This window comes from Bradyrhizobium sp. SZCCHNRI3043 (assembly GCF_032377735.1).
Taxonomy (GTDB): Bacteria; Pseudomonadota; Alphaproteobacteria; order Rhizobiales; family Xanthobacteraceae; genus Bradyrhizobium.
The window spans coordinates 635,390-692,348 of record NZ_JAUHID010000001.1 but is presented as its reverse complement, the minus strand read 5'-3'; the positions used below and the strand labels follow the sequence as shown (position 1 = coordinate 692,348).

Below are 56,959 nucleotides of genomic sequence, written 5' to 3'. Positions count from 1 at the left end.
CGAAGCGGATGCGGCCGCGATACATCGTGAACAGCCAGTTGAACATCTTCGCGCCCGTCGGGATCGAGATGATCATCGTGGTGATGCCGAAGAAGGAGTTCACGCTGGCGCCGGAGCCCATCGTGAAGAAATGGTGCAGCCAGACGAGGTACGACAGGATCGTGATCACGACCGTGGCGTAGACCATCGAGGTGTAGCCGAACAGGCGCTTGCCCGAGAAGGTCGAGGTCACCTCGGAGAAGATGCCGAAAGCCGGCAGGATGAGGATGTAGACCTCCGGATGGCCCCAGATCCAGATGAGGTTGACGTACATCATCGGGTCGCCGCCGAAATCATTGGTGAAGAAGTTGGTGCCGACGTAGCGGTCGAGCGACAGCAGCGCCAGCACCGCCGTCAGCACCGGGAAGGAGGCGACAATCAGCACGTTGGTGCACAGCGAGGTCCAGGTGAAGACTGGCATCTTCATCATGGTCATGCCGGGCGCACGCATCTTGACGATGGTGCAGATCAGGTTGACGCCGGACAGCAGCGTGCCGACGCCGGCGACCTGCAGGGCCCAGATGTAATAGTCGACGCCGACATCCGGACTGTAGGAGAGGTTCGACAGCGGCGGATAGGCCAGCCAGCCGGTGCGCGCGAACTCGCCCACGAACAGCGAGCACATCACCAGCACGGCGCCCGACGTGGTCATCCAGAAGCTGAAATTGTTGAGAAACGGGAACGACACGTCGCGGGCGCCGATCTGCAGCGGCACGACATAGTTCATCAGACCGGTGACCAGCGGCATCGCCACGAAGAAGATCATGATCACGCCGTGCGCCGTGAACACCTGATCATAATGGTGCGAGTTCAGGTAGCCCTCGGAGCCGTTGAACGCGATCGCCTGCTGCAGCCGCATCATCAGCGCGTCGGCGAAGCCGCGCAGCAGCATGACGATACCGAGCACCATGTACATGATGCCGATGCGCTTGTGGTCGACGGTGGTGAACCACTCCTTCCAGAGATAGCCCCACAGCCGGAAATAGGTGATAGCGCCGAAAAGCGCGATGCCGCCGAGCGCGACCATCGCGAAGGTGCCGACGATGATCGGCTCGTGCAGCGGCAGCGACTCCAGCGTGAGCCGGCCGAAGATCAATCGGGTGAGATCTGACGTGTCGAACATGATGTGACCCTCACGAATCCGACTTGGAGGCTGGCCCCGTGATGAAAGACGCCTTCGACGGCCGCAGCAGGCTGGGCCGTTCAAGGCCGCGGCCCTGCAGCGGCGTCCAATCGAGCGGCGCGAGAACGGTGGGCGACGATTCCGCTGCCATCCGCGTGACCTGATCGCCCGGCAGGCAGACGCCGCCGGCGACGAAGCTCGGCTCGGCGCCGAAGACGGCGCCACGCGCGGCGAACTTGTCGTAGGCGAGCGGCAGCGTGTTGCGGACGCCGGCCAGGCCCATGCCGCCTCTCGCGTCGATCGCCATCATCTCGCTCATGCACATCTTGCCCGATTCGACGCACATGTTGAGGATGGCGCGGAACAGGTCAGCATCGACCGAGGCGAAATGGCGGACCGGCTCGTCGGTGCTGGGACGCTCAAGCACGAGATAATCCGGCTTGCCGAGGTGATTGCCACTGGCCTTCGCCTTCTCGATCCAGCCGGAAAACTCCGCATCCGACAGACCATGAAAGGCAAAGCGCATGCTGGAAAAGCCGGCACCACTATAGTTGGCCGAGAAGCCGCGATAGACGCCGGGCTTGTTGATGACCGCGTGCAGCCGGCTCTGCATGCCCGGCATCGCATAGATCTGGCCGGCCAGAGCGGGGATGTAGAACGAGTTCATCACCGAGGACGAGGTGATCTTGAAATCGAGCGGCCGGTTGACCGGTGCGGCGAGCTCGTTGACGGTGGCGATGCCATATTCGGGATAGATGAAGAGCCACTTCCAATCGAGCGCGACCACGTTGACCTCGAGCGGCTTGTCCTGCGGCGTCACCGGACGATCGACCGCGATGCGCCCGAGCGTGCGGTAGGGATCGAGCAGATGCGTGCCCATCCATGTGACCGCGCCCAGGCAGATGATGATGAGCAGCGGCGCCGCCCAGATCAGAAGCTCGAGCTGGGTGGAGTGATCCCAATCCGGCGTATAGGTCGCCGCCTGGTTCGACTGGCGGTAGCGCCAGGCCACGATCGCCGTCGCCGCCATGACGGGCACCACGATCAAGAGCATCAGCACGGTCGCGATGATCACGAGATCGCGCTGTTGGGCGGCGACATCACCGGAGGGGGCGAGCACGACCAGATTGCAGCCGCCGAGCGCGAGCCCCAGCGGCAGCAGAGCCAAGGATTTCCAGTAACGCACGCTTAACCTCGTCGCACGGCGGATCTCTGAACGAGGCCTCACCTAGCGACCGGACGACACGGCCGACATTGGACAATTTGTCCAATACCGGAGCGGCGCCGAGGACGACAATTACGGGGCGCGAATAGAGTACGAGAGGACTGCAGGCAGCGCGATGACACAGGCAGCGGCGACCGCCGACGGCGAAACCCATCTCTCCCGCACGCATGAGGCGCATCCGGGCGAGATCGCGATCGGCGTGATCATCGGGCGGACGTCGGAGTTCTTCGACTTCTTCGTCTATGCCATCGCCTCGGTGATCGTGTTTCCGCGCTTGGTGTTTCCGTTTGCGGACGAGCTGACGCAGACCCTGTATTCGTTCGCGCTGTTCGCGCTCGCCTTCCTCGCGCGTCCGTTCGGCAGCGTGATCTTCATGGCGATCGACCGCCGCTACGGCAAGAGCGCCAAGCTGATCACCGCATTGTTCCTGCTCGGCACCTCGACCGTCGCGATCGCGTTCCTGCCGAGCTATCACACCGTCGGTGCCGCGGCGATCTGGCTGCTGGCGCTGGCGCGGATCGGCCAGGGTCTCGCCTGGGGCGGCGCCTGGGACGGGCTGGCGTCGCTGCTCGCGATGAATGCGCCGGAGCACCAGCGCGGCTGGTACGCGATGATTCCGCAGCTCGGCGCGCCGCTCGGGCTGATCGTCGCCAGCGTGCTGTTCGCGTTCTTCGTCGGTTATCTCTCCGCGGCCGACTTCTTCGACTGGGGCTGGCGGTACCCGTTCTTCGTGGCGTTTGCCATCAACGTCGTGGCGCTGTTCGCGCGGCTGCGCATGGTCGTGACGCCGGAGTATGATGAGCTGTTCCAGTCGCGCGAATTGCAGCCGGCACGCGTCATCACCACGATTCGGCACGAGGGCCGCAACATCGTGATCGGCGCCTTCGCGCCGCTGGCGAGCTTCGCGCTGTTCCACATGGTGACGGTGTTTCCGCTGTCCTGGGTGTTCCTGTTCACCAAGGAGACGCCGGCGCGCTTCCTGCTCATCGAGGCCGTCGGTGCGGTGTTCGGCGTCGTCGCCATTGTCGCGTCTGGCATGCTGGCCGACCGTATCGGTCGCAAGTCGCTCTTGATCGGCTCGGCGATCGCAATCGCGGTGTTCTCGGGCTTCGCGCCGCAACTGCTCGACGCCGGCCCGGTCGGCGAGACCATCTACATGGTGCTCGGCTTCATCCTGCTCGGCCTGTCGTTCGGCCAGTCCTCGGGCGCGATCGCCGCCAACTTCGCGCGCACCTATCGCTACACGGCCTCGGCCCTGACCGCCGACCTCGCTTGGCTGTTCGGCGCCGGCTTCGCGCCGCTCGCCGCCCTGCTGCTGGCCGCCTATCTCGGCCTGATTTCGGCCGGCGGTTATCTCTTGTCCGGCGCCGTCTGCACCCTGCTCGCGCTGTGGCTCAGCGCGCCGCGGCAGCTGCAGCAGGTGTGAGGCCTCACGAGCCGCGCCACTTCCGTTCCGCCTCGTCCCACGCCGCGAGCGGCTGCAGGTCCGGCACCCAGGCGAGGCCAGTCTTGGCGTCCGACGACACCGCTTCCGGCGTGACGACCATGTCGAGCAGCGCCGGGCGGTTGGCCAGCGCGCGCTGGATTGCGGGGCCGAGCTGCTCCTCGGTCTCGACGCGCTCGGCATGCATGCCGAAGGCGCGCGCCATGGCGGCGTGATCGGCGAATTGCAGCTTCGTGCCGACGACCTTGCCATGTGTCACGGCCTGGTCGTGCACCTCGATCTGCCAGGCGCCGTTGTTGGCGACGACGATCAGCACCGGAGCCTTGTGGCGCACCGCGGTGTCTACCTCGATCGCGTTGAAGCCGAAGGCGCCGTCGCCGGTCGCGACCACCACGGGCTTGTCGGGAAAAGCGAGGCTCGCGGCGATGCCATAGGGCACGCCGATGCCGATGCAGCCGAAGGGGCCGGGATCGAGCATCAAGGGCGCGCTCAGGCCAACGCGGGCAAAGGACAGGAAATCGCCGCCGTCAGCGATGACCACGGCGTCATTGCCGATCGCCTCCTGCAGCGCCGAGAGCACGCGATTCGGATGCAGCCGCCCGTCCGAGCCGGCCGGCGCCGTCGCCATGCTCTGCTTCAGCTTGGCCGCGCGCTCCTGATGCGCGGCCCGCAGTTTTGCGGCCCATTGCCGATCGATGGCCGATTCGCGGTTGCCCGCCAGCGCCACCATCGCGCGCAAGGTCCCCGCTGGTGTCGCCAGGATCTCGGCCCCACCGCGCCGATTGTCGCGCAGCTCGCTCGCGGTGTCGCTGATGCGGACGAACTTGGCGTCCTTGAACACGGCAGGCGAGCCGTAGGCGAGCTGGAAGTCGAGCCGGCGGCCGACCGTCAGCACCACGTCGGCATCACCCATCACGGCGCCGCGCATTGCACCGACGACCGAGGGATGATCGTCGGGCACGAGCCCCCTGCTTTCGCCGGTGTCGAGATAGACCGCGCCGAGCCGGTCGAGCAGCGCGATCAGCTCGGGCCCGGCGCCGCGCGCGCCGCGGCCGGAGATGACGAGCACACGGCGCGCCGACCACAACAGCTCGACCGCCTTCTCGACCTCGGCCGGATCAGGCCGTGTCGCCGCGCGCGGCTTCGGCGCGAGATGCTCCTCGAGTTGCAGCGCCTTCGGCACGACGCCGCGCAGCGTGTCGACGGGAAAATCGATGAAAACCGGGCCAGGCTCGCCGCCCTCGCCGAAGGCACGCGCGATCGCCTCGTCGAGCTCCTGCAGCACCAGCGACGGCTCGCGCACGGTGCGCGCATAGCGCGTGATCGAGCGCACGAGCTGGGTGTGATCCATGTCCTGCAGGCCACCGCGGTTCTCCTGCGGCCGCGGATTGCCGCCCGACATCACCAGCACCGGCGCGCGCGAGACGTGGGCATTGGCGATGCCGGTGATCGCGTTGGTCACGCCCGGCCCCGCGGTGACCAGCGCGACGCCGAGCTCGCCGGTGAGCTCGGCATGCGCCTGCGCCATGTGCACGGCGGCGCGCTCGTCGCGCACGTCGATGATGCGGATGCCTTCAGCATCGAGCCGCATCCAGATCGGCATAATGTGGCCGCCGCACAGCGCGAACACGCGGCTGACGCCGCGGCGCTTGAGCAGGCGGGCGATCAGATCGGCGGCACTGTCGGGAGAGATCTTCATCTGACGACTCCTGCGGATGGTGACGTGATCAGCCCGGCGCGAGCCAGGCCACGAGCAGCGAGACGGTGAGAACGGCTGACATGTGCGAGACGAGAATCGAGCCCGAGGTGACGCCGGCCTCCAGACCATAGAGCTTGGCGATCGTGAACGGCCCGGAGCCGATCGGCAGCGCGCTCAGGATCACGGCGGAATGCGACCACAGCGGCGGCATCGAGAACACGTGGAAGGCAAGCAGCGCGGTGACCGCCGGCTGCATCACGAGCTTCAGCGATACGAGAATGCCGATCGAAGCCGCATCGTGCGTCACCGCCCGTTCCTGCGCCAGGAACAGGCCGATGCACACGAGCGCCGCCGGCGATGCTGCTCCACCAAGCAAAGTCGTGAAGCTCAGGAACGGCGCTGGCAATGCAAAGCCGCTGAGGCCCACAGCGAGCCCGGCCACGGGCGCGATGAACAACGGGCTCGTCAGCAGCGAACGCGCGACCTTGACGACCGTCGCCCCGAGCGTGGCGCCCTTCTGAAGATCCATCTCGACGACCACGATCGCGAACAGGAACAGCACGCAGGCCGTGAACAAGGTAGCGATGATCGAGGCCGGCGCGCTGTCCGGACCGAACACCAAGAGGCACATCGGAATGCCCATGAAGCCGACATTGCTGTAGCCGGCGTCCAGTCCCTCGATGCTGGCGTTGGCAACGCGACGGCCGCGCAGACGGCTGATCACGAAACCGGTCGCGAACGTCGCGGCAATTCCGCCGCAGAAGGCGCCGATGAAGCCGAACTGGCTGACCTGCTCGACGCCGATCCTGGACATCGCCGTGAAGATCAGCGCCGGCAGCGCCAGATAGACCGCGAAGCGGTTGAGATTGTCGGTCGCGGTGCGGTCGAACACACCGAACCAGCCGCACAGGAATCCGGTCAGGATCAGCGCGAAGATCGGAAGAGCGGAATTGAGGACGGCCTGCATCGCAGCTACATATCAGACCGTACGGCATTGCCGCGGCTCACTGCGTAAATCTCTTCTTCAATTCGCGATGCAGGATCTTGCCTGTCGCGTTGCGCGGCATCTCGCTATCGGTGATGAAGGCGTAAGAGCGCGGCCGCTTGAAGCCGGCGAGCCGTTCTTTCGCCCATTCGGCCAGATCGCCCTCCTTCACCGCCATGCCGTCGCGCGGCACGATCACGGCATGGACGCGCTCGCCCCATTTGTCGTCGGGCAGGCCGATCACCGCGATGTCCTTGACACCAGGATGCGCGCCGACCATCGCCTCGACCTCGGAGGGATAGATGTTTTCGCCGCCTGAGATGATCAGGTTGCTCTTGCGGTCGGCGAGATGGATGTAGCCGTCGGCATCGCGACGGGCCATGTCGCCGACCGAGCAGTAGTCGCCGCGGAACGCCTCCTTGGTCTTCTCCGGCAGACGCCAATAGCAGTCGAAGGTGTGAGCGTTCGAGGAATAGAGCTCGCCTGCCTCGCCGTCTGGCACCTCATGTCCCGCATCATCCAAGATGCGGATGGGCGCGGCGCCGACGCATTCGCGCCCGACCGAGCCGAGCTTGGTGAACTGCTCATGCGGATGCAGCATGGTGACCCAGCCGGTCTCGGTCGCGCCATAGAGCTCGTAGAGCCCGGACTTCGGGAACATCTCCATCACCTCGCGCTTGGTCTCCGGGCGGGCCGGCGCCGAGGAGATCATCAGCTTGGTGACCGCGCTGAAATCATGCTGCGCGCGCACCGCGCGCGGCAGATCCAGCATCATGATGTAGTGCGTCGGGACCAGCGAGGTGAACGTGGAGCCGCCGTCCGCAAGCGTCGTCACGGCGTGCTCGGGATCGAAACTCTTGCGCGAGTAGATCGAGTTGACGCCACCGATATAACCGAACGCGCCGAAGAAGTTCAGCGAGTTGGCGTGGCACATCGGCATCACCAGCAGCGCGCCGTCGTTGCGGCTCAGCTTCAGCTCGATCTCGGTGACCATCGACAGGAGGACAGCACTGCGATGGCTGCGCAGCACGCCCTTCGGCTTGCCGGTGGTGCCGGAGGTGTACATCAAGGTCCAGGGATCGGACAGCGCGACCTGCTGGTCGGGCTCCCGATCCGCGGCCATCGCAATGATGTCCTCATAGCCGCGATAGCCTGCCGGACGCGGCTTCGCGCCGAAATGGATGAAGCGGTCATCGGCGATGCCGAGATCCGTGCGCGCCTCCTCGACCAGGCCGACGAGTTCGTCCTGCACGATCATCGCCGCCGCTTCGGCGTTCTGGACGATGAACTGCACCTCGGACGCGGTGAGGCGGAAATTGATCGGCAGCGCCACCAACCCGGCTTTGGCTGTGGCCGCATAGATCTCGCACCATTCAACGCAATTGTAAGCAAGGATCGCAACGCGATCGCCCTTGGCAAGGCCGAGCCCGAGCAGCGCGTTTGCGAGCCGGCACGTGCGCTCATTCCACAGCGCAAAGCTCATCGCACGTTCGAGATCGCGGGCACCGGTGCGCTCCGGCGACATGCGCGCATGGGCCGACAGCATCTGCCCGAAATTCAAGAGATCCCTCATCGTCGTTTCCTCCCGGCAACCGGGTTCACGACGCCGACTGGCGCGCGCCTCCAGCGGAGCGCGATGAAGGTCGGCGGCGGGCTAGTTGATATCCTTGGTGATCCGCACCAGCGTCTGATCGACGAAGCTCTTGGCGTCTTGATCCGGCTTGCGGAACAGCTCGCGCTCGACCGTCAGCGTCCGACCGGGCACCGTCTTCTTGCAGACCTCGCGCAGGAACACGCCGCCGACCGGCTGCTCGCCCGCCGTCGGCTCCAGCTCCTTGCAGTTCCAACCCTCGGCGCCATAGCGCGACTTCACCTGGTTGCCGAGCAGGAACGCCTTCTTGCGAATGTAGAGCCGCGCCCTCGGATCGGTCTCGATCGTCAGGCCGGTGACAGTGCCCTTGTCGTCGACCAGGACCGTCAGCAGCACGGGATGACCGGCCACCTTGGTGCCGTCCTGGCTGGTCTCCGGATCGAAGTCGAAACGCACCGCATGCCGCGCCTGCTCGTCCGCGGGACAATCGCGCCACGCCGACCACGCACTGAGCTTGCGGTTTGGGTCCTTGGCGCAGGTCAGATTGACATAGCCCTCACTAGGCAGGTCGCCGACCGGCATGCCGACGGTGATGTCACGCAGATCGTAGTTCGGCACGGCCTGCGCGGAGGCCGCATGCATCAAGAACGGCAGCACGAACGTGGCGAAGATCGCAGCGCAGGTTGACCGTTTCATTTCGATGGCTCGCTTGCAGGCTTGCTGGCATTCGCCTTGTAGATATCGCAGACCCGGGACGTGTTGCCGAAGAAGGCGGTACACTCGTCGTAGCTCGGCTCGCCGCGTCCCTTGATGTGCGCGAGCACGTAGTCCGCGACCGCCTCGATATCGTTGGGCCGCAGGAACACGCCGCCTTCGGGCGGCATGCGCTCGCCGACATCCTGGCGGCTCATGTCGTAGCACTTCGCCGTGTCATAGGAGCCGCGCGCAAAGTACGGCATGCCCGTGCCGGGACGGCCGCAGGTGACGGTCTCGACGATGTGCTGGCGGTCGAGCTCGGTCTTGCGCAGCGACAGCGCGTCGCCGCCGTAGCCGCCGCCGCCATTGCCGTGCCATTTGTGGCAGCCGACGCAGTTCGCACGCTTGAACACGGCTTTGCCGGCATCGGTCGGATCTGCCGGCGCCGCAGACTGCGCCAATGCGAGCGAAGCGGAGCCGAGGACGAGAGCCGACGCCACAGCGAACGTGATCGCACTGAGTTTCATCTGATTTTCTTGTCGAACAGGGGATGAGGACGGAGCGGAGGCTATGCCTCCGCTCCGCAATCGACTTCACAGCGAGAAGACGTAGAGCATCGAGCCGGGCTGGATCTTCTTCAGCTCGGGCGTGGATTCGATGAACCACTTGTCCCAGGCGCCGCCGAGACCGACCAGGATCGCGACATACTGCTTGCCGTCGACCGAGAACGTCACGGGAGGCGCATTGACGCCGCCGCCGGTGTTGAACTCCCACAGCTTCTGCAGCGTCTTGGCATCGAGCGCCATCACCTCGCCCGAGGGCTGGCCGGTGAAGACGAGATCAGGCGTCGACAGCATGCCCCCGAGGTTCGGGAACGGCGTCTCCATCTTGCCGGCGATCTTGCCGGTGGTGACGTCGATCGCGGTCACGCTGCCCGTGATCTTGAACGGCTGGCTCGGTCCGCCACCGGTCCAGAATTCGCGCGCCTTGAGCTTGTCCTTGGTCGCCTCCTCGACGGTGATCCGGTTGCAGCTCTCGATGACAGGGATGTACCAGAGCTTCAGGTCCGGATTGTAGGAGGTCGGCGGCCAGTTCTTGCCGCCCATGTTGCCCGGGCAGATGTCCGCGACCTTGTTCTCACGATGCGGCGTCACCGACGCATTGTAGCGCTGCACCGGGTTCTTCGGATCATACTCGATCGGCTTGCCGGTCTCGGCATCGAGCCCCTTGGTCCAGGTGACCTTCTTGACGAAGGGCAGACCCCAGATGAACTTGCCGCTGGTGCGGTCGATCGCATAGGCGAAGCCGTTGCGGTCGGCTTCGAGCGCGAGCTTCAGGGTCGAGCCGTTCGGCGCGAGCACATCGACCAGGACGTTCTCGGCGACGCTATCGTAGTCGTAGGGATCGTTCGGCGTGTGCTGATAGTGCCACTTGATCTTGCCGGTGTTGGCATCGAGCGCCAGCGAGCTGTCGGTGTAGAGGTTGTCGCCCGGACGATAGGCGTTGTCCCAGTCCGGACCGGGATTGCCGACGCCCCAGATGATGGTGTCGGTCGCCGGATCATAGGTGCCCGTGACCCAGGTCGAGCCGCCGCCGGCCGCAGCCGCGTCGTTGCTGTCCTTCCAGGTCTCGCTGCCCGGCTCGCCCTTCCCCGGAATGGTGTGGGTGCGCCAGACCTCCTTCTGCGTGCCGAGATCGGTCGCCGCGATCCAGCCGCGGATGCCGTATTCGGCGCCGGCCACGCCCGAGATCGCCATGTTCTTCACGATCAGCGGAGCACCGGTGATGACCTCGCCCTTGTCGGGATCGGCAACCTGGCGCTGCCAGGCAACCTGGCCGGTCTCCTTGTTGGTCGCAATCAGACGGCCGTCGAGCGTGTGCGAGACGACCAGATCGCCCCACAGCGCGACGCCGCGATTGTCGACGCCGCAGCAGGCGATGGCGCCGGCCCAGTCGTGATCCGTCTTAGGATCCATCTTCCAGACCAGTTGGCCTTTGCCACCGCGCGCGTCGATCTTGTAGACCGAGCCCCAGCCGTCGGTGACGTAGATCATGCCGTTCTCGACGATCGGCGTGCCTTCGAGACCGCCGTGGCTCCAGATGCCGCCGCCCTCGACGCCGCCGAGATGCATCGTCCAGGCGACCTTCAGGTTCTTGACGTTATCCTTGTTGATCTCCTTCAGTGCCGAGAACCGTGTGCCCGAGTAGTTCTTATGATGGTGGAGCCAGTTGCCGGCTTCCTTGTCGGCGTTGAGCAGCCGTTCGGGGGTCATTTCGTCGGCGGCCTGCGCCGGCGATGCAAGCTGGAAACAGGCGAAGGCTGCGCTGGCCAGCAGCACCGCCCGCAGGGTCGACCTGACGTTAGTCCTCATCGTTTCCTTCTCCCATTATATTGATTATGAGTTGGAGCGAATACCGCTCCGCCAAGCGCGGCGGCGGAGGGCAGCAGGCGACAAACACGCTTCAAGGCGACTTGCGAACCTCGACCTCCGTTTCGATGGATCCTGCTTTCTGGAATACGATCGTGCAGGTGAAGCGCTTGCCTGGCTCGAGCGGCTCCCGCGTCTGCAGCAGCATCACGTGATAGGCGGTCGGCAGCAGCACCAGCGTGCTGCCCGCGGCGATTGGAATGTTGGGAATGGAGCGCATCGCCGGCGCGCCTTCGCCGCGGTCGACGGTGTGCCGCTCCGAGAAATTGGCGATCGGACAACGCACGCGCATCAAGGCTTCCGGCGCGGTCGTGTCATTCTTGATCGTGATCAGCAACGGGATATCGCGTCCCACCTCGGGCGCCGCCGGCACCCACGCATCGGACAAGGTCAGGCCTTCTCCGGCCGCCCCGAGCGCAGGCGCCATCGCGGCGAACGACGCGACCGAGGCCACCAGCAATGCCCGCGACACCGCCAGCATGACGCCGGCGGGCACGCTGCCCTCCGAGCGCACGGACCAAACCTGATCGCGCTCCAGACTGGTCGGATCTTCCGACAACGGAGTCCCTCCCTATTTGGCCGCTTTTTAACTTGCCTTAACGCAGCGTTCTTTTTTGAATTCGTACTCTGAATTCGAATACCTCGCAAATGGATTTTCGGACTTGACATGCTAATGTGCGGCAAAATGTGATGACCCATGCGAATCGTGCCCGCCGCTCCCTCTCTGGTCGACCAGGTCGTCGAAGCGATCACTGACGAGATCGTCAGCGGCGTTCTCACGCCGGGCTCGCGGCTGATCCAGGACGATCTGGCCCAGGCTTACGGGGTATCGCGCCAGCCGGTTCAGCAGGCGCTGATCCTGCTCCGCGGCTGCGGGCTGGTGCAGAGCGCGCCCGGCCGCGGCCTGATCGTGGCGCCGCTCGACCCCGGCTTCGTTCGGGACCTCTATGAGATGCGCGCGGTGCTCGAAGGCCTCGCGGCGCGGCTGGCCGCCGAGCGCGCGAGCGATCGCGCCGCACGCGAAGGTCCGGCCTACATCGCAGCCGGCCACGAGGCGGTGAAGAGCGGGCTCGTCAACCGCAAGATCGAGACCGACATCGCCTTCCATTGCTTCCTCGGCGACCTCTCCGGCAACGCGCTGATCGGCGAGACGATGGCGCCGCATTGGCCCTGCCTGAAGCGCGTGATGTCCGACGTCCTGCAGAAGGAGCAGAGCATGTCCCGGGCGGTCTGGGACGAGCATGAGGACATTCTTGCAGCCGTGATCGAAGGCCGCAGCGCCGAGGCCGAACGGCTGAGCCGCGAGCACATTTCGCGCGCGGCCAGTGTGTTCATCCATCACCTCGAAATCCAGCAGGACAGCAAGCCCAAGCAGCGGCGAACGCTCACTGCGCGGAAATTCTCGCTATGACCCCGTTCAGACCGACATCGGCCGCAATGCGAGCGCCGGGCTCCGGCACGGCAGCTCCACATTCGCGACCGGACATCACACCTGATCCCGTGGAGGCCGTGTGCCGCCGCTGAAGACACAGCCGAGCCTGACCGAACGCGTCTACGAGCGCATTCTCTCCGACATCGTCGGCGGCGAACTGCCGGAATCGGCCCGCCTCATTCAGGACGATCTGGCCCGCGACCTCGGCGTATCGCGCCAGCCGGTGCAGCAGGCGCTGCTGCTGCTGCGCAATCACGGCTTTGTGCGCGAGGCGCCGGGCCGCGGCCTGGAAGTCGCGCCGATCGACACCGACTTCATCCGCAACCTCTATGAAATACGCGCGGTCGCCGAGGGCCTCGCCTGCCGGCTCGCGGCGACCCGCGGCGCCAAGCGAGCGGCCGAGGAAGGCCCGAATTTGATCGAGCAGGGCCGGAGCGCCGAGCGCGAGCATTCGGTCGAGAAGCTGATCGAGGCCGACGTCAAGTTTCATGAATTCCTCTACGAGATCTCCGGCAACTCCGTCATCCAGGACACCACGCTGCCGCATTGGCTGCATCTGCGCCGGCTGATGGGCGAGGTGCTGATGCGCGACGAGACGCCGCGGCGAATCTGGGATCAGCATGAGGACATCCTGCGGGCGGTGATCGCCGGCGATGCGCAGAAGGCCGAGGATCTCGCACGGCAACACATCACGCGAACCGCAACCGTGCTGCTGGCGCGGTTGACCAATCAGCGCGAGCGCGTGCCGGTCGCGACGGCGTCCTGATCACCTCGGGCTTGGCTTCTGCCCGCAACATCCGACGGCACCGCCGTCAGGAACCCCAACATCGTTTCGAAGGGATACCCAGCATCCCACTTCAGCGTCGGCAGCAGCCCCGCCGCTATGGTCAAGCCGCCGGCAAGCTGAAAGAGAACGTGGCGCCGCCCTGCGGCTCGTTGGTCGCGGACAGCTCGCCGCCGTGCTCGCGGACGATGCCGTAGCTGATCCACAGCCCGAGCCCCGTCCCCTCCCCGACGCGCTTGGTCGTGAAGAACGGCTCGAAGATGTGGGTCAGGTGATCCTTGTCGATGCCGGGGCCGTTATCGGTGATGCGAAAGGCGATCTCGTTGCCCTGGCGCGCCACCGCGACCAGAAGACGCGGCAGGTCGGTCGATCGCATCGCGTCGATCGCGTTCTCCACGAGGTTGACGATCACCTGATGCAGCTGGCCTTCGTTGCCGGAGATCCACAGATCCGGCTCGACCTCGATCTGGATGTCGACACGATGCTGCTTGGTGCGCCCTGCCCACAGCACGGCGGTATTGATCAGCCGTTCGATGTTGACGCGCTCGACCTCGCCGAGCTTCGAGAACGACAGGCGGCGCAGGTTCTTGACGATCTCGCTGATGCGCACCGCACCTTCCAGCGTGCCGTCGATCAGCGGCCCGAAATCCTCCAGGATGGCGTCGATCCTCAGATCCGAGCGAAGCGCGGCGATGTCCTCGCTGACCGGCTGCTCATGGATGGCATCGAGATAGCCGACCAGCGAGGTGCGGTAGCGCATCAGGGTGTGGATGTTGCCATAGACGAAGCTGATCGGATTGTTCAGCTCGTGGGCCACGCCCGCGACGAGCCGGCCGAGGCTTGCCATCTTCTCCTGCTCGACCAATTGCCGCTGCGCCCGCTGCAGCTCCTGATGCGCCTTGTGCAGGGCCTCATAGGCGCGGCGCAGCTCGCCGATCGGACGGCCCGTCAGCACGACGCCGATGAAGCGGCCGCGATGGTCATGCCGCGGCGAGCTGTTGATCGCGAACAGGTCGGAGCTGACGCCGGCCGCCGCGGCAAAGCGCAATTCACCGTCGACCACTTCCGCGCTGCTGCGCGGCTTCAGCAGCGAGACAAGTTTGGGCCGATGATCGGGATCAATCATCTCGGCGATATCGCGACCGGCGATGTCAGCCAAGGCCCGTCCCGATGTCTGCAGAAAGGCGGAGTTGGCCTGCTGCACCGTGCCCCTGGCGTCACAGACGACCAGGATGTCGGAGACGGACTCGATGACGTTGGTGACGAACGCCTGGGCTTCCTCGAGCTCGGCGTTCTTGTGCTCGAGATCGACCTCGTAGCGCAGCAGGTCGGAATAGACCTCGTCCATCTTGCGGATCACTTCGATCCACACGCCTTCGCGCTCGCTGTCGAATTCGAGCGTGCTGCTGCTCGCGATCAGCTTGAGCAGCGTGTCAGCCCCGGACTCAGGAGAGTGAGTGGCCTTTGCCATGTTTCTTCAGATCGTATCTCGACAATTTGTTCCGGAGCCCCACCCGTGACAGGCCGAGCTCGCTGGCGACGCGACTGATGTTACCATCATATTTCTCCAGACAGTGAACGATGATGGTCTTTTCGAGATCCTCGACCCTGTCCTTCAGGCTCCCGGAACCATTGAGCTTGCCATTGGGTATCGCGGGCGCGGCGCGGCGTGCGCTGCGCCGGGCGGCGAACGGCGGACAGCGCAGCTCGTCGGCATCGGCCAGCACGGCCATGCGCTGGATCTCGTTCTGCAGCTCGCGGACATTGCCGGGCCAGTGATAGCGGGAGAATTCCTCCAGCGCCGCCGGTGCGAAACGCAGATGCGGCCGGTTGAACGATGTCTTCACCGCCGACAGCACGCCCTCGGCGATCAGCGGAATGTCCATCGGACGCTCGCGCAAGGACGGCATGTGCACCGGAAACGCGGCGAGCCGGTAGTAGAGGTCGCGGCGGAAGCGGCCGGCCTCGACTTCGGCCTCGAGATCCCGGTTGGTGGCAGCGACCACGCGCACGTCGACCTGGCGCACGCGCTGCGCGCCGAGCGGCCGGATCTCGCTCTCCTGCAGCACGCGGAGGAGCTTGACCTGAAATGCCGGCGAGGTCTCGCCGATCTCGTCGAGAAAGATAGTGCCGCCATCGGCAACCTCGAACAGGCCGATGCGGTCCTGATAGGCGCCGGTGAACGCGCCCTTCTTGCAGCCGAACAGCTCGCTTTCCAGCAGCTCATCCGGCAGCGCGCCGCAATTCTCGACGACGAACGCCTTGGTGGCCCGCGCAGAACCGTAGTGAATCGCGCGCGCCAGGAGCTCCTTGCCGGTGCCGGATTCGCCGGTGATCAAGACCGAGATGTCGTAGTCGGCGGCGCGCCGGCCGAGCTCGATCACGTTGCGCATCGGGCTCGCGGCCGAATGCACGATGCGGTCGAAATCGTAGAGCTGCTTGGCGGCGCCGCGCTTGACCGACACCACCTTCTTGATATGGGCCGGCGTGGCCTTCACATCGACGCCGGCAGTCTCCGTCTCCTTCTGCAGCCGGTACAGCTGCACGGCCTCGCGGACGATCTCTATCAGGCGATCCGGCTGCCAGGGCTTTGTGATGTACTGATAGATGCCGGCCTCGTTGAGGCCGGCGATGATGTCCTCGGAGTCCGAATAGCCGGAGATGATCATCCGTACAGGGTCGGGCCACATCTCACGTACGCGCTTCAGGAAGCTGACGCCGGACTCCTGCGGCATGCGCTGGTCGCAGATCACGGCATGCACGATCTCGCCTTCGAGCAGTTTCTCGGCATCGTTCGTGTTGCCCGCGCACAAGACCTCGAAATCCTGGTTGAGGACGCGGCGCAGCGCCTCCTGCGACCGGACCTCGTCATCCACGACCAGTATCGTTCCCTGGATGCCCATCGCGCGTCTCAGCAGATCCGCGGCAGCTGCTCGCCGGACAGCCAGTCGACGATGCGGCCGCCGCCGAAGCTCGTCGCCATCTGGACGAAGCGGTGATCGTCGGCCACAGCTTCGCCGATCTCGGCGGCATCGCGGCCGAGCGGATGCGCCCGCATGGCGGCGAGCACTGCGCCGGCCACCTCGGGCGCGACCACCGCGACGAGCTTGCCTTCGTTGGCGACATGCAGCGGATCGAGCCCCAGCAGCTCGCAGGCGGCTGCGACCGCAGGCTTCACCGGAATCGATTCCTCCTGCAGGCGGAAGCCGAGATTGGACTGCTGGGCGATCTCGTTCATCGTGGCCGCAACCCCGCCGCGCGTGGGGTCGCGCATCAGCCGGATGCCGGCGCCGCCGGCCGCAACCATGTCGGCGACGAGACCGTGCAGCGAGGCCGAGTCCGAGATGATCTCGGTGTCGAAGGTGAGATTCTGCCGCCTCGACATGATGGCGACGCCGTGGTCGCCGAGGCTGCCGGACAGCAGCACGCGGTCGCCGGGCCTGGCCTTGTCGGCTGAGAGATCGAGGCCTTCCGGCAGCACGCCGACGCCGGCCGTCGAAATGAACACGCCATCCGCCTTGCCGCGCTCGACCACCTTGGTATCGCCGGTGATGATCGCGATGCCGGCCTCGCGCGCCGCCACTCCCATCGCATCGGCGATCCGCTTCAGATCGGAAAACGGAACCCCCTCCTCGATGATGAAGCTCGCCGACAGATACAGCGGCCTGGCGCCGGCCATGGCAATGTCGTTGACCGTGCCGTGCACCGCCAGCGAGCCGATATTGCCGCCGGGGAAAAACAGCGGCGACACCACATAGCCATCGGTCGTCATCACCATGCGGCCGGCCGCAACGTCGAACGCCGACTGATCGTTGCCTCGCGCCAGCCATTCGTTGCCGAACGCCTCGTGGAACAGGCCGGCAATCAGTTGCGCCATCGCTCGGCCGCCGGCGCCGTGCGAGAGATCGACGCAGCCATTCTTCAGGTCGAGCCGGCGCTGATGCATGCTCATGACGCAAGCCTCCGCTGATGGTCGCGGAAGCGGCCATAGGTCCAATGCGCCGCGCAGGCGCCTTCCGACGACACCATGCAGGAGCCGACCGGCGTCTCCGGCGTGCAGGCGGTGCCGAACAGCCGGCAGTCCACCGGCTTCTTCAGGCCACGCAGAATGGCCGGACATTCGCAGGCCGGGTTGTCGGCCACCACCAGCTCGGACATGGCAAAGCGCAGCTCGGCATCGAGATGCGCAAAGCCGGGCCGCAATTTCAATGCGCTCGCCGGAATGCTGCCGAGGCCGCGCCATTCGAACTGGTCGCGCAGCTCGAAGATCTCGGCGACCTCCCGGATGGCACGCTGGTTGCCGCTGCCAGTGACGGCGCGGCGATACTGGTTCTCGACCTCGTGGCGGCCATCATTGACCTGCTCGATCAGCATCAGGATGGCCTGCATCATGTCGAGCGGCTCGAAGCCCGCGATCACGACCGGCTTGCCGTCATTGCGCGCGAACGGCGCGTAGGGCTCGGTGCCGATCACGGTCGAGACATGCGCCGGCCCGACGAAGCCGTCGATCTCGACCGTGTCGTCGCTGTCGAGGATCGCGCGCATCGCCGGCGGCGTCAGCACGTGGTTGCAGAACACGGTGAAGTTCGACAATTGCTTCTTCTCGGCGGCCCGGATCATCACGGCCGTCGGCGGCGTCGTGGTCTCGAAGCCGATGGCGAAGAACACCACCTCGCGGCCAGGATTCTGCCCGGCCAGCGCGATCGCATCCAGCGTCGAATACACCATGCGGATGTCGGCGCCGCGCGCTTTCGCCTTGAGCAGCGAGGACCCGCGCGAGCCCGGCACGCGCATCAGGTCGCCATAGACGCAGAGGATGACCTCGGGGCGTTCGGCGAGCGCGATCGCCATGTCGATGCGCCCGGCCGGCAGCACGCAGACCGGGCAGCCGGGGCCATGGATCATGCGAACATTGTCCGGCAGCATGTCCTCGAGGCCATAGCGCGCGATCGCATGGGTATGTCCGCCGCAGAACTCCATGAAGCGATAGGCGCGCGCCGGATCGGCCTTGGCGCGGATGGCGCGCGCAAGACCTGTTGCCAGCTCCTTGTCGCGAAATTCGTCGGCATATTTCATGGCCTGACCTCCGCCATAGCCTCGCCCATCTGCCGGAGCAGGTCGAGCGTCTCGCGCGCCTCCTCCGGATCGATCTTGGCCAGCGCATGGCCGACATGAAGAATGACGTAGTCGCCGACGGCGATCTCCTCGATCAGCGCGATCGAGACCTCCTTGCTGACGCCGTCAATCGAGACGATCGCCATGTCGTCAGGCAAGAGCTTGATCACCTCGGCGGGAATGGCCAGGCACATCAGACGGTCCCTCCAGACAGCACATTGCTTTGTGTGAGATGCAGACCAGCCACCCAGGCCTGCCCGAGGCTGAGGCCGCCGTCATTGGGCGGCAGCCGGCGCGGCAGCAGCGGATCGAGGCCTGCGGAACGGCAGCCGCGCACGATCTGTTCGGCCAGATGCGCATTGAGGAAGCAGCCGCCGCTCAGCACGATCGTGCCGATGCCAGTCGCGCGCGAAGCTCTCGCGATCCAGTCGACGCAGGCCGCGGCCAACGTGCCGTGAAACAGCCCCGCCGCTTCGACAGTGTCGAGATCACGCGCGATCAGATGCGCGAGCAGCGGCCGCAGCGACAGCACGCCATCGGCAATGGTCCAGCCGCGCTCAAGCGTCGCCGGTTCACGCACCAGCGCCTCCAGCTTCATGGCCGCCTCGCCTTCATAGCTCTGCACCGTGCTGACACCGAGCAAACCAGCTACGGCATCGAACAGCCGGCCGGCGCTGGTGGTGACCGCGGTATCGGCAAGGTCTAGCAGCGTGACTATGTTGCGCGACTGGGGCTGCGCTACGAAACGCCGCTCGATCTCGTCACCGCGACCGAAATCGTGCAGCACTGACGCCGCCATCCGCCACGGCTCCCGTGCGGCCCGGTCGCCGCCCGGCATCTTCAATGGGGCGAGATGGCCGAGGCGCTGGAAGCCAGCGCCGTCGCACGACAGTAATTCACCGCCCCAGGCGCCGCCATCGCTGCCATAGCCGTAGCCATCCAGCACCAGCGCGAGGGCGGGGCCGGTCACGCCCTGTTCGGCCATGACGGAAGCCGCATGCGCATGGTGATGCTGCACGGGCAACGTCGGCAGACCTCGTGCCTGCGCGAACCGGGTCGACGCCATGTCCGGATGCAGGTCATGCGCGATCGCGACCGGCTCGACGTCGAGGATGGAGGTGAGATGCGCGATCGTCTCCTCGAAGAAGCGGATCGCGGCTGCCGTGTCGAGATCACCGAGATGCTGCGATACGAACGCCTCGTCGCCGCGCGTTACCGTCACCGTCGCCTTCAGATGAGCGCCGACCGCGAGCACCGGCGGCCCGGCACGTGCGAGCCGGATCGGCTCCGGTACATAGCCGCGCGCACGCCTGACGAAGCGGGAAACGCCAGCCACGACAGCAAGCACGGAATCGTCGGCGCGGATGACGATGTCTCGGTCATGGGTAACGATCAGATCCGCGATATCAGCCAGACCGCTCCTCGCTTCATCATTGTCGGTCAGCAGCGGCTCCCCGCTCGGATTGGCGCTGGTGCAGACCAGCGCCCATGGCCCATCAGCAGCCGCGTGGCGGCGGCGCGCCCCGAGCGCATGGAAGATCAGATGATGCAGCGGTGCGACCGGCAGCATCACACCGATCTTTGCGAGGCCTGGTGCGATCGAGGACGCAACACGCTGGCGTGAGCGCAACAGCACGATCGGCCGCGCCACCCGCTCCAGCAGCGCGCGCTCAGGCGCGTCGATCTCGGCAATCTCAGTTGCAGCGTCGGCCGTGGCCAACATCACGGCGAACGGCTTGCCGTCGCGCTGCTTACGGGCGCGCAGCCGCTGGACGGTCTGCTCGTCTCGCGCATCACAGAGCAACTGATAGCCGCCGAGCCCCTTGACGGCGACGATCCTGCCATTCGCGAGCGCGGCCGCGATCTCATCGATGCCATGGCTGAGCCGCGGCCCGCAGCTTGGACACGAGATCGCCTCGGCATGAAAGCGGCGCCCTGCGCGATCTTCGTAGTCGGACCGGCACGCCTCACACATCGGAAAGTGCTTCATCGCCGTGGACGGGCGATCGTAAGGCAGGCGCTCGGCGATGGTGAAGCGCGGGCCGCAATGGGTGCAGTTGACGAAGGGATAGAGATGGAAGCGGCTGCCGGGATCGAACAGCTCGGCCAGGCACGCGGCACAGGTGGCGGCGTCCGGCACGATCCGCGTCGTGACGCGCCCACCCACGCTCTCGGCGATGCGGAAGCCCGTGCCGGCGTCGGCCGCGATCGGCTCGACCGCGATGCCGTCGATGCGCGCCAGTGGCGGCGTCTGCCGCGGCAGAGCCTCGACGAATTCGGCGACCTCGTCGCCCTCGACCTCGATCAGCACGCCATCAGCATCGTTGGCGACGAAGCCGCCGAGCCGATGGCGGATCGCCAAGCCATGGACATAGGGACGAAAGCCGACGCCCTGCACGGCACCGCGGACGCGGAGCCGGAGGCGCGTATGGTTCGCCGCCGATGTCCGGCCGGACGTGCTCATCCCTGCACCGCGTTCATCGCGCTCGCCCGCATCCGGTCCGATTGCTTCCTGATCCAGGCGTAGAACGCCGAGAGGCCCTCGCCGGTCTTGGCCGAGATCGTCAGGACCTCGATCTTCGGATTGACGCGGCGGGCATATTCGATCGTCTGCGCCAGGTCGAAATCGAGCACCGGCGCCAGATCGATCTTGTTGATCAGCATCAGCGATGACGCTGCAAACATGTCGGGATATTTGAGCGGCTTGTCCTCGCCCTCGGTGGTCGAGAACACGACGATCTTGCAGGCCTCGCCGAGATCGAAGGCGGCCGGACACACGAGGTTGCCGACATTCTCGATGAACAGCAGCCCGCCGCGCAGCGCCGGCAGCCGGCCATAGGCTTCGCCGATCATGGCCGCATCGAGATGGCAGCCCTTGCCGGTATTGATCTGGATCGCCGGAACGCCGGTGGCGCGGATGCGCTCGGCATCGTTGGAGGTCTGCTGGTCGCCCTCGATCACCGCGACAGGCCGGCTCTGCCTGAGATCGGAGACGGCGCGGACCAGCAGCGAGGTCTTCCCGGCGCCCGGGCTGGAGACGAAGTTGAATGCCAGCACGTCATGCGCGGCGAAGCGTGCGCGGTTCTCGGCCGCGAGCCGGTTGTTCTTGCCGAGAATGTCGCGTTCGATCTGGATGATGCGTCCGCTGGAGAGACCGGCAACCTCCTGCCCCGCAGGGTTGGCCGAGCAGTCGATGCGGTCGGCGGCGTGATCATGATGGTGGTCATGCGCGTGACCGTGATCATGATGGTCATGATCATGGTGATGGTGACCATGCTCGTGATCATGATCATGGCAGTGATGGCCGTGATGATGATGATGTCCGGACTGATCATGTCCATGAGCATGTTGATGCTCACCGTGATCGTGATGATGATCACCGGATTCGACGGAGGACTTGCCGTCACTGCAGCCGCACACCGTGCACATTACTCGACCTCCAGCTCCTTGACCCGCATGTCCTCACCGCCCGTGACCTGCAGCTGATGACTGCCGCAGGCCGGACAAGGCGCGTAGCGTTGGCTGATCTCGACGCTGCGCGAACAGCCCAGGCACCACGCCGTGCCCGGCTGTTCGATGATCTCGAGCGCCGCCCCCTGCAACAGGGTCTTCGCGGTCACCGCCTCGAAACAGAATCGCAGCGCCTCCGGCGCGACATGGCTGAGCGCACCGATCTCCAGCCACACCGTCTTCACCGTGGAGAAGGCGCCCTTGCGCGCCTCCTGCTCGACGATCTCGACGATGCCTTCGCACAGCGCCATCTCATGCATCGGCCATCTCCCGGAATGCCAGGTGATAGCCGACGCAGGGATCGAACGATCCGACCATCGTATTGATGGCCTCGCGATCGCCCGTTCCGCGCAGCGCAGCCCCGGTGAGGCTCCTCACGACAGGGCCGCGCGGGTGAAAATTCCATTCCGTCGGCGCCAGATACTCGAAACGCGAGACCGCGCCGTGCGCATCCAGCTCGATTGCGTGATGCAGCCGGCCGCGGGCGCATTCAACCGCGGCGCCGCCGCGCCGCGACCCGAGCGCGTAGCTCGCGATGGCATGCTCGTCGGCCGCTTCGTCCTCAGCCTCGCCGGCCTCGATCCAGCGGAACAGCTCGGCAACCTCGGTGATCTTGGCTGAGAGGCGTTCGACGGGACCGGCTGATGCCAACTGATGGCGCTCCGCATACCGGGCCCAGACCCCGGTCTCCGGAGCCCGGCCGTCGAGTTCCGGAGCCTCAGCAAAGGCAGATCCCACGTCCATCAATTGCGCGACGATGACGTCATCGTCGGCGGCCGACAGGATGTCGTGCGCGGCCGGCATGTGCCTCCATCCTCCATCGTCGACGGCATTCCGGGCCGAGTCCATCAGAGATGCAAGCGGAGTTTCCGGCAGAACCGGCTCCGCTGGCAAGCCTATGCCCAGGACCACCATGTCCGTCTTGATTTGAGACAAGGTTGCAGCGCGAGATTGCTGCTGGGTGTCAGCGCCGGAATGCATCTGCAGCGACGCGACCGCCTGCAACAGCCGTTGCGCCAGCTGCGCGTCACTGCGATTTTGCGCAAATGGCGCGATCAGCAGCCCGCGCATAAGCTCGGCGAAGCGCTCCACCACCACGGCCTTGATCCGACGGTGACGGGTCAACGGCGGCGCCTGCTCGCCGCGTGCGGCTTCCAACCCTGACAGCAGCGCGACCTGGTGCGCACTGGCGCACAGCGAGAACAACCGCGGCAGGGCCGCGAGCAGCATATCGGCCGGCTTGCCGGCGAACAGTCGTCCCAGCGGCGGCCTCGTGCGCGGCTGAATGTCGACGCCTGTGATCAGCCGATCGGCGACCGACAGCGTCACGTCGATGCGGTTGCGAAAGGTGAGGGTCATGCGCGGCCCTCGGAGAGGGTGCCGCGCAGGAACGCACGGCGATCGATCGCGCTCGACGCCTTCGCAGCGCGTTCGGACGACAGATCATCCTCCGGCGCCGTCATCAGCGCGGCGAGCGCAGCCTCCGCCGCCGCACGCGCCGCGGCCATGTCCTCGAACTGGAACATCGGCGAGAACAGCGAGCAGCTCGCGATCCGACCGACCTCGACAACATCGCCGATCGTGAATTCGAACGAGCCAGCCGGAAGCACGATCTTGACGACGGATCCCGCGGCGCCTTGTGCGGCCGGAGTGACCACGTTCATGAACCAGGGCGTGACGACGATTCCGAGGATGCGGCCGTCGACCACTGAAAATCCGATCGCCTCGACGTCGAGCGCGTCGTGATAGATCGGCAGCTCGCGCATCGCACGAGCGCCGATCTCACGATAGACGCCGGCAAGACGCTCGCCCCACGCGGCCGGCGTGACGTCCGACGTCCCCTGCCCGACCGCCTCAGGGCTCATGGCTCGACCACCATGAACTTGGCTTTCGGCGCATCGCAGTTCGGGCAATGCCAGTCATCCGGCAAGGCCGCGAACGGCGTGCCCGGCGGAATCTGCGCCACGCCATCCCCCTCGGCCGGGTCGTAGCGCGTCCAGCAGATGCCGCACTCCAGCAGCACGTCATCAGCGAGATCGCTGCGGACACCGAAATTCTCGAAGCCGCCGCTCATGTGAAATAGGCCTCGATGATCTGGGTCAGACGCTCGGCCGAATCCTCGAAATCCTCAGCCGCGGCGAGCGCGACCACCGGCACACCGCCGACCTCGAGGGTGTCGAGAATGATCGTGTCCATGGCGTTGAAGAACTGCACCGACCAGACATGACGGATGCCGGTCGCGAGCACGCGGCAGGTGCCGTAGCCACGCGACATCAGCTGGATCGGACCGTTGCCGAGCGTCTGCTGCAGGAAGCTCATGTCGGTTGGGCTCATCGGCAGCAGCGTGAAGTTGATGGTCAGCGAGCGCTGACCTGGTCGCCAGGACAGCGCGCGCTCGCGGATCTCGGCGAGCACCGGCAGCGCGTTCATGGTGCCCTCGGGCACAGGGCCGATCACGATGTCACCTGCAGTCAGATCGGCGGCGGCGCGCGATACGATCTCCGGGACGGCGCCGATTTCGATGTAGTCGTGTCGCTCGTCCGCTTCCAGCCGCACCCGCCATATTCCGGCAAGCACCGATTCCTGGATCTGAGCCAGCGTCCCGTCGGGAAGGGCCACGACGCCGGCGACCTCGCCCTCGCCCAGCACGTCGTCGATCAGCCGGCGCTCGAGATCGTTGAGGCCCTCGAGCCGGAATAATTGCGTCGGCGCGCCGGCGGTCTGCGCCGCGACGGCCGCTGCAATCGTCGACAGCAGCTCGACCGCCCGCGGGCAGCTCCGCGCCAACGCCTCCGAGTCGAGCGAGGCCAGCTTGGCCAGGGCCCCGGACGCGGTCAGCCCCTTGTGCGAGGTATCGAGCGCCTCTTCGCCGATCGGAAAGATGTTGACCGGCTCCTCGGCTCCTTCAGGCGCGATCCAGAATCCCGGCTTCATCGCTCGGCTCCCGCAGGCTGATGGACTGGGACGATGCTGGCAACGACCGTTGCAGTCGCGCCCTGCGGCCGGTCGATCAGCCGCGAGATGCGATCGACATAGACAGACCAGTCCTGGATCTTGGCGATCAGGCCGAGCGTCTCCGCCCCGCGGCACAGGATCAGGCTCGGCTGCACGCGCACGCCGAAGCGCGTCCCGAGCTCCGCCTCCGCGTCGCGCGCGATGACCGCGCCACGCAGCCGGCCGTGAAACGCGGTGATCAGCTCCGGCAGCACGATGGCCACATCGAGCGCCTCCGGAAACCGCGCGGGATCACCGGCCGACAGCAGCACGGCGACCAGCCCGGCGCGATCGGCCTCGGCGAGAAAGGCGTCGACGGTGCCGGCATCGACCTCCGGCAACCCGCCTCGCATGCGCGCGGGGTCACGCTGCTGCATTTCCATCGACGTTTCTCCCTGACCAGTTATCGTTGCCGTGCTCTCCATGTTAGCAATCAACGTGCCAGACGCCCACGCGGCAGCGTGTAGCTCAATACATTGAAATACATCATATTTTTATCGAGATTAAGGGCTGCGCAATCAATCGGAAAGCCGCTTTCCAGACAATGTCCGGCAACTTACTTTACTTTTGGATATCTTGTTGCCAGGAATCCGACGCCCGCCCAAGGGCATCACACCGCTACCGCAGATGCTCCGGAAGCTCCGGCTCGCGCCCGATCAGATCGGCGAAGAAGTCGTCGCAATTCTCGCCGTTCACGGCCGCCTGCAGGCCGCGCAGCGCCTCGCCGATCAGCCGCGCTTCTTCGTCATCGAGCAGGCGAACGGCGTTGTCGATATAGACGAGCACCTTGGCCCCGACCGGCGGGTTCGACAGCAGCAGCACCGAGACGCGGCGCTCCTCGCCGTCGAAGCTGCACAGCGCCGAGACGCCATCGGTCTCGAGGATTGTCATCGGCAGGCCAAGACACATGTCGATTCCCTCGCGGCGCGGTTACTCGGCCGTGCGCGTCCGCTGCTCATAGCTGTGATGGTCGATGTCGTTCGCGAGCAGGCGTTCGTCGCCGGCGAGCGGTTCACGCCGCGACACGGCGGGCGCGCCCCATTCCGCCAGCAGGGCGCAGGCCAGCTCGATCGCCGGCGCGATCTGCGCACGAACCGGCGCAGTCAGCGGACCGCCCCAATCCTCGAGGTCGAGCGGCTGGCAGCCGATCAGCGCAAGCCGCTGCGGATAGCGGCCGAGCAGGTCGGCCGCGCTCAGCACTTCCTGGAAGCCCGTCTGGTGCAGGCTCATCTTCTTGGCGCCGGTGAAGCGCGGCACCTCGTCATCGCGGACGAGCTTGAGCTCGCCCGGCACAAGGCCATAGTCGATGGCGTCGAACACGATCAGGCCGTCGGCTTCCTCGACATAATTGACGAGGTAAAGCCCCTGCGTGCCGCCGTCGAGGATCGTGACGTTGTCGGGCACGGTGAAGCGGCGGTGGAATTCCTCCACCACCCGCACGCCGAAGCCTTCGTCAGCCCAGAGAATGTTGCCGATCCCGAGCACCAAAATGCGGTCGCGCCCGCGCTCATCGACCATGCCGGCCCCCTGCTAGTCGCGGAACTGCCGTTCGCCTGAGATCATCGAGGAGATGATGCTCTGGCGTGACATGATGTCTTCGCGAATGGCGGCATAGACATGCACCATCACGAACGTGACCAGCGCCCACATCCCGAGATGATGCCAAGTATGGACATCCTGGCTGTTCGGCCAGATCGCAAACACCCAGCCAAACAATTTGTGCTGCCAGCTGTCGATCCCGGTGCCTTCCGAATAGAGCGCAAAGCCGGTGACGATCATGAAGGTCACGAACAGCGTGAAGCCGATGAACATCGCCGTCTGCGCCAGAGGATTATGGCCGACATACATCTTCGGCTCACGTTCCAGGAAGGCGTACCAGCGGATCTCGTGCAGCACCTCTTTCCAGAACTGCTTGCGATGCACCGGAATGTAGAAGATCTGCCGGGAATGGTGGTTGCCGACGAAGGCCCAGAAGATGCGGGCGAGGAAGAACACCGCCAGCACCTGTCCGGCCGCGAAATGGGCAAAGCGGATGTAGCCCATCACGAAGTTCGCGGACGCCTCTCCCGACACCGTCGGGAGAGGCGATCCGATCAGATAGCCCGTGACCATCAGCACCAGAATCGCGAACGCGTTGACCCAGTGGCAGATGCGCACCGGCGCTTCGTAGACATAGACCGTGGGCCGGCCAACCGCATGCTCGCCGGCCGCGTCGGCCGCGATCGCGGCCAGATTGGGCTCGGACTCCGCGGGACGTGCAACTGCATCCATCATGGTGCTTCTCCCGCCTACCTGACCTTGACCTTGGCCAGCTCCTGTCCGTCCGGACTCATGACGTGCGTCGAGCAGGCCAGACACGGATCGAAGGAATGGATCGTGCGCAGGATCTCGAGCGGCTGCTCGGGATTGGCCATCGGGGTGTTCATCAGCGACGCCTCGAATGCGCCGATGTTGCCCTTGGGATCCCTGGGCGAGCCGTTCCAGGTCGTCGGCACGACGCACTGGTAGTTGTCGATCTTGGTGTCCTTGATCTTGATCCAATGCGCGAGCGCGCCGCGCGGCGCCTCGGTGAAGCCGACGCCCTTGGCCTCTTTCGGCCAGCTCTCGGGCTTCCATTTGTCGACATTCGCCGTCGAGCTGTCGCCCGCCTTGATGTTGGCGATCAGCTTGTCCTGGAAGTAGCGCATCTGCCGTCCGGCCCAGACCGATTCCAGCGCGCGCGCCGCGGTGCGGCCGAGCGTGGAGAACAGCGCCGTCAGAGGCAGGTCGAGATCTTTCAGGAACTTGTCGACGGGATCCTTGAACTCCGCCTTGTTCTGCGCATAGCCGACGACCCAGCGTGCGAGCGGTCCGACCTCCATCGCATGTCCGCGCCAGCGCGGCGCCTTGATCCAGGAATATTTGCCGCCCTCGTCGAGCTCCTTGATGTCGGTCTTGGTGCCCTTGGCATTGGGGCCGAGCACGTAGTTCGGCTCGGTGATGCCGTCCCAGGGATGCAGTCCCTTGGTCTCGTCGGGATATTTGTACCAGGAGTGAACCACGAACTCCTGGATCTCGTCCGGATTGGCGTGATCGACCGGAAACACCTCGGACAGGTTGCCGTTGATGATCGCGCCACGCGGCAGCTTCAAGCTCTTGGCGGAGTAGTCATTGGCATGCTCGGGCACGTCGCCATAGGCGAGCACGCTCTTGCCGGACAGGCCGCCGCCATAGAGCCAGTCCTTGTAGAAGGAGCCGATCGCGGCGACGTCGGGGAGATAGACCATCTCGTTGAACTCGATCAGGCGATCGATGATCGAGGAGACGAGGTTCAGCCGCTCGATGTTGATGGCGCCGACCGCACCGGTGCCGTCGATGTTGATCGGACACGGCACGCCACCCACGAGCCAGTTGGGGTGCGGGTTCTTGCCGCCGAAGATGGTGTGGATCTTGACGATCTCCTTCTGGAAATCGAGCGCCTCCAGATAGTGCGCCACCGCCATCAGGTTGGCTTCGGGCGGCAGCTTATAGGCCTTGCTGCCCCAATATCCATTCTTGAACGGGCCGAGCTGCCCCGACTCGACGAACTTCTTGAGGCGGGTCTGGAGGTCCCTGAAATAGCCGGGCGACGACAGCGGCCAGCTCGAGATCGACTGCGCCAGTGTCGACGTCGCCTTCGGATCGGCCGAGAGCGCCGAGACCACGTCGACCCAGTCCAGCGCGTGCAGATGATAGAAGTGCACGACGTGGTCGTGCACTTGCAGCGCAAGCTGCATGAGGTTGCGGATGGAGTTGGCATTCTCCGGAATGGTGATGCCGAGCGCGTTCTCGACCGCGCGCACCGATGTGAGCGCATGCGTTCCGGTGCAGACGCCGCAGATCCGCTCGGTGAAGGCCCATGCGTCGCGCGGATCGCGATTCCTGAGGATCACCTCGATGCCGCGCCACATCGTGCCGGTGGAAACCGCATTGCGGATGACATTGTCGGAGTCGACGTTGACCTCGACCCGCATGTGTCCCTCGATCCGGGTGACCGGATCGACGACAATGCGCTTGCCGGAATTGTCGAGATTGAAGCCGTTGGGAGTCTGGATGCCCATCGTTGCCTGCCCTGAATGCGATCAATGATCTTGTTTGGCGTCGTCGCGCTTGGTGGCGAGCCGTTTCACGGCCGTCGCCGCCGCATGCGCCGCGACCGCTACGCCCACCGTGCCCGCGGCCACCATGCCGACCTGGTCGGCGTTGTGCTCGATGCCGAACTGCTTGATGTTGGTGAGACGGTCGTAGAACGAGCCCTTGTCCCAGAAGCCGTCCTCCGAGCAGCCGATGCAGCCGTGACCGGACTGGATCGGGAACGACACGCCGCCGTTCCAGCGCACCGTCGAGCAGGCGTTGTAGGTGGTCGGGCCCTTGCAGCCCATCTTGTAGAGGCAGTAGCCCTTGCGCGCGGCCTCGTCGTCCCACTCCTCGACAAACTGGCCGGCGTCGAAATGCGGCCGGCGATAGCACTTGTCGTGGATACGCTGTGAGTAGAACATCTTCGGCCGACCCTGGCGGTCGAGCTCAGGCAGCTTGCCGAAGGTGGTGATGAAGGTGACGACGCCGGTCATGACTTCCGCGATCGGCGGGCAGCCCGGCACCTTGATGATCGGCTTGTTGGTGATGACCTTGTCGATCGGGGTCGCCTGCGTCGGATTGGGCTTTGCCGCCTGCACACAGCCCCAGGAGGCACAGGCGCCCCAGGCGATGATCGCCATGGCGTCCTCGGCCATCATCTTCAGCTTTTCGACGAACGGCTTGCCGCCGTCGATGCAGAACATGCCACCTTCGTTCAGCGGCGGATTGCCCTCGACCGCAAGAATGTACTGTCCCTTGTACTTCGCACGCGTCTCGTCGAGGATGGCCTCCGCCTGGTGGCCGGCCGCCGCCATGATGGTGTCGTCATAGTCGAGCGAGATCATCGACAGCACGGCATCCTTCACCAGCGGATGCGCCGAGCGGATGAAGCTCTCCGAGCAGCACGTGCACTCCAGCCCGTGCATCCAGATGACCGGCGTGCGCGGCTTGGTTTCGAGCGCATTGGCGATGCGGCTCGCCGCCAGCGGGCCGAGGCCGAGGCTCGTCGCGGTCAGGCTGCAGAACTTGTGAAAGCTGCGCCGCGTGATGCCCTGACGCCTGATGACGCTGTAAAAAGTTTCCGTTGCCGCGCCCATGAGTCCTCCCCCTGACATCGCGTTGGCGATCATCTGATCGCGTTCTGGCGAGAAGGACAGCAAGATGCGGGCCAGCATCATTGCTGGATTCGAATCATAATGATTTCAGATGCTTGAGGCGGTGCGATCGCAGCGACGGAGCCTTCGGTGGTGGATCGCGCGCGACAATCGGAAATCACGCGCTTTGCACCGACAATCTTGTTTCCGCTTGCTGCCTGCCTGTGTGCAGCGCGCTCAATGCGCCGTGCAGACCATGCAGGGATCGAACGACCGCACGACGTGCTGGATGCCGACCGCACGCGCGCCGGCATCGCCGACCTCGGTGCCGACCAGCGCCTGCTCGAGCGGGCCCGCAACGCCGTCGGCGTCGCGCGGCGAAAAATTCCAGCTCGTCGGCGCGATGATCTGATAACGCTCGATCCGGCCGGAGCGCACCGCGAGCCAGTGGCCGAGGCTGCCGCGCGCAGCCTCCACGACCCCGACGAAGTGGCCGTCGGCCGCCTCACCGCTGTTCACGCAGAACGGCTCGTTGAGACGCAGCGCCTTGATCCAGTGCTCGATCGACAGCGCGAGTTGCGCGGTTTCGATCAGCCGGGCGATGACACGATTGCGGACATTGCTGCGACCGCTCGCGAGCAGCGCGGTGATCAGCGGCTGACCGTCGATGGCCTGCCTTGCGAGAGCGCCGACCTCGACCGGTTCTCCCGCGAGACGCGGCGCCTTGCACCAGCTATAGGCGTCGGCTTTGTCGGCATCGGGCACGGTGCGGCTCTCGGCCGGATCGAGCGACGTATCGTGCATCCAGGCGTGCGAGACGTCCTCGGTGATGCCGTCCGACGGCAAAGCCTGGACCTCGCCACTGCTCGTGCGGACGCCAGCGCGAAAACGAGCCCCATTGAAGTCGTGATACGCGCCGAAGCTCATCAAGGAACCTGGTCCGCTGCCGAGGTCGGCCAGCGCGAGCGCATCGGCCAGCCGAAGGAAATGCGCGAAGTCGCCGGCGCGGCCCTCGCGCCAACGGTCGAGCTCGTCCGATGTCGACAAGGCGAGCACGTTCTCCAACTTGTCGGCGAACACGACGCGCTCAAGGAAACCGCGAAACGACGCCGCGATCGCGTTGAGCCGCACGCGCTCGCCGAGCTCGATCGCGCGCGTCGTCCCGCCTGGCTGGAAGGCGAGACTGTGCGGCCATTTGCCCGCGATCAGGCCCATGATCTCGAGCAGTCGCGCGCGCGCAGGCAGCGCATCGCGGGCAGCGCTGCCCTTCGTCGCCGCGAAACGTTCGGCCGCGGTCGAATGCCAAGCGTGCGAGGCATAAGCATCGCGGGCGAAGTCCGGCATGAAGAAGATGTAGAAATGCGTCAGATGATCCGCCGCGTTCTCGGCCGCGTGCGCGATGTTGCTCGCGAGGATGCCGTTTGGTGCTGCCGCAATGCCCATGGCCTGGCGCAACGCCGCGGCGGCCGCGATCGATTGCGACACGGAGCAGATGCCGCAGATGCGCGGCGCGATCACCAGGGCGTCGAGCGGCGGCCGGCCCTCAAGGATCTGCTCGAAGCCGCGATAGAGCGGCGCCGTCACCTCCGCCCGCGCGACGCGGCCGCTCTCGATATCGAGCCTGACCTCGAGATCGCCTTCGACACGATTGAACGGTCCGACCGTGATCCGCGTCATGGACGGCGCTTGTCGCCGGAACGGCCCGGCGGCACCACGACATGATCCGCCGTCGCATTGACTCGGACGCGGCGCGGCGTGGCCGATTTCGACAGCGCTGCGAGCGCGACGAACCAGGCTTTCGGCATGTCGGTGGGAAGGCCGACGGGGATGCCGGCGAGCTTCGCCGTCTCCAGATAGTTCTGCGCGCTCTCGAAGCCCGGCGAGGTGCAGGCGATGCAGGCATAACCGCCCTTGGTGCAGGAGCCGCCGCCGTTCCACGAGCGCTGATTGCAGTCGCCGACCGCCTGCGTTGCGCGGCAGCCGAGATGCTCCATCAGGCAGCCGCGCTCCGACATCGTCTCCGCGCTCGCCTTGAACTCGTAGAACTCGTTGCGCGAGCAGCCGTGATGAGCGAGGTGGTTGGCGATGAAGGTCGGACGGCCGACCGCGTCGAGACCGTCTGCCGTCAGATCGCCCGAGGTAAGCGCCAGCAGGCTCTCCATCATCCAGCCCGGATGCGGCGCACAGCCTGCGACGTTGATCACCGGCAGCCCGCGTTTCGAGCGGAAGGCCGCGCCAAGCGCGCCGCCGATATCGCTGCCCTCGAACTGCAGTCCGACCGCATCGGTCGGATTGATGCCAGCCGCGGGAATGCCGCCATAGGCGGCGCAGCTGCCGACGGCGACGACGTAGTCGGCCAGCGGCGCCAGATCGAGCAGCCAGTGATAGATCGAGCGGTTGGTGCCGGCGAGCATGTTGAAGCGGCCGCTCAGACCGGGGCCTCGCGCCACCGAGCCTTCGAGCACCAGCAGATCGAGCCGCTCGCGGCCGTCGCGGATCGCCTCTAACAGCTCCACGACCTCGTCCCCTGTCTGCTCGCTGACGGAGGGATGCCACACCAGATCGATGCCGGATTGGCGCAATTCGTCGAACCAGCCGGACGCGCCGCTTTCCAGGATCGACATGGTGCAGCCGCCGCAGCTCGCGCCCTGCAGCCACAGCATCCTGATCGTTCCCTCCGAGCCGACCATCATGAGGCCCCGCTCCTAGCCCGTCTTATGCGTTCCGCTTCGTATCGCCGGCGGGTTTAGCGCCCCCGCACGAACGCTGGCAAGCGCTTCGCCGGGCGTCGCCTCGGAACCGCGCTGACTGCGACCGAGCAGCATGGCGACCGCCCAGACCAGTCCGAACAGGCCGATCGCGACGATTCCGAGATTGGCGACATCGTCGCCCAGCGCGGTGGCGACGTCAGCCCATCCCCCCGTCAGGCCAAGCCGCGGCGCCAACAGCGTGAACGCCTCGAAGCTGCCGATCACCAGCGCGATCGCAACGGATGCGCCGGTGATCACGAGGTTATAGCGCAGCTTGCGTGCGGGATCGGTCAGCGCCCAGCGATAGGCGCCGACCATCAGCATGCTGTCGGCGGTGTCGACAGTGGCCATCGCAGCCGCGAACAGCGCCGGGAATACCAGCACATGGGCGAGGCTCGCGCCGCGCGCAGCCTCGGTCGCCGACAGGCTGAGAAGCCCGATCTCGCTCGCAGTGTCGAAGCCGAGACCGAACAGGAAGCCGAGCGGATACATGTGCCAGGCGCGTCCCACCAGGCGGAGCACGGGGCGCAGCAGGCGGATGAGGATGCCCCGTCCGCTGTTTCCGGCGGTTTCCATCTCGGACTGCGGCTGTGCGGCGCGGCGCCAGAGGTTCACGAACAGAATGAGGTTCGCCAACGCGATAAGCAGCAGGAAGCCGGACGATACCGACGTGCCGATGACGCCGCCGATCGCCCTGATCGCACTCTCTTCATCCAGGAGGTCGGCGCCGGCGATGAGGCTCACGACGATGGTGGCGATAACGACGACGCTGGAATGGCCGAGCGCAAAATAGAGGCCGGCGGCGCGCGGGGCGCTACCGTCCTGCACCAGCTTCCGCACGACGTTGTCGATGGCCGCGATGTGATCCGCATCGATCGCATGGCGCAGTCCGAGCAGCCAAGCCAGCATCGCGGTGCCGACGATGGCGGGCCGGTCGGCGTAGAGCGCGAACGCCCAGGCCCAGGCGAGCGCGTTGGCGGCGACCAGTCCGGCGACCAGCGCAACGGTCCGGCCGGGCTGCGACCGCCACCACAGCAGCCGCGCGGCCCGAGGATGATCAATTTGAACAATCGTCATACTCGGACTATAGCAAGAGCCAGGCCAGTTCGGTAAGGCCCCGCTGCAGGCGAAAGCTGCAGGAAAACCTGGGTGGCGCTTCCCGGACCGCCCTCTCGCTTGGCAACCCGCTATCCAGTCACGCACAGATCATGACCAGCGGCGGGACCTCGTCTCTCTCGCTCCTTCCCTCACCGCGCCGAGGCACTCTGCGCCGCGATCTCGCGGCGCACGACCGCCTCGAACTGGCTCGCGGGGGCGGCGAACATCAGCCGGGTCTCCTCGTGGAACGCCGAGAAGATGCCGACCACGGCAGGCTGCCCACCGACCTCGGCGAGGATCGGCGAGCCCGAATAGCCGAAATTGGCCAGACAATGCACCGTCAGCAGCATCCCGTCCTTGGTCATGCCGGCGCTGCAATTGCGCTGGCCGGTCGGCGAATAGCGCCGCTCCTGGCCATAGCCGATCTCGGAGATGGTGCCGGCCGTCGTCGCAGCCGCGAGCTCCTCGCGGGTCAGCGCCTTGACCGCCACCGGCTTCGACGGCAGCGCATCCTTCAGCACGATCAGCGCCCAATCGGCGGGCGAGCGGTCGAGCGACCATCTGTCGTGCCGGGTCGGGACGAAATCGGGCGCCACGATCAGCTTGTCGGCGACCGACGATGCCGCCGGCGTGCCACGGTTCATGCCGGCCAGGAAGCGGACATTGCCGGGGCTGACCTGCGCCACGCCGTTGAAGACGCAATGCGCGGCGGTGAGCACGACGCGCGGCGCCACCAGGGTGCCGGTGCACCAGCCGCCGCTCGAGTATTGCGCGACGGTGACGACGCCGATCGACGACGCCGGCCAGGAGGTGGGATCGACGACCTCGCCGATGTGGCGATCGAGCCCGAGCAGTTGCTCCGGACGCGGAGTGGCAATGCCCGCATCCGCCGATTCCGGTTTCGGCTGCCAGGACGCAATGGCGCTCTGGGCCTGGACGCGCTGCGGCTCGGTCAACCTGACCCGCTGCACGTCGCGGCCGGCCGATCGCACGCCACTACGGCCCGCCATCACCAGCCAGGCATAGCCCTGCACGACGTCCTGTTTCACACCGCGGCCGTCGAGCAGCATCAGGCCGAGCATGTATTGCGACTGGGCGAAGCCCTGCGCCGCCGCGCGGCTGAACCAGCGACTGGCTTCGCCGTAGTTCGAGGCAACACCCTCGCCATTGACGTAGGCGATGCCGAGATAATGTTGCGCGACGGCTAGCCCCTGATCGGCGGCCTTGCGGTACCAGGCCAGCGCCTCGCTCGGATTACGCGGCACGCCCCAGCCGAACGCCTGCATGAAGCCGACGTCGAACTGCGCCCGCGCATCGCCCTTGGCGGCCAGCGGCAGCAGCCGTCGCATCGCCGCCGCATGCTGCCCGTTGCCTGCCGCCGCGACCGCGTCTTCGAGCTCGGCGGCCGGGGCGCCCGCCGCGCCGCCGAGCAGCACGGCAAGAGATATGATGATGGTCTTGATCAAGGGCGTCCGCTGGGACCGAAACATCGTGACGGGCCACGAAGCAGACACGATCAAGACGGCGGCGGCGTGGCGGAAAGCGGACCGCGATCTCCTCAATCGGGCCCGCTCGCGCCTCACACCTGCTTCGTCCTCACGTCCGATCGCCCCTTACACCTGCTCGCTCTTGGCGAAGCGATCATCGAGCGCATAACCGGCGCCGCGCACGGTGCGGATCGGGTCCTGCTCGCGGCCGGGATTGAGCAGCTTGCGCAGGCGGCCGATATGGACGTCGACGGTGCGCTCGTCGATGTAGATGTCGCGGCCCCAGACGCTGTCGAGCAGCTGTTCGCGGCTGAACACGCGGCCGGGGTGCTCGAGGAAGAATTCGAGCAGGCGGTATTCGGTCGGGCCGAGATCGATCGGCCGCCCCGAGCGCGCCACGCGGCGTTTCTCGCGGTCGAGCTCGATGTCGCCATAGGACAGCACGGTCGCCAGCCGCTCCGGGCTCGCCCGCCGCAGCAGGCCTTTCACGCGCGCCAGGAGCTCCGGCACCGAGAACGGCTTGACGATGTAGTCGTCGGCGCCGGTGGCGAGTCCGCGCACGCGCTCGCTCTCCTCGCCGCGCGCCGTCAGCATGATGATCGGCAGTTGCCGGGTCTCGGAGCGCGCGCGCAGGCGGCGGCACAACTCGATGCCGGAGAGGCCCGGCAGCATCCAGTCGAGCACGACGAGATCCGGAACGCGCTCCTTCAGCCGCGTGTCGGCCTCGTCGCCGCGCGCCACGGTCTCGACCTCGTAGCCTTCGGCCTCGAGGTTGTAGCGCAGCAGCGTCGTCAGCGCCTCCTCGTCCTCCACCACCAGAATTCGGGCGCCCATGTCTGAACCGTCTCTCTTAGTTACCGGGAATCGTCGTCGCGAAGCTCGTCATGTCGCCCTTCGGGCGCTTGTCCATGATCTGCTGGCCTTCGATCATATAGAATACAGTCTCGGCGATGTTGGTCGCGTGATCGCCGATGCGCTCGATGTTCTTGGCGCAGAACATCAGGTGGATGCAGAACGAGATGTTGCGCGGATCCTCCATCATGTAGGTCAGGAGCTCGCGGAACAGCGAGGTGCAGATGGCGTCGACTTCCTCGTCGCCCTTCCACACCGTCATCGCCGCCGGCAGGTCATGCGCGGCATAGGCGTCCAGCACCGTCTTGACCTGCGACTGCACCAGATCGGTCATGTGCTCGAGGCCGCGGATCAGCTTCAGCGGATGGAAGTCGCTCTCCAGCGCCGCGACGCGCTTGCCGATGTTCTTGGCGAGGTCGCCGATGCGCTCCAGATCGGTCGCCACGCGCATCGCGCCGACGATCTCGCGCAGGTCGACCGCCATCGGCTGGCGACGGGCGATCGTGAGCACGGCGCGCTCCTCGATGATGCGCTGCAGCTTGTCGACCTCGGCGTCGGTGGCGACCACCTTCTGGCCGAGCGCGATGTCGCGCCGCACCAGCGCATCGACGGAATCGACGATCAGCCGCTCTGCGAGGCCGCCCATCTCCGATACCAGACGGGTGAGGTCCTGCAGATCGCTGTCGAACGCCTTGGCGGTATGTTCACTGGCCATGATGATCTCCTGAAGACAATGTCGTCGGCGTCAGCCGAACCGGCCGGTGATGTAATCCTGGGTCCGCCGATCACTCGGCGAGGTGAAGATCTTGCTGGTGTCGTCGAACTCGATCAGCTCGCCGAGATACATGAAGGCGGTCTTGTCGGAGACGCGCGCCGCCTGCTGCATGTTATGCGTCACGATGGCGATCGTATAGTTTTCGGCGAGCTCCTGGATCAGCTCCTCGACCTTGGCGGTCGAGATCGGATCGAGCGCCGAGCACGGCTCGTCGAACAAGATCACCTCCGGCCGGACCGCCACGGTGCGCGCGATGCACAGTCGCTGCTGCTGGCCGCCGGACAGCGACAGGCCCGAGGCGTTGAGCTTGTCCTTGACCTCGTTCCACAACGCGCCGCCGCGCAGCGCCTTCTCGACCCGGTCGTCCATCTCCGACTTCGATATCTTCTCATAGAGGCGGATGCCAAAGGCGATGTTCTCGTAGATCGTCATCGGGAACGGCGTCGGCTTCTGGAACACCATGCCGACCCGGGCGCGCAGCAGATTCAGATCGAGCTTGGGATCGAGGATGTTGGTGTTGTCGAGCATCAGCTGCCCGGTCGCGCGCTGGCCCGGATAGAGATCGTACATCCGGTTGAAGATGCGCAGCAGCGTGGACTTGCCGCAGCCGGACGGGCCGATGAACGCGGTGACGCGGTTGGTGCCCAGCGACAGGTTGATGTTCTTCAGCGCGTGATGGTCGCCGTAGTAGAAGTTGAGGTTGCGCGCAGTCACCTTGGCCGGCGCATCCGGAAGCGCCTTGCCGTGAAGAGCGTGATTGGGCTGACTGACGGAGACGGACAGTTCGGTCATTTGGTGTTCCTCTCGGCGCCGAGAATGCGTGCACCGATGTTCAGGGCGAGCACGGCCAGAGTGATGAGAAGGGCTCCGCTCCAGGCCAGTTGCTTCCAGTAGGCATAAGGGCTCTGGACGAAATTGTTGATGGTGACGGGCAGGTTCGCCATCGTCCTGGAAAGGTTGAGGCTCCAGAACTGGTTCGACAGCGCGGTGAACAGCAGAGGCGCGGTCTCGCCGGCGACGCGGGCGGTGGCAAGCAGCACGCCGGTGATGAGGCCCGAGCGCGCCGCCCGATAGGCGATGCGGCGGATCACCAGCGAGCGCGGCAGGCCGAGCGCAGACGCCGCCTCGCGCAGCGGGTTGGGCACGAGCAGCAGCATGTCCTCGGTGGTGCGCAGCACCACCGGGATCACGATGACCGCCAATGCAAGGGAACCCGCGAGTGCCGAGAAGCCGCCCATCGGCACCACGACCGCACCATAGATGAACAGGCCGATGATGATCGAGGGCGCCGACAGCAGGATGTCGTTGATGAAGCGGATCACCGAGGTCAGGCGGTCGTTGCGGCCGTATTCGGCGAGATAGGTGCCGGCGAACAGGCCGAGCGGCGCGCCGATGCCGACGCCGATGATCGTCATGATCAAGGAGCCGACGATGGCGTTGCGCAGGCCGCCTTCGCTGGAGCCGGGTGGCGGCGTGTCGGCGGCAAAAACCTGCAGGCTGAGGCCGGCGAGTCCGTTATAGAACAGCGTGAACAGGATCAGCGCCAGCCAGGTGACGCCGAACATCGCGGCGGCGACGCAGAGGCCGCGGATCACGATGTCCCTGCGGCGCCGGCGCGCATAGATCGGATTGACCGGCGCATCGAGTGTAAGCGTATCAGCGCTGGACATGGCTTATCTTCCCGCCTTGGCTTCGAGCCGCATGAGCATCAGCCGCGCGCTCGCCAGCACGAAGAAGGTGAGCACGAACAGCAGCAGACCGAGCAGGATCAGGCTCGACTGGTGCAGCCCGTCGCTCTCCTGGAATTCGGAGGCGATGGCGGCCGAGATCGTGGTGCCCGGCGCGAAGATCGAGGATGAGATCCGGAACGAGTTGCCGATGATGAAGGTCACCGCCATCGTTTCGCCGAGCGCACGGCCCAGCGCCAGCATGACGCCGCCGATGACGCCGACGCGGGTGTAGGGAATGACGACGCTGCGCACGACCTCCCAGGTGGTGCAGCCGACCCCGTAGGCGGCTTCCTTCAGCACCGGCGGGACGGTCTTGAACACGTCGACCGAGATCGAGGTGATGAACGGCAACACCATGATCGCCAGGATCAGCGAGGCGTTGAACAGGCTGAGATAGGACGGCGGACCGGCGAAGATGTCCTGCAGCACGGGGATGCCGGCGCAGAGATTGATCATGAACGGCTGGAACGTATAGGCCAGGAACGGCCCCAGCACGAAGAAGCCCCACATGCCGTAGATGATCGAAGGAATGCCGGCGAGCAGCTCGATCGCAAGTCCGATCGGACGGCGCAGCCATTGCGGGCACAGCTCGGTGAGGAAGATCGCAATGCCCAGACCGACCGGAATGGCGATCAGCATCGCGATGAAGGACGTGACCAAGGTGCCGTAGATAGGGCCGAGCGCGCCGAGCACCGGCGGATCGGCCGACGGCGCCCAGCGCCGCGTCCACAGGAATTCGAAGCCATATTCTCTCATGGCCGGCCATGCGCCAACGATGAGCGACAGGATGATGCCGCCCAGGATCAACAGGACGGAGATCGCGGACAGCCGCGTGATCCAATAGAAGGTCACGTCGCCGAGCTTGAAGGCGTTGAGCGCGCGTGCCCGGTCATAGGGTCCGGCAGCGGCCGCGATATCGCTGACTTCGGTCTGAACCGCCATCTCTGCCAATTCTGCCCCCTGTTCCTTGGACACGCCGCAACCCCGGTAGCGTCCCTCCCCCGGAGGCCGGGAGAGGGGATTTTCGATACGTCCAGCTCAGCTCTTGATGTCGGCCGACCAGGTCTTCTCGATCAGCTTCACGACGCTGTCGGGCATCGGGATGTAGTCGAGCTCCTCAGCCATCTTGCCGCCCTTCTCGAACGACCACTTGAAGAACTTGATGGCTTCGCCGGACGCCGCCTTGTCGGCCGGCTCCTTGTGCATCAGGATGAAGGTCGCCGCCGTCATCGGCCAGGACTTGTCGCCGGGCTGGTTGGCGAGGATCACGTAGTAGCCGGGGGCCTTGGCCCAGTCGGCATTCGCGGCCGCGGCCTGGAAGGCCTCGACGGTCGGCTGCACGGTCTTGCCGGCTTTGTTCATCATGCCGGTGTAGGTGAGCTTGTTCTGCTTGGCATAGGCGTACTCGACATAGCCGATCGAGTTCTTGGTCTGGCCGATGTTGCCGGACACACCCTCGTTGCCCTTGGCGCCGACACCGACCGGCCACTCGACGGCGGTGTTGAAGCCGATCTTGCTCTTCCAGTCGGCGCTCACCTCGGAGAGGTAGTAGGTGAAGTTGAAGGTCGTGCCCGAGCCGTCGGAGCGGCGGACCACGGCGATCGCATCGGACGGCAGCTTGACGCTGGGGTTGAGCTTCTTGATCGCGGCGTCATCCCACTTGGTGATCTTGCCGAGATAGATGTTGGCGAGCGTCTCGCCGTCCAGCACCATCTCGCCCGGCTTCACGCCCTCGAGGTTGACGACCGGCACGATGCCGCCCATCACCATCGGCCACTGCACCAGGCCGTCCTTCTCGAGCTGCTCGGCCTTGAGCGGCGCGTCGGTGGCGCCAAAGGTCACGGTCTTGGCCTGGATCTGCTTGATGCCGCCGCCAGAACCGATCGACTGGTAGTTCAGACCGTTGCCGGTCTCCTTCTTGTAGGCGTCCGCCCACTTGGAATAGATCGGGAACGGGAACGTCGCGCCCGCACCGGTAATGTCGGCAGCGAAGGCCGACGTCGATGCGGCGACCAAGCCGGCAGCGACGATAGCTTTGACGAAATTCATAGCTGGTCTCCATGCTTGGGAAGCGAAGCGCCATCTGCGCCCGATTGCGCTTCCCCGGCCGCTTTACGGGGCCTCAGTGTGGCTTTTATAAAGGTTCGATGACAGTCGGATGACAGTCACAAGCCGTTGATAAGTATTGATCTTTCGATCCAACTCCGAATTTCTACGGGCCAACCGACATATTGCGGCGGGCTGCGGCACCTCGCGTCCGTGCGAGCGTCGCTCCCCCCCCCCCCGGGACAGACCATCACCGCCGTCATCGCCCGCGCGGGCGGGCGGGCGAACCAGCATACCACCGGCGGCCATGATCCGCCGAGACGCCGCGGCGTACTGGATGCCCGTCTGCGCCCTGGGGTTATGGGTCCCGGATCGGCGCGCTGTGCGCGCTTGTCCGGGACGACACCGGGGATTGGGTTGGCGACATGAGCAGCCATGGAGATGAGCGCGTGCGTTCCCGCGGCCTACGAGGCCCGAGGTGTGGGTTCGTCGTGTCCCTCCTGATCATGAGAGGGCGCGAGGAAGGCCGGACCTCGGCTGAGGCCCGTGGCCCGCCTGCTCAAAAGAATGCAGGCGGCAGGTACCACAGGTACAGCCGGACAGACCCGGCCTTCCCCGCGCGACGGTGTTAACGGTGTCCTTCGTGCTCTCCCTGGGGATCGGCTTTCTTGCCCCCATCGCCCGCGCGTGCCGTCAAGCAACGCTCACGGACTTGACCTCAGCGTCGAGAGGCCAGGACCACACGACTTCGCCGTCCGTGCCGTCTGCGCTCGTCTGGCACAGCCGTCACGTCCATCGCAGCCCACCTCCACGTTCGTGACGACGCGTACGTCCCTCTGCTCGAGGCGGGATGCACGCAGGAGACCATGATTTCCGAAAAATAGCAAGGTAATTATTTTTATCAGAACATGATCCGCCCTCCCCCGCACGCGGGCATCGGCTCAATCCGGCTTGGGCGGCTCGATCCAGATCCCCGGGTCGGAATGGGTCCGGATGTGATCGACGAGGAAATCGGCGAACACCCTGATCTTGGCCGGCAGCCTGACGCGGTTCTGGTAGGCGATGTTCATCGTCAAGAGCGGCAGCTCCCAGTCGAGCAGGACCGGCACCAGCCGGCCGGCCAGAATGTCGCTCTGCACGATGTAGAGCGGCTGGATCAGGATGCCGAGCCCGGCAAGCGCGGCGCCCTTGATCACCTGGCCGTCATTGCTGTCGAGCGTCGGCGCGATCCGAATGCTCTGGGCTGTCGTGCCGTTGCGCAGGGACAGGGAATACGGATCATTGGCAAGATTGTAGATCAGCATGTCGTGGCGCACCAGATCGCCGGGAACGACGGGACAGCTACGGCTCGCGAGATAGGACGGCGCGGCCGCCAGCACGCGCCGCATCTGCCCGATGCGGCGAACGACGATGCCCGAGTCCGGCTCATGCTCGCGGGTGCGGATCGCCACGTCGATGCCCGCCTCGATGAAATCCGGGTAGCGGTTGGCGGCGATGATCTGCAGGCTCAGCTTTGGATACATCGCGCGAAACGCCGGCAGCATCGGCGCGAGATAGATCGTCGCGAACGACAGCGAGCTGGTGACGCGCAGCATGCCCTGCGGCGACAGTGCGCGGTCGCTGACGGCGTCCTCGGCCTCGGCCAGCTCGTTGAGCAGCGGGCCGCAGCGCTGCAGCAGCTCCTGCCCGGCTTCGGTCAGCCAGAGCCGGCGCGTGTTGCGCTCGATCAGGCGCACCGCGAGCCGCTCCTCCAGCGCGCTGAGATGCCGGCTCGCCGCGGCGTTGGACATCCGCAAGGACTCGGCGGCCTTGGACAGGCTGCCCAGCTCGGCCGTCTTGGAAAACACCTCGAGTTGGAGCAGACGGTCCATTGTTACGCTGATCGGAAAACAGAGTTACAATTTTTGTCCTTTATTTCCATTTCCTGCAAGGCAAAATCGTCAGACAAGACCAAGCACAGGTGAGGGACGCACGAATGACGGGGCCGATCAGGCACATCGTGATGTGGCGGCTGCGCGCCGAGACGGCTGCCGAGCGCGCCGCGGCCCGGCTCAAGGTCAAGACCCTGTTCGAGAGTTTGAAAGGCCGGATCGACGGCCTGACCCACATCGAGGTCGGTCTCGATGTCAGCGACGTCGACTATGCCTGCGACGTCGTCCTGTTCTCCGAATTCGCCAGCAGCGCCGCATTGAAGGCCTATGCGTCGCATCCGGAGCACCTGCGCGTCCGCGACGAGCTCGGCGACCTCAGGATCGGCCGCTTCCAGGTCGACTATCCCGTGGCGACCGGCACGTGACCGGCCCCTCACGTCGACGAACCTGCGAGGCAGCATCGCGTCGCCACAGGCACAGCAAATGAAGCAATCGGCGGACCTCACCCATGTCACTTCCTGACAAGCGCCTCGCCTTCATCGGCATCGGCAAGATCGGCCTGCCGATCGCGGCGCGGCTCGCCAAGGCCGGCCATGACGTCACGGCGTTCGATCCCAACGCCGCCCGGCTCGACGAGGCACGTGCGCTCGGCATGGCCGCCGCGTCGTCCGCTGCCGAGGCGGTGCGCGACCATGCCGTCGTCATCTCGTCACTGCCCGACGATACCGCACTGCGCGCGGCGATGCTGGACAGCGGCGGACTGATCGCGGCCATGGCGCCGGGCGCGATCCTGATCGAGACCAGCACCGTGGGTGTCGACGCGTCGAGCGCGGTCGCGGCCGCCGCGAGCGCTCGCGACGTCGCCTATCTGCGCACGCCGATCTCCGGCAATGCCAGCATCGCCGACACCGGCGAGCTGACGTGCTTCGTGTCCGGTCCAAGAGAGGCGTTCACCCTGATCACGCCGGTGCTGGCCGGCTTCACGCGCGCGCAGACCTATCTGGGCGCGGCCGAAGAGGCCCGCTACGCCAAGCTCGCCGTCAACCTGATGATCGCTGCGACGGCGGCGATGATGGCCGAAAGCCTCGCCCTCGCACGCAAGGGCGGCATCGCCTGGCCCGACATTCTGAAGGTGCTGCATGACAGCGCAGTCGCCTCGCCGATGGTGAAGTACAAGACCGCGCCGCTGCTGGCGCGCGACTTTGCCGCGACGTTCTCCTGCGCGCAGATGGCCAAGGATCTCGATCTCATTCTCGGCGCCGGCCATGCCGTCGGCGTGCCGCTGCAGCTCGCGGCGCAGGTCCGTGAGACCTATGGCGCGCTGATCGCGTCAGGCGATGCCGACACCGACTTCCTCGCCACCGTCCGGCATGTCGAGCGGCTGTCCGGGCTCGGCGAGCCTCTCTGAAAGGAGCCGCGTCTTGCGCAACTTCAACGAGACCACGATCACAGATGCCGTGCTCGAACGCCTGGCGGGCGCGCGTGATGCGCGGATCAAACAGGTCAGCGAGGCGCTGGTGCGGCATCTCCATGCCTTCGTGCGCGAGGTCCGTCCGACCCAGCAGGAATGGGAATACGGCATCGACTTCCTGACCCGCACCGGCCAGATGTGCGACGACAAGCGCCAGGAGTTCATCCTGCTGTCGGATACGCTCGGCGTTTCGATGCTGGTCGACGCCATCAATCATCCGGTGCCGGAAGGCGCCACCGAGACCACCGTGCTCGGCCCCTTCTTCGTCCAGGCGGCGCCAGAACGCGCCAACGGCGACGATATCGCGGGACCGATGAAGGGCGATCCGCTGCTGGTGACCGGCTCGGTGTCGAGCGCGGACGGCGCGCCGCTGGCAGGCGCCGTGGTTGACGTCTGGCACTCCGACGACGATGGCTACTATGACGTGCAGCGGCTCGAGCAGATCGGCGATCTCGCCATGCGCGCGCGCTTCCACACCGACGCCGACGGCCGCTTCCATTTCTGGTCGATCAAGCCCGCCGCCTATCCGATCCCCAACGACGGGCCGGTCGGCGACATGCTCACGGCGCAGGGGCGGCATCCGTGGCGGCCGGCGCATGTGCATTTCATGATCTCGGCGCCGGGCTTCGAGCGGCTGGTGACGCATGTGTTCGTCGCCGGTGACCAGTATCTCGATTCCGACGTCGTGTTCGGCGTCAAGGACAGCCTGATCCGCGACTTCACGCGCTGCCCGCCGGGCCGTGCGCCAGATGGCCGCATGGTGGCGCAGGGATATTTCCATCTCAACTATGATTTCGGCCTGAAACGGCTTGCGGAGCGCGCCAATCAGGTTTGAGCTGAGCGGGCGACAAGGACCGTCAAGAGTCCTGTCATCGACGAGGAAGCGGACGGGAGGAATGATGGAGTTGCGGGTCGGCACCGGTGCATTGGCCGAGCGGCTTTCGAACCTGATCGGGCCGCGCGCGAGTCTCGCGCGCGGCGTGCTGGATCAGCACGGCCGGAGCGAGTCGTACTATCCGGCGATGCCGCCCGACATCGTCGTGTTTCCCGAGACAACGCAGGAGGTCGCCGACATCGTCAGGCTGTGCGCCGAGGCTGCCACGCCTATCGTGCCGTTCGGCGCCGGCACGTCGCTCGAAGGCAACGCTGCGGCTGTCGCGGGCGGGGTCTGTTTCGACTTCGCCCGCATGAACGAGGTGCTGGCCGTGCATGACGCCGACATGGACGTCGTGGTGCAGCCCGGCATCACCCGCAAGCAGCTCAATGCCGAGCTGCGCGGGACAGGCCTGTTCTTTCCGATCGATCCCGGGGCCGATGCCTCGATCGGCGGCATGAGTTCGACCCGCGCCTCCGGGACCATGGCGGTGCGCTACGGCACCATGAAGGACAACGTCCTCGCGCTCGAGGTCGTGCTGGCCGACGGCCGGGTGATCCGCACCGCCAAGCGTGCGCGCAAATCCGCCGCCGGCTACGACCTGACACGGCTGTTCGTTGGATCGGAGGGGACGCTCGGCGTGATCACCGAAATCACGCTGAAGCTGCATCCCCTGCCCCAGGCGATCTCGGCCGCAACCTGCAGCTTCCCGACTTTGCACGACGCGGTCGACACAGCGATCGCGCTGATCCAGTCGGCCGTCCCCGCCGCCCGCATCGAGCTCGTCGATGACGTCATGATGCGCGGCATCAATGCCTATTCGAAGCTCGGCTATCGGGAAGCCCCGACGCTGTTCCTGGAATTTCACGGCTCGGAGGCCGCCGTCGCCGAGCAGGCGCAGACGGCGGAGGCGATCGCGATCGAGCATGGCGGCCGCGGCTTCGCCTGGGCCAAGGCCGCCGAGGATCGCAGCCGGCTCTGGCACGCCCGCGACAATACGCTGTATGCCGGACTGGGCCTGCGCCCCGGCGCGCGCGCCGTCATCACCGACGTCTGCGTGCCGATCTCGCGCCTCGCCGAATGCCTGATCGAGACGCGCCGGGATGCCGACAGCAACGGCTTCAGTGCGCCGATCGTCGGCCATGTCGGCGACGGCAATTTCCACATGCTGATCCTGATCGATCCAACTGATGCGCACGAGCTGGCCGGCGCCAAGGCGCTGCAGTCGCGCATGGTGGCGCGCGCGATCGCGATGGACGGCACCTGCACCGGCGAGCACGGCATCGGCCTCGGAAAGGTCGACTATCTCGAGGACGAGCTCGGCGAGGCCGTTGGTGTGATGCGCGCGATCAAGGCCGCGCTCGATCCGGATGGCCTGATGAATCCGGGCAAGATCTTTGCGGGCGGAGCGCGGCCATGAGCGTGGCGGCAGCCATGGCAGCCTCATCGCCCGCGCCGCTGCTGGAGCTGCGCGGCATCAGCAAGACGTTCCCCGGCGTCAAGGCGCTGGACGACGTCTCGTTTGCGATCTACCCGGGCGAAGTCCATATGCTGCTCGGCGAGAACGGCGCCGGCAAATCCAGCCTGATGAAGATCCTGTGCGGCGCCTATAGCGCCGATGCGGGTGAGGTCTATTACAAGGGTAAGAAGGTTGCGATCGCCTCGACGGCCGATGCGCGAGACCTCGGCATCGCCGTGATCTTCCAGGAATTCTCGCTGGTGCCGTTCCTCGACATCGCGCAGAACATCTATCTCGGCCGCGAGCCGAAAGGCCGCCTGCCCGGCACCATCGACCGCCGCAGGATCCTGGCCGACGCCAAGCGCGTGCTCGACAGCATCGGCTTCGACATCGATCCTTCTGTCATCGTCGACACGCTCGGCGTCGCGCAGCAGCAGATGGTCGAGATTGCGAAAGCGATCAGCCAGAATGCGCGGATCCTGGTGATGGACGAGCCGACGGCGGCGCTGTCCGACCGCGAGGCGGAGCTGCTGTTCGCGCTGATCCGACGGCTCAAGGCGGACGGCGTGGCGATCGTCTACATCTCGCACCGCATGGCCGAGGTTTTCGCGCTCGGCGACCGCATTACCGTGCTGCGCGACGGCCGCCGCATCGGCGATGTCAGCCCCGCCGACGTCACGCCCGACCAGCTCGTGCGCATGATGGTCGGCCGCAATGTCGACATGACCTATCCGCGCCAGTTCGCGGAAGCACCCGGCGAGCTGCTGCTCGAGGTCAAGGGACTGAGCGCCCCGACCGGGATCGCCGACATCAACATCGAGGTGCGGCGCGGCGAGATCGTCGGCCTGTGCGGCCTCGTCGGCTCCGGACGCACCGAGGTGGCGCGCGCGATCTTCGGCGCCGATCCGGTCAGCGCCGGCGAGATCATCTTCGACGGCGAGCCGATCTCGGGCGAGCCTGATATCGCCGCCCGCCGCGGCATCGCGCTGATCCCCGAGAGCCGCAAGAGCGAGGGCCTGGCGCTGCTGCGCTCGGTCGGCGACAACCTCGTCGTGTCGGCGCTGAAGAAGCTGTTTCCCAGTGGCCTCTACGATCCGCGCGGCGCGCAGCGCACCGCGGACGGGCTGATCCGGCAATTGCGGATCGCGACGCCGAATGCGCGCCAGACGGTCGGCCTGCTCTCCGGCGGCAACCAGCAGAAGGTCGTGATCGGCAAATGGCTGGCGGCCGGCGCCAAGCTGTTCATCTTCGACGAGCCGACGCGCGGCATCGACGTCGGCGCCAAATCCGAGATCTTCGCGCTGATCGACCGGCTGGTCGCCGAGGGCGCCGCCGCGCTGATGATCTCGTCCGAGCAGATCGAGATCTGCCACGTCTGCGACCGCGCCTATGTCATGCGCGAGGGCCGCATCGCCGGACACCTGGCGCGCGGCGAGCTGACCGAGGAGAATATCGTGCGACTGGGGATGCATGATGAGTGACGCCGCCGTCGTTTCGCCGATCCGCTCGCTGCAGCGCATCCCGGGCGTGGCGATCGTCCTGGTGCTACTGATCGCGCTGTTCGGCGCGATCGCGCCAGGCTTCCTGTCGGCCGCGAACCTCTCCAACGTGCTGGTGCAGTCGACGATCCTGACCATGCTCGCGCTGCCGATGACCCTGATCATCATGACCGAAGGGCTCGACCTCTCGATGGGCGCGGTGCTGACGCTGACGTCGCTGTGCGTCGCCATCGTCTCGCTCGCGACCAAATCCGTGCTGCTCGGCCTCGGCGCCGCGGTGCTGGTCGGCGCGGCATTCGGCACCGTCAATGGCTGGCTGGTCGCGATCGTCGGGATTCCGCCGTTCGTGGCCACGCTCGCCACGCTCGGCATGGCGCAGGGCCTGTCGCTGATCGTGAGCGACGGCCAGAGCGTGGTCGGCATTCCCCACGGCGTGCGCGACATCTATTCGGCGACGCTGCTCGGCATCCCCGTGCCGATCGTGATGGGGCTCGTGACCTACGCGGCGTTTCACGGCCTGCTGTATCACACCAGGTTCGGCACCTACGTCTTCGCGCTCGGCGGCAACCGCGAGGCGCTCCGCTATGCCGGCCTGTCGCCGACAAGGCTCCTGATCGCGGTCTATGCGATCGGCGGCACGATGGCGGGCATCGCCGGCCTGCTGATGACCGCGCGGATGAATTCGGGACATCCGACCGCAGGGCTCGGAATGGAGTTCGACGCCATCGCGGCGGTCGCGGTCGGCGGCACCTCGTTCGAGCGCGGCAATGGCTGGCTGCTCGGCACCGTGCTCGGCGTCATCGCGGTCGGCGTGCTGCGCAACGGCCTCAATCTGGTGTCGCTGCCATCCTCCGTGCAGGTCGCGAGCGTCGGCGCGCTCGTCATCGTCGCGATGTTCCTCGACGGGCTGCGGAGCCGGTCATGAGCGACATCACCAAGGACAGCGTCCTGCCGCCGCGGTCGTTCCTGTCGCAGAGCACGGCGCAAGTGTTCTACCGGCTGCTCGCCGCGCTCTTGATCTGCGCCGCGCTGACCGTGCTGAGCGACTCCTTCCTCAGCCTCGGCAACATCCTCAACGTGCTCAGGCAGGCGAGCCTGACCTTCTTCATCGCCTCCGGCCTGACCCTGGTGGTGCTGACCGCCGGCCTCGATCTGTCGGTCGGCGCCAACGTTGCCTTGTCGGCGTGTCTCGCCGGCACCGTGATCCATCAGACCGGCTCGCCCGCACTCGGGATCGGCACCGGGCTGCTCGCCGGCGGCAGCGTCGGATTTCTCAACGGCTTCATGGTCACGGCGCTGCGCATCCCCTCTTTCATCGCGACCTACGGCATGCTCTGGGTGCTGAACGGTGTCACCTACTGGTACATGGCCGGCGAGACCATTCATGGCTTCCCGGCCGGCTTCCGCCAGATCGGCAGCGGCTATTTGCTCGGACTGCCGATCCCGGTCTATCTGCTGCTGGTGTTCCTCGCGATCGGAACGCTGTTCGCGCAACGCACCACATGGGGCCAGGAGATCTACGCCATCGGCGCCAATCCGGTCGCGGCGCGACTCTCCGGCATTCCGGTCGCGCGCCGGCTGCTGCTGGTCTACACCGTCTCAGGCACCATGGCCGGCCTCGCCTCGATCATCTTCCTGTCGCGGCTCAACTCCGCCGAAGCCGACATCGGCGAAAGCCTGACGCTGCCGGCCATCGCCGCGGTGCTGATCGGCGGCACTTCGCTGTTCGGCGGCGTCGGCACCGTGTTCGGCACCTTCATCGGCGCCCTGATCCTGACGCTGGTGCTGAACGGCATGAACCTGCTCGCGATCAGCGCCAACTGGCAGCCGCTCGTCACCGGAATCATCGTCATCATCGCCGTCTGGCTCGACATGAAGACGCGGCGCCCGACGCAATGAGCTCATAAGCAAACTCAGAAAACGAGGGATGGAAACACCATGCAACACCGGATACCGCACAGCCTCGCGCTCGCACTCCTGATCACGGCTGTCACGACGCAGGCCCGCGCCGACGGCGAGACCATCGCCGTGTTCACCAAGAACCAGACCAATCCGTTCTTCCAGACGGTGCGGGTCGGCGCCGACAACATGGCGAAGGTGCTGAACGCCAAGATCCTGCACTACATCCCGACCAAGCCGGACTCGATCCCCGAGCAGCTCAGCCAGATCGAAGACGTGGTGGTGAAGAAGCCGAGCGCCATCGTCTTCACGCCGGTCGACTACAAGGCGATGGTGCCCGGCGTCGAGAAGATCAACGACGCCAAGATTCCCGTCGTCAACATCACCGACCGCTCGGCCGGCGGCAAGTTCGTCTCCTTCGTCGGCGCCGACGACTACAGCCTCGGCCTGGAGACGGGCCGGTTCCTGCTCAAGACGCTCGGCGGCAAGGGCAACATCGTCATCATCGAAGGGGTCAAGGGCTCGCTGACCAATGTCGACCGCGTCCGCGGGTTCAACGACGCGCTCAAGGAGAATCCCGGCGCGAAGCTGCTGGCGTCGCAGCCCGGCAACTACCAACGCCTGCAGGCCCTGCAGGTGATGGAAAACCTGATGCAGTCCAATGCGCAGATCGACGGCGTGCTTGCCGCCAACGATGCCATGGCCGTCGGCGCCATCGAGGCGCTGGACGGCGCCAACCGCAAGGCCCAGGTGATCGGCATCAACGGCACCAAGGAGGCGATCGACGCGATCAAGTCCGGCAAGCTGCTCGCCAGCGGCGACTATAACGGCTTCGCCCAGGGCTGCCTCGGCACCATGATGGTCGTCCGCTCGCTGCGCGGCCAGCCGGTCGTCGGCGAGATCGTGCTGAAGCCGACCGTCATCACCAAGGACAACTACCAGCCGTTCGACGTTCCGCTCGAGCAGCGGACCTGCCCGACCTTCGAAGAGGCGAGCAAGCTCAGCGCGAAATAGGATCAGCCATCAGTCCGGAAGCAGGACGGCATGGAGCCGTCCGGCTTCAACTTGCGGAGAGAATTCATGCTGTTTGCGATTCACGCGATCGACAAGCCGGACGCGCTGCCGGTCCGGCTTGCCAATTACGACGCGCACAAGGCCTATCTCGGTGACACCGCCCGCCTGCCCGTCACCATCGTGATGTCCGGCCCGCTCGTCTCCGACGATGGGTCGACGATGATCGGAAGCCTGTTCCTGGTCGAGGCTGCCGGCCGCGCCGAGGTCGAAGCCTTCAACCGCGCCGACCCGTTTGCCGCGGTCGGCATCTGGGACAAGGTGACGATCACCGGCTTCCTGCGGCGCCAGGGGTAGTCAGCCCTTCAGCTCGATGCCGGCCAGCGCCTCGCTCAGCTTCGCCAGCGCGGTGTGATCCTGCCCGGGTCCGAGCAGCCCTTGCGCGCTCGCGCTCAGCTCGCGGCAGAGATTGGAGAATGGGGCCGCGACCCCGCTGGCACGCGCAACCTCGAGCGCGATCGAGAGGTCCTTGACCATCAGGTCGAGCCCGAAGCCGCTGTTGAACTGGCGCGACAGCACGAACTGCTTGAACTTCTTCTGCGTCGAGTTGTTCATGCCGGTCGAGGCGTTGAGCACGTCGGTCATCAGGCCGGGATCGATGCCGAACTGCTGGCCGATCAGCAGCGCCTCGATGCCGATCAGGAAGCCGCCGGCGGAGACGAGGTTGTTGAGCGCCTTCATCGCCTGGCCCGAGCCGAGGCCGCCGATGCGGTGGATCGTCGTGCCCATCGCGCGCAGCAGCGGCTCGACGCGATCGAGCGCAGCCGGCTCGCCGCCGGCCATGATCGCGAGCTCGCCGGTCACAGCGCGCGGCACGCCGCCGCTGACCGGCGCATCGAGCATGATCACGCCGAGCGGGGCGAGATCGGCCGCGATCGCCTGCGTCGCGGCCGGCGCGCCGGAGCTCATGTCGATCACGACGTGACCCTGCCTCAGACCTGCGCGCAGGGTCCCGACCGCGTCCGCGACATGCTTGCTGGTCGGCAGCATCGTGATGATGACTTCGGCATCTGCCGCTGCGGCCGCAAGATCCCCCGCCTCGATGCCGCCGACCTGGCGCACGAAATCCGCAGCCCGTTCCGGAACGGCATCATTGACCGCAACCGCAAAGCCGGCGCCGAGCAGGCGCGCGGCCATCGGCCAGCCCATGTTGCCGATGCCGACGAACAGGATCTTTCCCGGCGCGCTCATGTGCCGTCCTTTGCGCCGTCCTTCTTGGCGATCGCGCCTTCGGCGACCAGCACCTCATGCGCGGCCTTGAAGGCTTCGAGCCCCGCGGGAATGCCGCAATAGACGGTCGCGTGCAGCAGGATCTCCTTGATCTCGTCGACCGTGACGCCGTTGGTGAGCGCGCCCTTGACATGCAGCTTCAGCTCGCTCGGCTTGCTCAGCGCGGTCAGCATCGCGAGATTGATGATGCTGCGGGTGCGGCGATCCAGTCCGGGCCGAGTCCAGGCATAGCCCCAGCACATTTCGGTGGTGATGTGCTGGAAGGCCATCATGAAGTCGTCGGCCTTGGCGAGGCTGCCATCGACGTAGGCCGCGCCGAGCACCTCGCGGCGCACCTTCAGGCCCTTCTCGAACAATTCTTTTTCGTCGCTCATCCGCTCGTCTCCTTCAGCAAACCCTGATGTCAGCTCTTTGTCTGAGCATGATCTTTTCGGAAAACCGGCTTCCACTTTTCCGGATCATGCTCTAGCGCCTCGCCGCGCGGACTGACAACAACAACGCCGGGGGGCGTTGTCAGTGACGTCCGCACGGCGGAATTGATCGGAGATGCGAATCCGCTAGCCGTGCTTGACGATCAGGGTCTTCATCGCCGCAAGCTCGTACAGCGCCTCGAACCCCTTCTCGCGGCCGTGTCCCGATTTCTTCATGCCGCCGAACGGCAGCTCGATGCCGCCGCCGGCGCCGTAGCCATTGACGAACATCTGGCCGACCTTGACCTTGCGCGCGACGCGCATCGCCCGCGAGCCGTCGCCCGACCAGACGCCGGCGACCAGGCCGAAATCGGTGGCGTTGGCGAGCCTGACGGCGTCGGCCTCGTCGTCGAACGGCATCGCCGCCAGCACCGGACCGAACACCTCGTCGCGCGCCAGCTCGGAGTCGCGCGCGACGTGCTGATACAACGCCGGCGCCACATAGAAGCCCTCGCTCGGCACGCCGTCGGCGATCCTGCCGGACGCCACGCGCCTGGCGCCGCCGCTTTCGGCGCGCGCCAGCATGTTTTCGATCCGCGTCTTCTGGACCGCGCTGATGACCGGGCCGAGATCGAGGTCCATCTCCGGGGTGCCGGCGGTGATCTTCTCGAAGCGGAGCTTGAGGTCGGCCAGGAAGCGGTCCCAGATCGAACGCTCCACCAGCACGCGCGAGCCGGCCGAGCAGGTCTGGCCGGCGTTCTGCACGATCGCCGCGGCCACCGAGGTCAGCGCCGCATCGAGATCGGCGTCGGCGAACACGATCTGCGGCGACTTGCCGCCGAGCTCGAGCGTGCAGCCGATGTGGTTCCTCGCGGCCGCCGTCTGCACGAGCGTGCCGACCTCCGGGCTGCCGGTGAAGGAGATGAAATCGATGCCGTCATGCGCCGACAGCGCCGCACCCGCCTCCTCGCCGAGACCCGGCACGACATTGATCGCACCGGCCGGGAAGCCGGCTTCCGCCGCGAGCTCGGCAAGACGCAGCGGCACAAGGCAGGCCTCCTCGGCCGGCTTGATCACGGTCGCGTTGCCCATCGCCAGCGCCGGCGCGACGGTGCGGCCGAACATCTGCCCCGGATAATTCCACGGAATGATATGGCCGGTGACGCCGAGCGGCTCATAGACCGTGGTGACGAAGAAGCCGTCGAGGAACGGGATGGTGTCGCCATGCACCTTGTCGGCGGCGCCGCCGTAATATTCGAAATAGCGCGCGACCGCGACCACGTCCGCCTTGGCCTGCTTCATCGGCTTGCCGGTATCCGCCGCTTCGAGCTTCGCGAGTTCCTCGGCGTTGTCCTCGACGAGGCGGCCGAGCTTCGACAGCAGGCGCCCGCGGTCCACCGCGGCGAGCCGGCCCCACGGGCCTTCGAGCGCGCGGCGCGCCGCCGCCACGGCAAGATCGATGTCGGCCGCATCCCCTGCCGCGATCGAAGCGATCACCTGGCCGGTCGCCGGAGCAAGCATCGCAATGGTGCGGCCCGACCGCGCGGGCTGCCACGTGTTGTCGATGAAGACGCCCTTTGCGGCAGGCAGTTTGACATTGGCGTTCATGGCAGCTCTCCGGCTTCTCTTGCAGCTCGTCCTCGGTCATGTCAGACCTCGGCACGGTGCATCACCACGCGGCCGCGCGACGGCCGAGGCAACGGAGGCGTGTCACCATGGCCGGATTGGCCGGCCGCTCTCCCCCGTTTGCGCTGCAGCGGTCATGATGCCCGATGGATGCGTCCGACGTTTCTGTCAGACAATATCGGAGCCGTCCAGAACGGGGCGTGGGGTGCACGAGAACGTGCGGCGCGCGGCGCTTCGGGGCTCGCGCGCGATCGGCCGCGACGTGATCGTCGCAAGGCTCGTCATCTGGCTTACCGCCTGGTCCGCCAGGCGGTCGGGAACGCTGGTGGCCGGCGCGGCGATCTCGCCCAGCGCGGCCGCTGCCTCCTTGCGAGAGATTGGCCTGCTCGTGGGTGATGCAATGGGTGCTCGGCCGCACCACGTGCAGCACTGCGCCCGAAAGGGCGCGACCATCATCACGAAGCCACGAGGTGCGGTCCGGTGCTGCCGCGTGCGACGATCTCGAAACCGAGGTCGATCCGCCGCGTTCTCGGCCGCTTGCCGGTGGCGATCACCTGAAGCACCAGTTCGGACGCCACGCGCCCCATGTCGGCGCGCGGCGTCAGCACGGTCGACAGCGGCGGATTGGAGGCCGCCGCGAATTCCAGGTCGTTGAAGCCGATCAGCGAGATCCGGCGCGGGACCTCCAGCCCCGCCTGCTGGCAGGCGAACAACGCACCCAGCGCGATGTTGTCATCGCAGCAGAAAATCGCATCGGGAGCTCCGCTCGCGAGCATCTCCTCGGTCAGCTTCCGCCCCAGCGAGATCGTCGTCTGTGCCGGGAGCCAGGCAACCAGCGACTCGCCGTCCAAACCAGCTTCCGTCAGCGCCGCGCGATAACCCTCCAGCCGGGCTCGTGCCCGGTCGTCGCGCTGTCCGGAGAGGTAGGCGATCCGCCGATGTCCCAGCCCGATCAGGAAGCGGGTCGCGGCATAGCCGCCCTGGCGCTGCGAAAGTCCGACGTTCAGATCGATCGGATCGTCGGTCAGCTCGAACGTCTGCACCACCGGAATCCGCGAACGTTCGAGAACGCGCCGCGCGGCCCGCGTCTGATTCACCCCGACCAGGATCAGCGCCTCGATGTTCTGGCCCAGTAGCGTCCTGATGGCGCCCTCCTCCTCCTCCGCCGAATAACGGCTGCTGACGACGACGGGGCGAAAGCCGAGCGGCAGCAGGGCGTCGTAGATCGCCTGCAGGTAGTCCGCGAAGATGCCGTTGGAGAGCGACGATACGACGATGCCGATGGAATGCGTGCGGGTCGAGGCGAGCCGGCTCGCCGCGAAATTCGGCACATAGGCCAGCCTGTCGACCGCGGCATCGATCCGCTTGCGCAACTCCGGCGACACCATATCGGGCCGCCGCAGCGCCCGCGACACGGTGACAGCGCTGACATGGGCGATGCGGGCGACGTCCTCCAGCGTGGTGCGACGCTTCTGAGACATGATCCTTGCAACATTGATTCACGCGGATTTGTCCGAACCATATTCATGACATGCGACCGGCCGCTTGGCAAAAGCCGCGCGACGGTAATTGACAGCGCTGTCATTGATCAGTAACGCTTGGCGGGTCGAGACGACGAGCAATGCTCGCACAAACCTCCGGAAACAAAGAGGCGTCTCGCACATGCGTCATTGATTTGGCGCCACAACAACAGGGGAGGTCACGAATGTCGTCCAAGTCGATGAGGGCGCGATGCCTTGCCACTTGTGCATCGCTGGTGTTGGTCACGGCGTTTGCCGGCAAGGCGCTGGCGGAGCCGGAGATGGTCAAGGGACCGGCGACCGAGCCTGAATGCATGGTGCCGTGGACCGCGGACACCAAGTTCTTCAAGTTTCCGGCCAAGAAGGGCCCGTACCGCATCGCACTGGCGAACGGCTACATCGCCAATACTTGGCGCATCCAGATGATTCAGACCGCGAAGGCCTATGCGGCGCAGCCGGAGGTCAAGGCCAAGCTGAAGGAGTTCAAGGTCGTCTCGACCGGCGAGGACGTCCCGGCCCAGATCTCGGCAATCAACAACTTCATCGACTCCGGCTATGACGCGATTGTCGTCAACGCGCAGAACCCGACCGCGTTCGGGCCGGTGATCAAGCGTGCCAAGCAGGCCGGCGTGATCCTCGTCGCCTTCGACAACATCCTTGCGACGGAAGATGCGATCAACGTCAATGTCGACCAGAAGGGTCTCGGCGAACTCTGGGCGAAGTGGCTGGTCAAGAACGTGCCCGGCGGCGGCAAGGTGCTCGAGGTGCGCGGCGTCGCCGGCACCTCGGTCGACACCGACCGGCACAACGGCTTCCACTCCGTTCTCGATGCCTCCGGCAAGAAGTGGCAGGTCACCGAGGTCGTCGGCAAATGGGACGACGGCGTCGCCCAGAAGGCCACGGCGGATGCGATCGCGACCAATGGCCCGTTCGATGCGATCTCCGGCCAGGGCGGCGACACCGGCATCGTGCAGGCCATGCTCGACGCCAAGCACAAGATGGTGCCGTTCGGTGGCGAGACCGAAAACGGCTTCCG

General features: G+C 66.0%; 55 protein-coding genes (2 of these 55 cut by a window edge). 13 read left to right on the top strand and 42 right to left on the bottom strand.

What is annotated here, in order from left to right:
• Both cyoB and cyoA read right to left on the bottom strand, forming a co-directional pair.
• Nucleotides 1–1,162, bottom strand: partial view of a cytochrome o ubiquinol oxidase subunit I gene (cyoB, locus tag QX124_RS03250; protein ID WP_315796244.1) — the 5' portion only. Its footprint begins 848 nt before the window's first position; the window shows 1,162 of its 2,010 coding nt (coding positions 1–1,162); the start codon lies at nt 1,160–1,162; its stop codon lies beyond the left edge, outside the window.
• A gap of 10 nt (nt 1,163–1,172) precedes the next feature.
• Nucleotides 1,173–2,348 (bottom strand): ubiquinol oxidase subunit II, encoded by a 1,176-nt coding sequence (gene cyoA / locus QX124_RS03245; RefSeq protein WP_315796242.1) that lies wholly within the window; start codon nt 2,346–2,348, stop codon nt 1,173–1,175.
• A gap of 154 nt (nt 2,349–2,502) precedes the next feature.
• Between cyoA and QX124_RS03240 the strand changes: the two genes are divergently transcribed.
• Nucleotides 2,503–3,813 carry an MFS transporter gene (locus QX124_RS03240; RefSeq protein ID WP_315796240.1) on the top strand — a complete coding sequence of 437 codons (1,311 nt, stop codon included), beginning with the start codon at nt 2,503–2,505 and terminating at the stop codon, nt 3,811–3,813.
• A 4-nt stretch (nt 3,814–3,817) separates the two neighbouring features.
• Here QX124_RS03240 and QX124_RS03235 read toward each other — a convergent pair whose 3' ends face one another.
• From QX124_RS03235 to QX124_RS03205, 7 genes are all read right to left on the bottom strand, one after another.
• Complete coding sequence (locus tag QX124_RS03235) at nt 3,818–5,530, bottom strand: thiamine pyrophosphate-binding protein (protein WP_315796238.1); 1,713 nt, start codon at nt 5,528–5,530, stop codon at nt 3,818–3,820.
• Between the two features lie 28 nt (nt 5,531–5,558).
• On the bottom strand, nt 5,559–6,497 hold the full coding sequence (locus QX124_RS03230; RefSeq protein WP_315796236.1) for an AEC family transporter: 939 nt from the start codon (nt 6,495–6,497) through the stop codon (nt 5,559–5,561).
• A gap of 37 nt (nt 6,498–6,534) precedes the next feature.
• On the bottom strand, nt 6,535–8,088 hold the full coding sequence (locus QX124_RS03225) for an AMP-binding protein (protein WP_315796235.1): 1,554 nt from the start codon (nt 8,086–8,088) through the stop codon (nt 6,535–6,537).
• Nucleotides 8,089–8,169: 81 nt separating this feature from the next.
• Nucleotides 8,170–8,802, bottom strand: a complete 633-nt coding sequence (locus QX124_RS03220; protein ID WP_315796234.1) for a hypothetical protein — start codon at nt 8,800–8,802, stop codon at nt 8,170–8,172.
• The gene (locus QX124_RS03215; protein WP_315755013.1) at nt 8,799–9,329 is read right to left on the bottom strand and encodes a c-type cytochrome; all 531 of its coding nucleotides are present in this window, start codon (nt 9,327–9,329) and stop codon (nt 8,799–8,801) included. Before QX124_RS03215 ends, QX124_RS03220 begins: the two co-directional genes overlap by 4 nt.
• Nucleotides 9,330–9,395: 66 nt before the next feature.
• Nucleotides 9,396–11,174 carry a PQQ-dependent dehydrogenase, methanol/ethanol family gene (locus QX124_RS03210; RefSeq protein ID WP_315796232.1) on the bottom strand — a complete coding sequence of 593 codons (1,779 nt, stop codon included), beginning with the start codon at nt 11,172–11,174 and terminating at the stop codon, nt 9,396–9,398.
• A 91-nt stretch (nt 11,175–11,265) separates the two neighbouring features.
• On the bottom strand, nt 11,266–11,790 hold the full coding sequence (locus QX124_RS03205; RefSeq protein WP_315796230.1) for a copper chaperone PCu(A)C: 525 nt from the start codon (nt 11,788–11,790) through the stop codon (nt 11,266–11,268).
• 138 nt (nt 11,791–11,928) lie between these two features.
• On the opposite strand from QX124_RS03205, the gene QX124_RS03200 reads away from it, so the two are divergent.
• Both QX124_RS03200 and QX124_RS03195 read left to right on the top strand, forming a co-directional pair.
• Entirely contained in the window at nt 11,929–12,642 is a 714-nt protein-coding gene (locus QX124_RS03200; RefSeq protein ID WP_315755007.1) for a GntR family transcriptional regulator, read from the top strand.
• A 100-nt stretch (nt 12,643–12,742) separates the two neighbouring features.
• Nucleotides 12,743–13,429 (top strand): GntR family transcriptional regulator, encoded by a 687-nt coding sequence (locus tag QX124_RS03195; protein ID WP_315736729.1) that lies wholly within the window; start codon nt 12,743–12,745, stop codon nt 13,427–13,429.
• A 121-nt stretch (nt 13,430–13,550) separates the two neighbouring features.
• Here the strand turns inward: QX124_RS03195 and QX124_RS03190 are convergent, their stop codons facing one another.
• The 29 genes from QX124_RS03190 to QX124_RS03050 form a co-directional block, all read right to left on the bottom strand.
• Complete coding sequence (locus QX124_RS03190) at nt 13,551–14,918, bottom strand: sensor histidine kinase (protein WP_315796228.1); 1,368 nt, start codon at nt 14,916–14,918, stop codon at nt 13,551–13,553.
• Nucleotides 14,893–16,350, bottom strand: coding sequence for a sigma-54 dependent transcriptional regulator (locus QX124_RS03185; RefSeq protein WP_315796226.1), 1,458 nt, complete (start codon nt 16,348–16,350; stop codon nt 14,893–14,895). Before QX124_RS03185 ends, QX124_RS03190 begins: the two co-directional genes overlap by 26 nt.
• 8 nt (nt 16,351–16,358) lie before the next feature.
• Nucleotides 16,359–17,399, bottom strand: a complete 1,041-nt coding sequence (gene hypE, locus QX124_RS03180; RefSeq protein ID WP_315796225.1) for a hydrogenase expression/formation protein HypE — start codon at nt 17,397–17,399, stop codon at nt 16,359–16,361.
• Nucleotides 17,396–18,523, bottom strand: a complete 1,128-nt coding sequence (gene hypD / locus QX124_RS03175) for a hydrogenase formation protein HypD (RefSeq protein ID WP_315796224.1) — start codon at nt 18,521–18,523, stop codon at nt 17,396–17,398. Before hypD ends, hypE begins: the two co-directional genes overlap by 4 nt.
• Entirely contained in the window at nt 18,520–18,756 is a 237-nt protein-coding gene (locus QX124_RS03170) for a HypC/HybG/HupF family hydrogenase formation chaperone (protein WP_315796222.1), read from the bottom strand. Before QX124_RS03170 ends, hypD begins: the two co-directional genes overlap by 4 nt.
• Nucleotides 18,756–21,026, bottom strand: coding sequence for a carbamoyltransferase HypF (gene hypF / locus QX124_RS03165; protein WP_315796220.1), 2,271 nt, complete (start codon nt 21,024–21,026; stop codon nt 18,756–18,758). The genes QX124_RS03170 and hypF overlap by 1 nt, the downstream gene beginning before the upstream one ends.
• Nucleotides 21,023–21,991, bottom strand: a complete 969-nt coding sequence (gene hypB / locus QX124_RS03160) for a hydrogenase nickel incorporation protein HypB (protein WP_315796218.1) — start codon at nt 21,989–21,991, stop codon at nt 21,023–21,025. Before hypB ends, hypF begins: the two co-directional genes overlap by 4 nt.
• Nucleotides 21,991–22,332, bottom strand: coding sequence for a hydrogenase maturation nickel metallochaperone HypA (hypA, locus tag QX124_RS03155; RefSeq protein ID WP_315736719.1), 342 nt, complete (start codon nt 22,330–22,332; stop codon nt 21,991–21,993). Before hypA ends, hypB begins: the two co-directional genes overlap by 1 nt.
• The gene (locus tag QX124_RS03150; protein WP_315796216.1) at nt 22,325–23,431 is read right to left on the bottom strand and encodes a nickel-dependent hydrogenase large subunit; all 1,107 of its coding nucleotides are present in this window, start codon (nt 23,429–23,431) and stop codon (nt 22,325–22,327) included. Before QX124_RS03150 ends, hypA begins: the two co-directional genes overlap by 8 nt.
• Nucleotides 23,428–23,937, bottom strand: coding sequence for a [NiFe]-hydrogenase assembly chaperone HybE (gene hybE / locus QX124_RS03145; protein ID WP_315796215.1), 510 nt, complete (start codon nt 23,935–23,937; stop codon nt 23,428–23,430). Before hybE ends, QX124_RS03150 begins: the two co-directional genes overlap by 4 nt.
• Nucleotides 23,934–24,146, bottom strand: a complete 213-nt coding sequence (locus QX124_RS03140; protein ID WP_315736715.1) for a rubredoxin — start codon at nt 24,144–24,146, stop codon at nt 23,934–23,936. The genes hybE and QX124_RS03140 overlap by 4 nt, the downstream gene beginning before the upstream one ends.
• Complete coding sequence (locus QX124_RS03135) at nt 24,143–25,006, bottom strand: hydrogenase expression/formation protein (protein WP_315796214.1); 864 nt, start codon at nt 25,004–25,006, stop codon at nt 24,143–24,145. Before QX124_RS03135 ends, QX124_RS03140 begins: the two co-directional genes overlap by 4 nt.
• Nucleotides 25,003–25,449, bottom strand: coding sequence for a hydrogenase accessory protein (locus QX124_RS03130; protein WP_315736712.1), 447 nt, complete (start codon nt 25,447–25,449; stop codon nt 25,003–25,005). The genes QX124_RS03135 and QX124_RS03130 overlap by 4 nt, the downstream gene beginning before the upstream one ends.
• Before the next feature lie 235 nt (nt 25,450–25,684).
• Nucleotides 25,685–25,975, bottom strand: coding sequence for a HypC/HybG/HupF family hydrogenase formation chaperone (locus QX124_RS03125; protein WP_315736711.1), 291 nt, complete (start codon nt 25,973–25,975; stop codon nt 25,685–25,687).
• Between the two features lie 21 nt (nt 25,976–25,996).
• Nucleotides 25,997–26,584 (bottom strand): HyaD/HybD family hydrogenase maturation endopeptidase, encoded by a 588-nt coding sequence (locus tag QX124_RS03120; RefSeq protein ID WP_315796213.1) that lies wholly within the window; start codon nt 26,582–26,584, stop codon nt 25,997–25,999.
• Nucleotides 26,585–26,596: 12 nt separating this feature from the next.
• Nucleotides 26,597–27,340: a Ni/Fe-hydrogenase, b-type cytochrome subunit gene (gene cybH / locus QX124_RS03115; protein WP_315796211.1), complete on the bottom strand. Its 744-nt coding sequence runs from the start codon at nt 27,338–27,340 to the stop codon at nt 26,597–26,599.
• A 14-nt stretch (nt 27,341–27,354) separates the two neighbouring features.
• Complete coding sequence (locus QX124_RS03110; RefSeq protein WP_315736708.1) at nt 27,355–29,145, bottom strand: nickel-dependent hydrogenase large subunit; 1,791 nt, start codon at nt 29,143–29,145, stop codon at nt 27,355–27,357.
• Nucleotides 29,146–29,166: 21 nt separating this feature from the next.
• Complete coding sequence (locus QX124_RS03105; RefSeq protein WP_315796209.1) at nt 29,167–30,258, bottom strand: hydrogenase small subunit; 1,092 nt, start codon at nt 30,256–30,258, stop codon at nt 29,167–29,169.
• A gap of 234 nt (nt 30,259–30,492) precedes the next feature.
• Entirely contained in the window at nt 30,493–31,932 is a 1,440-nt protein-coding gene (locus QX124_RS03100; protein ID WP_315796207.1) for a nickel-dependent hydrogenase large subunit, read from the bottom strand.
• Complete coding sequence (locus QX124_RS03095) at nt 31,929–32,945, bottom strand: HupU protein (RefSeq protein WP_315796613.1); 1,017 nt, start codon at nt 32,943–32,945, stop codon at nt 31,929–31,931. Before QX124_RS03095 ends, QX124_RS03100 begins: the two co-directional genes overlap by 4 nt.
• Nucleotides 32,946–32,960: 15 nt before the next feature.
• Nucleotides 32,961–34,082 carry a HoxN/HupN/NixA family nickel/cobalt transporter gene (locus QX124_RS03090; protein WP_315796206.1) on the bottom strand — a complete coding sequence of 374 codons (1,122 nt, stop codon included), beginning with the start codon at nt 34,080–34,082 and terminating at the stop codon, nt 32,961–32,963.
• 170 nt (nt 34,083–34,252) lie between these two features.
• The gene (locus QX124_RS03085) at nt 34,253–35,569 is read right to left on the bottom strand and encodes a trypsin-like serine protease (RefSeq protein ID WP_315796205.1); all 1,317 of its coding nucleotides are present in this window, start codon (nt 35,567–35,569) and stop codon (nt 34,253–34,255) included.
• Nucleotides 35,570–35,716: 147 nt separating this feature from the next.
• Nucleotides 35,717–36,424 (bottom strand): phosphate regulon transcriptional regulator PhoB, encoded by a 708-nt coding sequence (phoB, locus tag QX124_RS03080; protein WP_315754964.1) that lies wholly within the window; start codon nt 36,422–36,424, stop codon nt 35,717–35,719.
• Nucleotides 36,425–36,440: 16 nt separating this feature from the next.
• On the bottom strand, nt 36,441–37,157 hold the full coding sequence (gene phoU, locus QX124_RS03075; RefSeq protein ID WP_315736702.1) for a phosphate signaling complex protein PhoU: 717 nt from the start codon (nt 37,155–37,157) through the stop codon (nt 36,441–36,443).
• A 30-nt stretch (nt 37,158–37,187) separates the two neighbouring features.
• A complete protein-coding gene (gene pstB / locus QX124_RS03070; protein WP_315713505.1) occupies nt 37,188–38,009 on the bottom strand; it encodes a phosphate ABC transporter ATP-binding protein PstB in 822 nt (273 codons plus the stop codon).
• A complete protein-coding gene (gene pstA / locus QX124_RS03065; protein WP_315736701.1) occupies nt 38,006–38,887 on the bottom strand; it encodes a phosphate ABC transporter permease PstA in 882 nt (293 codons plus the stop codon). Before pstA ends, pstB begins: the two co-directional genes overlap by 4 nt.
• 3 nt (nt 38,888–38,890) lie before the next feature.
• The gene (pstC, locus tag QX124_RS03060) at nt 38,891–39,889 is read right to left on the bottom strand and encodes a phosphate ABC transporter permease subunit PstC (protein ID WP_315778888.1); all 999 of its coding nucleotides are present in this window, start codon (nt 39,887–39,889) and stop codon (nt 38,891–38,893) included.
• Between the two features lie 96 nt (nt 39,890–39,985).
• A complete protein-coding gene (gene pstS / locus QX124_RS03055) occupies nt 39,986–40,996 on the bottom strand; it encodes a phosphate ABC transporter substrate-binding protein PstS (RefSeq protein ID WP_315736698.1) in 1,011 nt (336 codons plus the stop codon).
• Between the two features lie 938 nt (nt 40,997–41,934).
• Complete coding sequence (locus QX124_RS03050) at nt 41,935–42,864, bottom strand: LysR family transcriptional regulator (RefSeq protein ID WP_315796204.1); 930 nt, start codon at nt 42,862–42,864, stop codon at nt 41,935–41,937.
• 104 nt (nt 42,865–42,968) lie between these two features.
• On the opposite strand from QX124_RS03050, the gene QX124_RS03045 reads away from it, so the two are divergent.
• The 9 genes from QX124_RS03045 to QX124_RS03005 all read left to right on the top strand — a co-directional run bounded on the left by QX124_RS03045 (nt 42,969) and on the right by QX124_RS03005 (nt 51,434).
• The gene (locus tag QX124_RS03045; RefSeq protein ID WP_315736696.1) at nt 42,969–43,289 is read left to right on the top strand and encodes a Dabb family protein; all 321 of its coding nucleotides are present in this window, start codon (nt 42,969–42,971) and stop codon (nt 43,287–43,289) included.
• Between the two features lie 83 nt (nt 43,290–43,372).
• The gene (locus tag QX124_RS03040) at nt 43,373–44,272 is read left to right on the top strand and encodes an NAD(P)-dependent oxidoreductase (RefSeq protein ID WP_315796202.1); all 900 of its coding nucleotides are present in this window, start codon (nt 43,373–43,375) and stop codon (nt 44,270–44,272) included.
• Nucleotides 44,273–44,285: 13 nt separating this feature from the next.
• A complete protein-coding gene (locus QX124_RS03035) occupies nt 44,286–45,170 on the top strand; it encodes an intradiol ring-cleavage dioxygenase (protein WP_315796201.1) in 885 nt (294 codons plus the stop codon).
• Nucleotides 45,171–45,234: 64 nt separating this feature from the next.
• A complete protein-coding gene (locus tag QX124_RS03030; protein WP_315796612.1) occupies nt 45,235–46,629 on the top strand; it encodes an FAD-linked oxidase C-terminal domain-containing protein in 1,395 nt (464 codons plus the stop codon).
• Nucleotides 46,626–48,149, top strand: a complete 1,524-nt coding sequence (locus QX124_RS03025) for a sugar ABC transporter ATP-binding protein (RefSeq protein ID WP_315796200.1) — start codon at nt 46,626–46,628, stop codon at nt 48,147–48,149. The genes QX124_RS03030 and QX124_RS03025 overlap by 4 nt, the downstream gene beginning before the upstream one ends.
• A complete protein-coding gene (locus QX124_RS03020; RefSeq protein ID WP_315796198.1) occupies nt 48,142–49,092 on the top strand; it encodes an ABC transporter permease in 951 nt (316 codons plus the stop codon). The genes QX124_RS03025 and QX124_RS03020 overlap by 8 nt, the downstream gene beginning before the upstream one ends.
• On the top strand, nt 49,089–50,066 hold the full coding sequence (locus QX124_RS03015; protein WP_315796197.1) for an ABC transporter permease: 978 nt from the start codon (nt 49,089–49,091) through the stop codon (nt 50,064–50,066). The genes QX124_RS03020 and QX124_RS03015 overlap by 4 nt, the downstream gene beginning before the upstream one ends.
• 39 nt (nt 50,067–50,105) lie before the next feature.
• Nucleotides 50,106–51,080, top strand: coding sequence for a sugar ABC transporter substrate-binding protein (locus QX124_RS03010; protein WP_315771357.1), 975 nt, complete (start codon nt 50,106–50,108; stop codon nt 51,078–51,080).
• A 66-nt stretch (nt 51,081–51,146) separates the two neighbouring features.
• Entirely contained in the window at nt 51,147–51,434 is a 288-nt protein-coding gene (locus QX124_RS03005) for a YciI family protein (protein WP_315778904.1), read from the top strand.
• On the opposite strand, the gene QX124_RS03000 is transcribed toward QX124_RS03005, so the two are convergent.
• The 4 genes from QX124_RS03000 to QX124_RS02985 all read right to left on the bottom strand — a co-directional run bounded on the left by QX124_RS03000 (nt 51,435) and on the right by QX124_RS02985 (nt 55,884).
• On the bottom strand, nt 51,435–52,328 hold the full coding sequence (locus tag QX124_RS03000; RefSeq protein WP_315778906.1) for an NAD(P)-dependent oxidoreductase: 894 nt from the start codon (nt 52,326–52,328) through the stop codon (nt 51,435–51,437).
• Nucleotides 52,325–52,741, bottom strand: coding sequence for a carboxymuconolactone decarboxylase family protein (locus QX124_RS02995; RefSeq protein WP_315736685.1), 417 nt, complete (start codon nt 52,739–52,741; stop codon nt 52,325–52,327). Before QX124_RS02995 ends, QX124_RS03000 begins: the two co-directional genes overlap by 4 nt.
• A 183-nt stretch (nt 52,742–52,924) precedes the next feature.
• Nucleotides 52,925–54,385: an aldehyde dehydrogenase family protein gene (locus QX124_RS02990; protein ID WP_315778907.1), complete on the bottom strand. Its 1,461-nt coding sequence runs from the start codon at nt 54,383–54,385 to the stop codon at nt 52,925–52,927.
• 473 nt (nt 54,386–54,858) lie between these two features.
• Nucleotides 54,859–55,884: a LacI family DNA-binding transcriptional regulator gene (locus QX124_RS02985; RefSeq protein ID WP_315796195.1), complete on the bottom strand. Its 1,026-nt coding sequence runs from the start codon at nt 55,882–55,884 to the stop codon at nt 54,859–54,861.
• Nucleotides 55,885–56,108: 224 nt separating this feature from the next.
• Between QX124_RS02985 and QX124_RS02980 the strand changes: the two genes are divergently transcribed.
• On the top strand, nt 56,109–56,959 hold the 5' portion of the coding sequence (locus QX124_RS02980; protein ID WP_315796193.1) for a sugar ABC transporter substrate-binding protein. It continues 289 nt past the right edge of the window; 851 of the gene's 1,140 nt are visible here — the first part of the coding sequence; it begins with the start codon at nt 56,109–56,111; its stop codon lies off the right edge, out of view.

Coding starts and splice junctions, on each gene's coding strand:
- QX124_RS03210 (WP_315796232.1), bottom strand. CDS start 11,174: ATGAGGACTAACGTCAGGTCGACCCTGCGGGCGGTGCTGCTGGCCAGC.
- QX124_RS03220 (WP_315796234.1), bottom strand. CDS start 8,802: ATGAAACGGTCAACCTGCGCTGCGATCTTCGCCACGTTCGTGCTGCCG.
- QX124_RS03050 (WP_315796204.1), bottom strand. CDS start 42,864: ATGGACCGTCTGCTCCAACTCGAGGTGTTTTCCAAGACGGCCGAGCTG.
- QX124_RS03230 (WP_315796236.1), bottom strand. CDS start 6,497: ATGCAGGCCGTCCTCAATTCCGCTCTTCCGATCTTCGCGCTGATCCTG.
- QX124_RS03190 (WP_315796228.1), bottom strand. CDS start 14,918: ATGGCAAAGGCCACTCACTCTCCTGAGTCCGGGGCTGACACGCTGCTC.
- QX124_RS03150 (WP_315796216.1), bottom strand. CDS start 23,431: ATGACCCTCACCTTTCGCAACCGCATCGACGTGACGCTGTCGGTCGCC.
- QX124_RS03105 (WP_315796209.1), bottom strand. CDS start 30,258: ATGGGCGCGGCAACGGAAACTTTTTACAGCGTCATCAGGCGTCAGGGC.
- QX124_RS03185 (WP_315796226.1), bottom strand. CDS start 16,350: ATGGGCATCCAGGGAACGATACTGGTCGTGGATGACGAGGTCCGGTCG.
- QX124_RS03040 (WP_315796202.1), top strand. CDS start 43,373: ATGTCACTTCCTGACAAGCGCCTCGCCTTCATCGGCATCGGCAAGATC.
- pstB (WP_315713505.1), bottom strand. CDS start 38,009: ATGACCGAACTGTCCGTCTCCGTCAGTCAGCCCAATCACGCTCTTCAC.
- hypF (WP_315796220.1), bottom strand. CDS start 21,026: ATGAGCACGTCCGGCCGGACATCGGCGGCGAACCATACGCGCCTCCGG.
- QX124_RS02995 (WP_315736685.1), bottom strand. CDS start 52,741: ATGAGCGACGAAAAAGAATTGTTCGAGAAGGGCCTGAAGGTGCGCCGC.
- QX124_RS03100 (WP_315796207.1), bottom strand. CDS start 31,932: ATGACGCGGATCACGGTCGGACCGTTCAATCGTGTCGAAGGCGATCTC.
- QX124_RS03015 (WP_315796197.1), top strand. CDS start 49,089: ATGAGCGACATCACCAAGGACAGCGTCCTGCCGCCGCGGTCGTTCCTG.
- QX124_RS03110 (WP_315736708.1), bottom strand. CDS start 29,145: ATGGGCATCCAGACTCCCAACGGCTTCAATCTCGACAATTCCGGCAAG.
- QX124_RS03235 (WP_315796238.1), bottom strand. CDS start 5,530: ATGAAGATCTCTCCCGACAGTGCCGCCGATCTGATCGCCCGCCTGCTC.
- QX124_RS02990 (WP_315778907.1), bottom strand. CDS start 54,385: ATGAACGCCAATGTCAAACTGCCTGCCGCAAAGGGCGTCTTCATCGAC.
- QX124_RS03140 (WP_315736715.1), bottom strand. CDS start 24,146: ATGAGCGGCGGCTTCGAGAATTTCGGTGTCCGCAGCGATCTCGCTGAT.
- QX124_RS03240 (WP_315796240.1), top strand. CDS start 2,503: ATGACACAGGCAGCGGCGACCGCCGACGGCGAAACCCATCTCTCCCGC.
- QX124_RS03010 (WP_315771357.1), top strand. CDS start 50,106: ATGCAACACCGGATACCGCACAGCCTCGCGCTCGCACTCCTGATCACG.
- pstA (WP_315736701.1), bottom strand. CDS start 38,887: ATGTCCAGCGCTGATACGCTTACACTCGATGCGCCGGTCAATCCGATC.
- pstS (WP_315736698.1), bottom strand. CDS start 40,996: ATGAATTTCGTCAAAGCTATCGTCGCTGCCGGCTTGGTCGCCGCATCG.
- QX124_RS03135 (WP_315796214.1), bottom strand. CDS start 25,006: ATGAAGCCGGGATTCTGGATCGCGCCTGAAGGAGCCGAGGAGCCGGTC.
- QX124_RS02985 (WP_315796195.1), bottom strand. CDS start 55,884: ATGTCTCAGAAGCGTCGCACCACGCTGGAGGACGTCGCCCGCATCGCC.
- QX124_RS03215 (WP_315755013.1), bottom strand. CDS start 9,329: ATGAAACTCAGTGCGATCACGTTCGCTGTGGCGTCGGCTCTCGTCCTC.
- hypE (WP_315796225.1), bottom strand. CDS start 17,399: ATGAGCATGCATCAGCGCCGGCTCGACCTGAAGAATGGCTGCGTCGAT.
- phoB (WP_315754964.1), bottom strand. CDS start 36,424: ATGGGCGCCCGAATTCTGGTGGTGGAGGACGAGGAGGCGCTGACGACG.
- QX124_RS03000 (WP_315778906.1), bottom strand. CDS start 52,328: ATGAGCGCGCCGGGAAAGATCCTGTTCGTCGGCATCGGCAACATGGGC.
- hybE (WP_315796215.1), bottom strand. CDS start 23,937: ATGAGCCCTGAGGCGGTCGGGCAGGGGACGTCGGACGTCACGCCGGCC.
- QX124_RS03005 (WP_315778904.1), top strand. CDS start 51,147: ATGCTGTTTGCGATTCACGCGATCGACAAGCCGGACGCGCTGCCGGTC.
- QX124_RS03030 (WP_315796612.1), top strand. CDS start 45,235: ATGGAGTTGCGGGTCGGCACCGGTGCATTGGCCGAGCGGCTTTCGAAC.
- pstC (WP_315778888.1), bottom strand. CDS start 39,889: ATGGCGGTTCAGACCGAAGTCAGCGATATCGCGGCCGCTGCCGGACCC.
- QX124_RS03045 (WP_315736696.1), top strand. CDS start 42,969: ATGACGGGGCCGATCAGGCACATCGTGATGTGGCGGCTGCGCGCCGAG.
- hypA (WP_315736719.1), bottom strand. CDS start 22,332: ATGCATGAGATGGCGCTGTGCGAAGGCATCGTCGAGATCGTCGAGCAG.
- QX124_RS03225 (WP_315796235.1), bottom strand. CDS start 8,088: ATGAGGGATCTCTTGAATTTCGGGCAGATGCTGTCGGCCCATGCGCGC.
- hypB (WP_315796218.1), bottom strand. CDS start 21,991: ATGTGCACGGTGTGCGGCTGCAGTGACGGCAAGTCCTCCGTCGAATCC.
- QX124_RS03200 (WP_315755007.1), top strand. CDS start 11,929: ATGCGAATCGTGCCCGCCGCTCCCTCTCTGGTCGACCAGGTCGTCGAA.
- QX124_RS03090 (WP_315796206.1), bottom strand. CDS start 34,082: ATGACGATTGTTCAAATTGATCATCCTCGGGCCGCGCGGCTGCTGTGG.
- QX124_RS03095 (WP_315796613.1), bottom strand. CDS start 32,945: ATGGTCGGCTCGGAGGGAACGATCAGGATGCTGTGGCTGCAGGGCGCG.
- phoU (WP_315736702.1), bottom strand. CDS start 37,157: ATGGCCAGTGAACATACCGCCAAGGCGTTCGACAGCGATCTGCAGGAC.
- QX124_RS03025 (WP_315796200.1), top strand. CDS start 46,626: ATGAGCGTGGCGGCAGCCATGGCAGCCTCATCGCCCGCGCCGCTGCTG.
- QX124_RS03130 (WP_315736712.1), bottom strand. CDS start 25,449: ATGGAAATGCAGCAGCGTGACCCCGCGCGCATGCGAGGCGGGTTGCCG.
- QX124_RS03170 (WP_315796222.1), bottom strand. CDS start 18,756: ATGTGCCTGGCCATTCCCGCCGAGGTGATCAAGCTCTTGCCTGACGAC.
- QX124_RS03120 (WP_315796213.1), bottom strand. CDS start 26,584: ATGGTCGATGAGCGCGGGCGCGACCGCATTTTGGTGCTCGGGATCGGC.
- cybH (WP_315796211.1), bottom strand. CDS start 27,340: ATGATGGATGCAGTTGCACGTCCCGCGGAGTCCGAGCCCAATCTGGCC.
- hypD (WP_315796224.1), bottom strand. CDS start 18,523: ATGAAATATGCCGACGAATTTCGCGACAAGGAGCTGGCAACAGGTCTT.
- QX124_RS03125 (WP_315736711.1), bottom strand. CDS start 25,975: ATGTGTCTTGGCCTGCCGATGACAATCCTCGAGACCGATGGCGTCTCG.
- QX124_RS03020 (WP_315796198.1), top strand. CDS start 48,142: ATGAGTGACGCCGCCGTCGTTTCGCCGATCCGCTCGCTGCAGCGCATC.